The 57671-nt window shown below is 39.6% G+C and carries 56 protein-coding genes (2 of these 56 running past the window's edge); 17 read left to right on the forward strand and 39 right to left on the reverse strand.

The window, feature by feature from the left end; all coding sequences use genetic code 11:
- The 5 genes from secDF to asnB all read right to left on the reverse strand — a co-directional run.
- Positions 1 to 63 carry the 5' end (the start) of a protein translocase subunit SecDF gene (secDF, locus tag FGM01_RS09435; RefSeq protein WP_143410923.1) on the reverse strand. The gene continues 2937 nt to the left of window position 1, outside the view, so only the first 63 of its 3000 coding nucleotides appear in the window; the start codon lies at positions 61 to 63; the stop codon falls past the left edge of the window.
- Positions 64 to 231: 168 nt separating this feature from the next.
- On the reverse strand, positions 232 to 1158 hold the full coding sequence (gene mdh / locus FGM01_RS09440; protein WP_143410924.1) for a malate dehydrogenase: 927 nt from the start codon (positions 1156 to 1158) through the stop codon (positions 232 to 234).
- A gap of 92 nt (positions 1159 to 1250) precedes the next feature.
- Positions 1251 to 2213, reverse strand: a complete 963-nt coding sequence (locus FGM01_RS09445; protein WP_143410925.1) for a DUF6588 family protein — start codon at positions 2211 to 2213, stop codon at positions 1251 to 1253.
- Between the two features lie 113 nt (positions 2214 to 2326).
- Positions 2327 to 4267 (reverse strand): DNA topoisomerase (ATP-hydrolyzing) subunit B, encoded by a 1941-nt coding sequence (gene gyrB / locus FGM01_RS09450; RefSeq protein ID WP_143410926.1) that lies wholly within the window; start codon positions 4265 to 4267, stop codon positions 2327 to 2329.
- Positions 4268 to 4445: 178 nt separating this feature from the next.
- Positions 4446 to 6056, reverse strand: coding sequence for an asparagine synthase B (asnB, locus tag FGM01_RS09455; protein ID WP_143410927.1), 1611 nt, complete (start codon positions 6054 to 6056; stop codon positions 4446 to 4448).
- 255 nt (positions 6057 to 6311) lie between these two features.
- Here asnB and FGM01_RS09460 point away from each other — a divergent pair, with 255 nt between their 5' ends.
- The gene (locus FGM01_RS09460; protein WP_143410928.1) at positions 6312 to 6890 is read left to right on the forward strand and encodes a DUF2911 domain-containing protein; all 579 of its coding nucleotides are present in this window, start codon (positions 6312 to 6314) and stop codon (positions 6888 to 6890) included.
- A gap of 45 nt (positions 6891 to 6935) precedes the next feature.
- Here the strand turns inward: FGM01_RS09460 and FGM01_RS09465 are convergent, their stop codons facing one another.
- Positions 6936 to 7568: a 7-carboxy-7-deazaguanine synthase QueE gene (locus tag FGM01_RS09465; protein WP_143410929.1), complete on the reverse strand. Its 633-nt coding sequence runs from the start codon at positions 7566 to 7568 to the stop codon at positions 6936 to 6938.
- A 238-nt stretch (positions 7569 to 7806) separates the two neighbouring features.
- Between FGM01_RS09465 and FGM01_RS09470 the strand changes: the two genes are divergently transcribed.
- The 5 genes from FGM01_RS09470 (at position 7807) to FGM01_RS09490 (ending at position 12653) form a co-directional block, all read left to right on the forward strand.
- Entirely contained in the window at positions 7807 to 9135 is a 1329-nt protein-coding gene (locus FGM01_RS09470) for a D-alanyl-D-alanine carboxypeptidase/D-alanyl-D-alanine-endopeptidase (protein WP_143410930.1), read from the forward strand.
- Between the two features lie 15 nt (positions 9136 to 9150).
- On the forward strand, positions 9151 to 10206 hold the full coding sequence (locus tag FGM01_RS09475; protein WP_143410931.1) for a S66 peptidase family protein: 1056 nt from the start codon (positions 9151 to 9153) through the stop codon (positions 10204 to 10206).
- Between the two features lie 55 nt (positions 10207 to 10261).
- Complete coding sequence (locus FGM01_RS09480; protein WP_143410932.1) at positions 10262 to 11782, forward strand: helicase HerA-like domain-containing protein; 1521 nt, start codon at positions 10262 to 10264, stop codon at positions 11780 to 11782.
- 16 nt (positions 11783 to 11798) lie between these two features.
- A complete protein-coding gene (locus FGM01_RS09485) occupies positions 11799 to 12356 on the forward strand; it encodes a hypothetical protein (RefSeq protein WP_143410933.1) in 558 nt (185 codons plus the stop codon).
- A gap of 93 nt (positions 12357 to 12449) precedes the next feature.
- Positions 12450 to 12653 carry a hypothetical protein gene (locus FGM01_RS09490; RefSeq protein ID WP_143410934.1) on the forward strand — a complete coding sequence of 68 codons (204 nt, stop codon included), beginning with the start codon at positions 12450 to 12452 and terminating at the stop codon, positions 12651 to 12653.
- Between the two features lie 70 nt (positions 12654 to 12723).
- On the opposite strand, the gene ftsZ is transcribed toward FGM01_RS09490, so the two are convergent.
- From ftsZ to mraZ, 13 genes are read right to left on the reverse strand one after another with little or no spacing between them, the layout of a single operon-like run.
- Positions 12724 to 14715 (reverse strand): cell division protein FtsZ, encoded by a 1992-nt coding sequence (ftsZ, locus tag FGM01_RS09495; RefSeq protein ID WP_143410935.1) that lies wholly within the window; start codon positions 14713 to 14715, stop codon positions 12724 to 12726.
- Positions 14716 to 14748: 33 nt separating this feature from the next.
- Positions 14749 to 16101, reverse strand: a complete 1353-nt coding sequence (gene ftsA / locus FGM01_RS09500; protein ID WP_143410936.1) for a cell division protein FtsA — start codon at positions 16099 to 16101, stop codon at positions 14749 to 14751.
- 3 nt (positions 16102 to 16104) lie between these two features.
- Positions 16105 to 16821: a cell division protein FtsQ/DivIB gene (locus tag FGM01_RS09505; protein ID WP_143410937.1), complete on the reverse strand. Its 717-nt coding sequence runs from the start codon at positions 16819 to 16821 to the stop codon at positions 16105 to 16107.
- On the reverse strand, positions 16811 to 18169 hold the full coding sequence (gene murC, locus FGM01_RS09510) for a UDP-N-acetylmuramate--L-alanine ligase (RefSeq protein ID WP_143410938.1): 1359 nt from the start codon (positions 18167 to 18169) through the stop codon (positions 16811 to 16813). The genes FGM01_RS09505 and murC overlap by 11 nt, the downstream gene beginning before the upstream one ends.
- Positions 18170 to 19267 (reverse strand): undecaprenyldiphospho-muramoylpentapeptide beta-N-acetylglucosaminyltransferase, encoded by a 1098-nt coding sequence (gene murG, locus FGM01_RS09515; protein ID WP_143410939.1) that lies wholly within the window; start codon positions 19265 to 19267, stop codon positions 18170 to 18172.
- Positions 19264 to 20463, reverse strand: coding sequence for an FtsW/RodA/SpoVE family cell cycle protein (locus tag FGM01_RS09520; protein ID WP_143410940.1), 1200 nt, complete (start codon positions 20461 to 20463; stop codon positions 19264 to 19266). Before FGM01_RS09520 ends, murG begins: the two co-directional genes overlap by 4 nt.
- Positions 20464 to 20520: 57 nt before the next feature.
- Positions 20521 to 21858 carry a UDP-N-acetylmuramoyl-L-alanine--D-glutamate ligase gene (gene murD, locus FGM01_RS09525; RefSeq protein WP_143410941.1) on the reverse strand — a complete coding sequence of 446 codons (1338 nt, stop codon included), beginning with the start codon at positions 21856 to 21858 and terminating at the stop codon, positions 20521 to 20523.
- Between the two features lie 10 nt (positions 21859 to 21868).
- On the reverse strand, positions 21869 to 23101 hold the full coding sequence (gene mraY / locus FGM01_RS09530; protein WP_143410942.1) for a phospho-N-acetylmuramoyl-pentapeptide-transferase: 1233 nt from the start codon (positions 23099 to 23101) through the stop codon (positions 21869 to 21871).
- Entirely contained in the window at positions 23101 to 24567 is a 1467-nt protein-coding gene (locus tag FGM01_RS09535) for a UDP-N-acetylmuramoyl-L-alanyl-D-glutamate--2,6-diaminopimelate ligase (RefSeq protein WP_143410943.1), read from the reverse strand. Before FGM01_RS09535 ends, mraY begins: the two co-directional genes overlap by 1 nt.
- Positions 24567 to 26558 carry a penicillin-binding protein gene (locus FGM01_RS09540; protein WP_143410944.1) on the reverse strand — a complete coding sequence of 664 codons (1992 nt, stop codon included), beginning with the start codon at positions 26556 to 26558 and terminating at the stop codon, positions 24567 to 24569. Before FGM01_RS09540 ends, FGM01_RS09535 begins: the two co-directional genes overlap by 1 nt.
- A 6-nt stretch (positions 26559 to 26564) precedes the next feature.
- Complete coding sequence (locus tag FGM01_RS09545; protein ID WP_143410945.1) at positions 26565 to 26882, reverse strand: FtsL-like putative cell division protein; 318 nt, start codon at positions 26880 to 26882, stop codon at positions 26565 to 26567.
- Between the two features lie 6 nt (positions 26883 to 26888).
- Positions 26889 to 27785: a 16S rRNA (cytosine(1402)-N(4))-methyltransferase RsmH gene (gene rsmH / locus FGM01_RS09550; protein WP_143410946.1), complete on the reverse strand. Its 897-nt coding sequence runs from the start codon at positions 27783 to 27785 to the stop codon at positions 26889 to 26891.
- On the reverse strand, positions 27772 to 28236 hold the full coding sequence (gene mraZ / locus FGM01_RS09555) for a division/cell wall cluster transcriptional repressor MraZ (protein WP_143410947.1): 465 nt from the start codon (positions 28234 to 28236) through the stop codon (positions 27772 to 27774). The genes rsmH and mraZ overlap by 14 nt, the downstream gene beginning before the upstream one ends.
- A gap of 290 nt (positions 28237 to 28526) precedes the next feature.
- Between mraZ and FGM01_RS09560 the strand changes: the two genes are divergently transcribed.
- Together FGM01_RS09560 and yihA are read left to right on the forward strand one after the other, a co-directional pair.
- Positions 28527 to 29291, forward strand: a complete 765-nt coding sequence (locus FGM01_RS09560) for an alpha/beta fold hydrolase (protein WP_143410948.1) — start codon at positions 28527 to 28529, stop codon at positions 29289 to 29291.
- A gap of 10 nt (positions 29292 to 29301) precedes the next feature.
- Positions 29302 to 29907 carry a ribosome biogenesis GTP-binding protein YihA/YsxC gene (gene yihA / locus FGM01_RS09565; protein ID WP_143410949.1) on the forward strand — a complete coding sequence of 202 codons (606 nt, stop codon included), beginning with the start codon at positions 29302 to 29304 and terminating at the stop codon, positions 29905 to 29907.
- On the opposite strand, the gene FGM01_RS09570 is transcribed toward yihA, so the two are convergent.
- Genes FGM01_RS09570 through gldB form a run of 3 tightly spaced genes read right to left on the reverse strand, consistent with a single transcriptional unit; the run spans position 29904 to position 31569 of the window.
- Positions 29904 to 30272: a GTPase gene (locus FGM01_RS09570; RefSeq protein WP_143410950.1), complete on the reverse strand. Its 369-nt coding sequence runs from the start codon at positions 30270 to 30272 to the stop codon at positions 29904 to 29906. The genes yihA and FGM01_RS09570 overlap by 4 nt on opposite strands.
- The gene (gldC, locus tag FGM01_RS09575) at positions 30272 to 30610 is read right to left on the reverse strand and encodes a gliding motility protein GldC (RefSeq protein ID WP_143410951.1); all 339 of its coding nucleotides are present in this window, start codon (positions 30608 to 30610) and stop codon (positions 30272 to 30274) included. The genes FGM01_RS09570 and gldC overlap by 1 nt, the downstream gene beginning before the upstream one ends.
- Positions 30610 to 31569, reverse strand: a complete 960-nt coding sequence (gene gldB, locus FGM01_RS09580; protein ID WP_143410952.1) for a gliding motility lipoprotein GldB — start codon at positions 31567 to 31569, stop codon at positions 30610 to 30612. The genes gldC and gldB overlap by 1 nt, the downstream gene beginning before the upstream one ends.
- Positions 31570 to 31675: 106 nt before the next feature.
- On the opposite strand from gldB, the gene nadE reads away from it, so the two are divergent.
- Together nadE and FGM01_RS09590 are read left to right on the forward strand one after the other, a co-directional pair.
- A complete protein-coding gene (gene nadE, locus FGM01_RS09585) occupies positions 31676 to 32467 on the forward strand; it encodes an NAD(+) synthase (RefSeq protein WP_143410953.1) in 792 nt (263 codons plus the stop codon).
- 113 nt (positions 32468 to 32580) lie between these two features.
- Positions 32581 to 33219, forward strand: a complete 639-nt coding sequence (locus FGM01_RS09590; RefSeq protein ID WP_143410954.1) for a response regulator — start codon at positions 32581 to 32583, stop codon at positions 33217 to 33219.
- Here the strand turns inward: FGM01_RS09590 and dnaG are convergent.
- From dnaG to FGM01_RS09610, 4 genes are all read right to left on the reverse strand, one after another.
- Positions 33212 to 35167, reverse strand: coding sequence for a DNA primase (gene dnaG, locus FGM01_RS09595; protein WP_143410955.1), 1956 nt, complete (start codon positions 35165 to 35167; stop codon positions 33212 to 33214). The genes FGM01_RS09590 and dnaG overlap by 8 nt on opposite strands.
- A 117-nt stretch (positions 35168 to 35284) precedes the next feature.
- Entirely contained in the window at positions 35285 to 36319 is a 1035-nt protein-coding gene (locus FGM01_RS09600; RefSeq protein WP_143410956.1) for a porin family protein, read from the reverse strand.
- Positions 36320 to 36419: 100 nt separating this feature from the next.
- Positions 36420 to 37172: a hypothetical protein gene (locus FGM01_RS09605; RefSeq protein ID WP_143410957.1), complete on the reverse strand. Its 753-nt coding sequence runs from the start codon at positions 37170 to 37172 to the stop codon at positions 36420 to 36422.
- A complete protein-coding gene (locus FGM01_RS09610) occupies positions 37159 to 37725 on the reverse strand; it encodes an RNA polymerase sigma factor (RefSeq protein ID WP_143410958.1) in 567 nt (188 codons plus the stop codon). The genes FGM01_RS09605 and FGM01_RS09610 overlap by 14 nt, the downstream gene beginning before the upstream one ends.
- Before the next feature lie 131 nt (positions 37726 to 37856).
- On the opposite strand from FGM01_RS09610, the gene rluF reads away from it, so the two are divergent.
- From rluF to FGM01_RS09630, 4 genes are all read left to right on the forward strand, one after another.
- Complete coding sequence (rluF, locus tag FGM01_RS09615; RefSeq protein WP_143410959.1) at positions 37857 to 38657, forward strand: 23S rRNA pseudouridine(2604) synthase RluF; 801 nt, start codon at positions 37857 to 37859, stop codon at positions 38655 to 38657.
- Between the two features lie 110 nt (positions 38658 to 38767).
- Positions 38768 to 39190, forward strand: coding sequence for a VOC family protein (locus FGM01_RS09620; protein WP_143410960.1), 423 nt, complete (start codon positions 38768 to 38770; stop codon positions 39188 to 39190).
- 25 nt (positions 39191 to 39215) lie between these two features.
- Entirely contained in the window at positions 39216 to 40235 is a 1020-nt protein-coding gene (locus tag FGM01_RS09625; RefSeq protein WP_143410961.1) for an AI-2E family transporter, read from the forward strand.
- Between the two features lie 15 nt (positions 40236 to 40250).
- Positions 40251 to 40652 (forward strand): YkvA family protein, encoded by a 402-nt coding sequence (locus FGM01_RS09630; RefSeq protein WP_143410962.1) that lies wholly within the window; start codon positions 40251 to 40253, stop codon positions 40650 to 40652.
- Between the two features lie 37 nt (positions 40653 to 40689).
- On the opposite strand, the gene FGM01_RS09635 is transcribed toward FGM01_RS09630, so the two are convergent.
- From FGM01_RS09635 to argS, 4 genes are all read right to left on the reverse strand, one after another.
- Complete coding sequence (locus FGM01_RS09635) at positions 40690 to 41592, reverse strand: bifunctional 5,10-methylenetetrahydrofolate dehydrogenase/5,10-methenyltetrahydrofolate cyclohydrolase (protein ID WP_143410963.1); 903 nt, start codon at positions 41590 to 41592, stop codon at positions 40690 to 40692.
- Positions 41593 to 41628: 36 nt separating this feature from the next.
- Positions 41629 to 42000: a four helix bundle protein gene (locus tag FGM01_RS09640; protein ID WP_143410964.1), complete on the reverse strand. Its 372-nt coding sequence runs from the start codon at positions 41998 to 42000 to the stop codon at positions 41629 to 41631.
- A 50-nt stretch (positions 42001 to 42050) separates the two neighbouring features.
- Entirely contained in the window at positions 42051 to 43379 is a 1329-nt protein-coding gene (ffh, locus tag FGM01_RS09645; RefSeq protein ID WP_143411063.1) for a signal recognition particle protein, read from the reverse strand.
- 126 nt (positions 43380 to 43505) lie between these two features.
- Entirely contained in the window at positions 43506 to 45284 is a 1779-nt protein-coding gene (gene argS / locus FGM01_RS09650; RefSeq protein ID WP_143410965.1) for an arginine--tRNA ligase, read from the reverse strand.
- Between the two features lie 111 nt (positions 45285 to 45395).
- Here argS and FGM01_RS09655 point away from each other — a divergent pair, with 111 nt between their 5' ends.
- A complete protein-coding gene (locus FGM01_RS09655; RefSeq protein WP_143410966.1) occupies positions 45396 to 45821 on the forward strand; it encodes a hypothetical protein in 426 nt (141 codons plus the stop codon).
- 30 nt (positions 45822 to 45851) lie between these two features.
- On the opposite strand, the gene FGM01_RS09660 is transcribed toward FGM01_RS09655, so the two are convergent.
- Positions 45852 to 46055 carry a hypothetical protein gene (locus tag FGM01_RS09660; protein WP_143410967.1) on the reverse strand — a complete coding sequence of 68 codons (204 nt, stop codon included), beginning with the start codon at positions 46053 to 46055 and terminating at the stop codon, positions 45852 to 45854.
- A gap of 70 nt (positions 46056 to 46125) precedes the next feature.
- On the opposite strand from FGM01_RS09660, the gene FGM01_RS09665 reads away from it, so the two are divergent.
- Positions 46126 to 47562, forward strand: coding sequence for an SDR family oxidoreductase (locus tag FGM01_RS09665; RefSeq protein ID WP_143410968.1), 1437 nt, complete (start codon positions 46126 to 46128; stop codon positions 47560 to 47562).
- A 25-nt stretch (positions 47563 to 47587) separates the two neighbouring features.
- Entirely contained in the window at positions 47588 to 49090 is a 1503-nt protein-coding gene (locus FGM01_RS09670) for a BCCT family transporter (RefSeq protein WP_143410969.1), read from the forward strand.
- Here the strand turns inward: FGM01_RS09670 and ctlX are convergent.
- From ctlX to rplQ, 8 genes are all read right to left on the reverse strand, one after another.
- Positions 49087 to 50013 carry a citrulline utilization hydrolase CtlX gene (gene ctlX / locus FGM01_RS09675; RefSeq protein WP_143410970.1) on the reverse strand — a complete coding sequence of 309 codons (927 nt, stop codon included), beginning with the start codon at positions 50011 to 50013 and terminating at the stop codon, positions 49087 to 49089. The genes FGM01_RS09670 and ctlX overlap by 4 nt on opposite strands.
- Positions 50014 to 50023: 10 nt before the next feature.
- On the reverse strand, positions 50024 to 50935 hold the full coding sequence (locus tag FGM01_RS09680; RefSeq protein ID WP_143410971.1) for a dimethylarginine dimethylaminohydrolase family protein: 912 nt from the start codon (positions 50933 to 50935) through the stop codon (positions 50024 to 50026).
- A gap of 82 nt (positions 50936 to 51017) precedes the next feature.
- A complete protein-coding gene (locus tag FGM01_RS09685) occupies positions 51018 to 52301 on the reverse strand; it encodes a citrate synthase (RefSeq protein WP_143410972.1) in 1284 nt (427 codons plus the stop codon).
- A 264-nt stretch (positions 52302 to 52565) separates the two neighbouring features.
- Positions 52566 to 54110 carry a glycogen synthase gene (locus FGM01_RS09690; RefSeq protein ID WP_143410973.1) on the reverse strand — a complete coding sequence of 515 codons (1545 nt, stop codon included), beginning with the start codon at positions 54108 to 54110 and terminating at the stop codon, positions 52566 to 52568.
- A 153-nt stretch (positions 54111 to 54263) separates the two neighbouring features.
- Entirely contained in the window at positions 54264 to 55553 is a 1290-nt protein-coding gene (gene eno / locus FGM01_RS09695) for a phosphopyruvate hydratase (RefSeq protein ID WP_143410974.1), read from the reverse strand.
- Between the two features lie 199 nt (positions 55554 to 55752).
- Positions 55753 to 56283, reverse strand: a complete 531-nt coding sequence (locus tag FGM01_RS09700; protein ID WP_143410975.1) for a hypothetical protein — start codon at positions 56281 to 56283, stop codon at positions 55753 to 55755.
- 122 nt (positions 56284 to 56405) lie between these two features.
- A complete protein-coding gene (gene carA / locus FGM01_RS09705) occupies positions 56406 to 57518 on the reverse strand; it encodes a glutamine-hydrolyzing carbamoyl-phosphate synthase small subunit (RefSeq protein WP_143410976.1) in 1113 nt (370 codons plus the stop codon).
- A 107-nt stretch (positions 57519 to 57625) separates the two neighbouring features.
- On the reverse strand, positions 57626 to 57671 hold the end of the coding sequence (gene rplQ, locus FGM01_RS09710) for a 50S ribosomal protein L17 (protein ID WP_143410977.1). It continues 500 nt past the right edge of the window; only the last 46 of its 546 coding nucleotides appear in the window; the start codon falls outside the window, past its right edge; its stop codon occupies positions 57626 to 57628.

Here is a 57671-nt window from a genome sequence, read left to right on the forward strand (position 1 = left end):
CTGATATAGACATACCAGCCCAAACAAAATTGCAAAAACTTTAATCAGTCCTTTATTCTGCATTATTCCTCAAATTATTGATTATAGGTCTATTTTAAAAACGGACAAATATAGGACTTCATAATTCAAATCCCAATATTTTTTTTTGGATAATTTTAACTTTTATATACAACAAAAAAGCCACAAAAACTGTGGCTTTTCACGTTATTTCGAATGTTTTTTGCTAAAAAATTAGACGTCGAGCAAACCGTTGGTTTTCTTCACTCCCTCAGCACTCTCCTTCATTTTTGCTTTCTCAGCATCATCCAATTGTATCTCCACAATTTTCTCCAAACCATCTTTTCCAAGAATAGCCGGCACTCCAATACAAAGGTCATTCAAACCGTATTCACCCTCCAGCAAAGCTGAACATGGGAACATTTTTTTCTGATCACAAGCAATAGCCTGCACCAATCCGGAAACTGCAGCTCCGGGAGCATACCATGCACTGGTCCCCAATAGTTTAGTCAGGGTAGCCCCTCCTACCTTAGTATCCTCGGCAACCTGGTTCAATCTGTCTTCAGAAAGAAATGCGGTTACAGGAACAGAATTTCTTGTAGCAAGTCTTGTTAATGGCACCATTCCGGTGTCACTATGTCCACCAATTACCATTCCGTCAACATCTGAAGGCGGGCACTCTAAAGCCTCGCTTAATCTATATTTAAAACGGGCGCTGTCTAAGGCTCCACCCATACCAATGATCTTATTCTTAGGAAGACCTGTAGTTTTATGAACCAAATAAGTCATTGTATCCATTGGATTACTAACCACGATAATAGTTACCTCTGGAGAGTGCTTAATCAGGTTTGCAGAAACCTCTTTTACGATCCCCGCGTTGATCCCGATCAATTCCTCCCTGGTCATCCCCGGTTTACGCGGAATCCCACTGGTAATAACCGCGATATCACTGTTGGCAGTTTTTGAATAATCGTTAGTACTTCCTGTTATTTTTGTATCGAAGCCATTAAGGGTTGCGGTTTGCATAAGGTCCATTGCTTTACCTTCAGCATAACCTTCTTTTATATCCAACAACACAACTTCTGAAGCAAAATTTTTGATGGCAACATATTCGGCACAGCTGGCACCTACGGCACCGGCTCCTACTATGGTAACTTTCATGTTAAAATATTATTTAATTTCTATTAATAATGACTGCGAAATTACGAATAATGAGGCAGTAATAATAATAAGGAATGGTTAAATTGAATAGGTTAAATCCTGAAATGCAAGCCCATGTTCAGGTTGAAAAATTTTCCTGCTGTAACCATGGTGCTAAATTTAAACCAGTCTGCGTACACATTAAAACCGATATCACCCTTGAATTGAGTTTCTGTATCTCCAAGCCTCCCCAAAGCTGTATTTATATCATTTAAGCCAGATCCACTACCTCCCATGATATAATCGTAGTTAGAATTTGTTGCTCCCAAGGCACCAAAAACTTCAAAATTTCCATAGCGTTTAGAACCTATAGCCTTGGCCATCCAGAGATTAGCATCTACCTCTACCACATCTAATTCTGCAATTGATATATCCACGGGTTGGAAGGCATATGAAACATCAAAAATATTATAAGCTCCCGAAACTGCAAATTGGAAATCATCCTCCCTGCTATATTTAAAATATTGGTTCAGATTGTGTTTCAATCCAAATCCTATGGTACTTACCGCTACATCATCTATGGTAAGTTCAGGCGCATACCTAAAGGCAAATTCCACGTCATAAGGTAAACCGACAGCTAATTGAATAAATGGATGTATCACCACCTCTTTATCTATCCCTTCGAAAGAATCGAATTCGAATTTATTGCCAAAAACCTCTCCTTCATATTGGACATCTACTTTCTTTCCAAAGGCGGTAGGCACTAAAGCAGAAGATCGGTCTTTTATATTTAAAACCTGGAACCTTGTGTTACTCACAGTATACGATTGCTGACTTTTTGGAACAAACATGGCATTTCCATTAACCGATACTTCAAATTGCCATTTTTTCAGCGCAACTGCAGAAGTAAACCACCCAGAGTTAGCCTGATAAGCCGCCGCCGAAGCTGCCGGTTTCGCAAATTCATCAGCAAGTAATAAAACATCTCGCACCAATTGATCCTGCTCATTCTGAGCAGAAACTTTAGTAATAGCTAGTAAAAAGAAAAGGATCGAAAATTTTTTAAGGTATTTCACAGTTCAATTTTTTAGAGTTTTAAAATAACAAAAACTTTTACGTTTTATTGTCACAAAAAAAACCCACACATTTTACCAAGGCGTGGGTCTTTGAAAAATATTATAAATTTTGATTACGCATCAATATTTGCATACTTAGCGTTCTTCTCAATGAATTCACGTCTTGGCGGAACTTCATCTCCCATCAACATAGAGAAAATACGGTCGGCTTCCCCTCCATTATCGATGTTAACCTGTCTTAGAATCCTGAATTCAGGATCCATGGTAGTATCCCAAAGTTGCTCAGCGTTCATTTCTCCAAGACCTTTATATCGCTGGATCTGAACTCCTCCACTATATTCTGCAGCGATCTCATCACGCTCTTTATCATTCCAGGCGTAACGTTTCTTCTGACCCTTTTTAACAAGATATAACGGTGGTGTGGCAATATAAATATGTCCGTTTTCGATCAATTCTTTCATATAACGGAAGAAGAATGTTAAGATCAGGGTTTCAATATGACTACCATCAACGTCGGCATCACACATGATCACGATCTTGTGATATCTCAGTTTTGAAAGGTTTAATGCCTTGCTATCCTCTTCGGTCCCTATGGTCACCCCAAGGGCAGTATAGATATTTTTGATCTCCTCGTTATCAAAAACACGATGAGACATCGCCTTTTCAACATTCAGGATCTTTCCTCTTAATGGTAAAATTGCCTGAAACTTACGATCTCTACCCTGCTTGGCCGTACCACCTGCCGAGTCACCCTCTACAAGAAATACCTCACATTGTTTTGGATCCTGCTCTGAACAGTCTGATAATTTCCCAGGCAAACCACCTACACTCATGGCAGTTTTACGCTGAACCATTTCACGGGCTTTTTTCGCAGCATTTCTGGCCTGCGCAGCAAGTATTACTTTTTGAACGATAGTTTTAGCATCATTCGGGTTTTCTTCCAGGTAGTTCTCTAGCATTTCTGAAACCGCCTGAGACACTGCAGAAGTAACCTCACGGTTACCTAATTTCGTCTTGGTCTGCCCCTCGAATTGAGGCTCAGCAACCTTAACAGATATAATTGCGGTTAACCCCTCGCGGAAGTCATCACCTGTAATTTCAAATTTTACTTTATCCAGTAAACCAGACGCATCAGCATATTTTTTTAGAGTTGTCGTAAGACCTCGTCTAAATCCTGATAAATGCGTACCTCCTTCGTGAGTATTAATATTGTTCACGTAGGAATGGAGATTTTCGTTGAAAGATGTATTATACACCATCGCAACTTCCACCGGGATATCATTCTTTTCACCTTCCATAGAGATCACATCTCCAATGATCGGCTCACGGTTGCCATCAAGAAATTTGATAAATTCCTTCAATCCTTCTTCTGAATGGAAATCATTATGAACGTACTCCCCGTTATCCTCTTTATTCCTTTTATCAGTTAAACTGATCCTAATCCCTTTATTCAGGTAAGCAAGCTCACGCATACGGCTGGCCAGAGTATCATAATTATACTCCAGGGTTTGCTGAAATATGCTTGGATCTGGCTTGAACGTTACTATGGTACCGCTTTTGTCTGTTTCACCCGTTGGCTTAACAGGATATAAAGGCTTTCCTAATTCATATTCCTGCTGCCAGATCTTACCGTCACGATATACAGTCGCAGTAAGGTGTTCTGAAAGTGCATTCACACAACTTACCCCGACACCGTGCAGACCACCGGAAACCTTATAAGAATCTTTATCGAATTTACCACCTGCTCCAATTTTGGTCATTACAACCTGTAATGCAGATACGCCTTCTTTTTTATGAAGATCTATAGGAATCCCCCTACCGTTATCTTCAGTAGTGATGGAATTATCCTCATTGATGGTAACTTTAATATTATCACAGTGTCCCGCAAGCGCCTCATCGATAGAGTTATCAACAACTTCGTATACCAAATGATGCAGACCTCTAACGCCTGTATCACCAATATACATTGAAGGTCGCATACGAACATGCTCCATGCCTTCCAGTGCCTGAATACTGTCGGCGGAATAATTATGTTTCTTAGCTTCTTCGCTCATATATATGCTAATTAATTTCGTCTCTTTTGGATAACGAACAAATATAACAATTCGCATATTTTTAACAGGTTGAAGCAACCTTATAACCCCTTAAGTTATCAACAAATTATGTGGAAAAACCCGAAGCATTCAGGAATCCTGTAACACTTCGGGTTGAATATTTAATATGTTGCAAAAATCAGATTTTTGCCATCTCCTTTTTTAGACCTGGAGCAACGTGGGTTTCGTTTGCTCTCCCACTTGGATCAAGATCTTTTTGCCATTTCGGGATCCATCTTTTCACTGTTTTTGCTGCAGATTCCTGAGGGAAATGACTGCTGAATAATTCCCGGTAAAAATAAGCCTCTTTAGTTACCGGAGTATTTACAGGATATTTCATGGATGCGGTTTCTAATTGAACATCTGTTACCTGCGCTGACGCATACTCAATAAGCTGATCTATCCAGTTATATCCTACGCCATCGCTGAATTGCTCTTTTTGTCGCCATAAAACTTCTTCAGGCAAAAAAGGTTTTTCAGGTGTATCGAATGCTTTTCGCAGAATATATTTTTCAACGCCGTCATATGTGACCGGCATTTTCTCTTCTGGCACTATCTCCATAGCTGTTTTTAAAAATGCCTTATCCAGGAAGGGAACTCTCGCCTCCAGGCCGTGAGCCATTGTTGATTTATCTGCCCTTAGACAATCTGCCGTGGCCAGTCTTTGTACTCTTCTAATGGTCTCTTTCTGAAATTCTTCAGCAGAAGGAGCGTTCTTGAAATAAAGGTAACCGCCAAAGATCTCATCTGAACCTTCTCCCGAAAGCACCACTTTAATTCCTTTTTCCGCGATCGCTTTAGACAGGAAATACATTGGTGTACTTGCTCTTATCGAAGTCACATCATAAGTTTCCAGATGCCATACCAGTTTGCTTAATATTTCAATCCCTTCTTCAACAGTAAAGTGAATTTCATGATGCTCAGTACCTAGGAATTCCGCAACTTTTCTGGCAGCAACAAGATCTGGCGCATCGGCATCTAGCCCAATTGAAAAGGAATGTAATTTTTGACCGGAATCCTGTATTAAACGAGCCGCAATAGAGGACGTTAAAGAAGAATCCAAACCTCCGCTAAGAAGAACTCCCAAGGGAACATCTGCCATTAATCTTTTCCTGGTTGCCTCGATAAGGCTTTCTCTCAATTTGGTAAGATCTGCCGGTTGTATCGCTGCTTCAGATTCGAACCATTCCGGTTTATAATATCTTACAAATCCGGTTTCCGGAGTATAATAATGTCCCGGAGGAAAGGCTGAAAATTCAACACAATGATCTGCCAAAGCTTTCATTTCGCTGGCGAACCACATTGCTCCAGACTCATCTGTACCATAATATAGAGGCTTTACACCTATAGGATCTCTTCCAACTATGAAATCATCCCCATCTATCACCACAAAGGAAAATACTCCATCCAGCATATCCACGAAATCGTACCCATACTTTTCATAGAGATGCACTATAACTTCTGAATCTCCTGTAGTTCTGAAAGTATGATCTTTCAATTCATTATTTCTTAAATCCATGTGGTTATAGATCTCCCCATTGTGAACCATCCATGCTGAACGGGTTCCCTGAATAGGTTGAATTCCTGTTGTTAGATCTACAATAGAAAGACGTTCGTGAGATAACACATAACCTTCCTCTGTAATTTTTAATCCGCTTTCATCGGGACCTCTGTGAGACATTCTCTTTGAAAGGCCGCTAATTTTTGCCGCTTCAATGTCTTTTCCGATAACTGCTAAAATTCCACACATGACTTGTTTGTTTTTAATTACAATACAAATATGCGTTTACACTTACCTTTATAAAACACAAAACGTTTAATCACTTACTATTAAAAATAAAATTTATAACATTAGAATTAATATTCAACTTAATTTCTGAAAAAGGCCTTAAAATCTTTCATATATAAAACGCTATAAATTTTAACAGCAACTTTGATATTTTTTAACAAACCCAACAGATAGCTTAACTATCTTTATTAAAATTATAAACTAATAACAACAGACATGAAAAAACTGCTTATAGGAGGACTTAGCGCACTTTGTTTATTTATTTCTAACCCCATGACCGGTCAGGAAGAAGACAAAGTGAATTACTCTAAAGAAGAATTAAAATTCTCGAAAATGGACGCCAGCCCAATGGATCTGGCCTTGTACAGAGATAAAAATGATATGGCTGTAGCAAGAGTAATTTATAGCCGTCCTCAAAAAAGAAACAGAGAGATTTTTGGTAAACTTATTCCTTACGGTGAAATATGGAGAACCGGAGCTAACGAAGCTACCGAGCTAACACTATACCAGGACATGAAGGTTGCCGATGCGACGGTTAAGGCAGGAACCTACACACTATATACTATTCCAGGCGAAAAAGAATGGACAGTTATTCTAAATAATAAAACCAATACCTGGGGAGCTTATGAATATAGTGCAAAAGAAGATAAGGTAAGAATAAAGGTTCCTGTTAGAAAGGCACCCAATACTATCGAATCTCTTTCAATGGCATTTCAGGAATCTGGTAAAGGAGCAGATCTGCTAATTGGCTGGGATGATAGTTATGTAAAAGTACCCTTTCAAAGTATGAAATAAGTTTCTTTAAACCAAAATTATTAAACGCCTCCATGGGCGTTTTTTTTATGGTATATTCAAATATTTATGGGTCTGAAGCGAAACTTTCCACCGCGGATTTGCCATTACATAATCAACGATCATCGGGATAACCTTATCGCGGTTGCTCCACTCAGGCTGCAAATAAAGAATACATTCATCACTCACCCGGGCTGCCTGTTCCTCGGCAAATTTAAGATCATGCTTATTGAAAACGATCACTTTTAATTCATTAGCCAGAGGGTAGATTTCAGGTTTAGGTAATTTGATCTTTTTTGGAGACAAACAAATCCAATCCCATGTACCGGTGAGATCGTAAGCTCCAGAGGTCTCAATATGAATATCGCAACCTTTATTCTTTAAACTTCCGGTAAGCTCAGTCATATCCCAGGTCAAAGGTTCTCCCCCGGTTATCACTATAGTCTTACTGTATTTAGTTGCATTTTCCACTATCTCACCTACATGGGTAGGCGGATGAATATCTGCATCCCAGCTTTCTTTCACATCACACCAGTGACAACCAACGTCGCAACCTCCAATTCTTATAAAATATGCTGCAGTACCTTTATGATACCCTTCGCCCTGAATGGTATAGAATTCCTCCATTAAAGGAAGCATTATTCCTTTATCTACCAGTTCTCTTGTCTCAAATGAAATCATAGCCTGCAAAGATAAGGAAACTCTAACTTCTAATTGGCTTAGAACGATTTGAAAAACTCAACCATACCACCACCAATGGTTTTTGAAAACCGGCATTTTTGTAACAGAAGTGCTGAGATTATGAAAAACCCCAAAAAAGGCTATTTTTATATCAAATTCACCCACAGCCTACAAATTACATTTACACCTGATACTGAAACAATATACCAGATCTACTAGTAATCTACTTTCCCGATGGATGAGGAAAGAACACAGATGCCGCAGGATATTTATTCTTCCTGCATTTCTTTTCCTTTTATATTCCTGCGCAACCACGAGGCAGGCAGAAAAAAGGATCAGCTTTGAATTGGACAATATACCGGGGTTAAGCCATGGCTTTTCTGGTTTTGCGCTATATGATCCGGTTAAAGATGAAATGCTTTATTCCCATAATGCAGACCGGAACTTTACCCCTGCCTCGAATATTAAATTATTTACGCTTTATACCGGTTTAAAAATTTTAAGCGACTCCATCCCTGCTATAAAATATACCGTTTCTGGCGATAGCTTAATTTTTAAGGGCACCGGAGATCCATCGTTGCTTAATCCCAATTTACCGGGATCAAAAGTTTACAATTTTCTCAAAAACTCTGAACATAAACTTTTCTATGCTCCTGCCGAATTTCAGGAAAAGCCATTGGGTCCCGGATGGGCCTGGGATGATTACAATTCTCACTACTCTGCCGAAAGATCAGATTTGCCCCTATATGGTAACCTGATGAAAATCGAATTTGATCATGAGTCCGGAGAAGTATTGGTCATGCCTGAAATTTTCAAAGATTCATTAATACGGTTAAATTCCACTACCTCTAAAGATAAATACGCCCGAAGGGGAATTGCATCCAATAAAATTGAATATTATCTTATCGAAAGAGACAGAGATTTCGCCCAAAAAATACCTATTAGATTTTATCCTGAATTGATCCCGAGGTTACTTTCAGATACATTAAACAAACCGGTTTCCATATTTCCGGGAAAAACAGGCTCCCTTATTTTCAACAAAACATTGTACGGCATTGCTACCGACAGCATTTATAAACGAATGATGCAGGAAAGTGATAATTTCCTGGCCGAACAAATTCTTTTACTATCATCTGCTGAAATTTCTGATAGCCTTAAGTCCAGTATTGCTATAGACCATATGCTCGCTACCCATCTAAAGGACCTTCCAGATGAACCGCGCTGGGTAGACGGTTCAGGGCTTTCCAGGTATAATCTCGCCAGCCCTCGAACTATGGTAAAGCTTTTAGAAAAGATTGCGAATGAAATACCCATGGAAAAGATATTTCAGATCTTTCCGGCTGGCGGGAAATCGGGCACGCTTCAAAATGATTACCTGGCAGAAACACCATATATTTATGCAAAGACAGGGACTTTAAGCAATAATCACAGCCTTAGCGGTTTTGTTCTTACAAGATCTGGCAGAATACTTATTTTTAGTTTAATGAATAGTAACTATACGATCCCTACTGCCAGGATTAAACAAAGCATGACCGTGATTCTAGAAGAAGTACGGGATCACTACTAACGCAACACTACTTAAATGAAACGTAGAAAATTTATCCGGAATATTGGGATTGGAGGATTGTTAATACCATTGGACCCCTTGAGCATAAGTGCAGAAGAGAAAATTAGCTTCTTCACTGATAATATCATTCCAGAGGCCCTGAAGCAGGGAGATACCATTGGAATTGTAAGTCCCGCCGGTGCCGTTTTTGAATCTGAACCTTACGAGATCGCAAAAGAATCCTTTGAAGCAATGGGACTTCAGGTAAAATTCGGCAAATATACCCGCAATAGATACGGGCACCTGGCCGGAACCGATGAGGAAAGAGCAGAAGAGCTTAATTTTATGTTCAGGGATAAGGAGATCAAGGCTATTATAGCTTTAAGAGGAGGCTCTGGCGCAGCCAGGATTCTGGAACTTTTAGACTATGAGGCTATCCGTAAAAATCCTAAGATCTTCGTTGGCTATAGCGATATAACGGCTCTTCATCTGGCAATTTATGAGCAAACCAGATTAGTTACTTTTCACGGTCCCGTGGCCATTTCAACCTGGAATTCATTTAGTACAGATTATTTCAAAAGACTATTATTTCAGAAAGAAGCAATTACATATGAGAACCCGGTACATAAAGGTGATGAACTGGCTCAAACCACTAACCGTATAAAAGTCATTCAAAATGGCACAACCACGGGTGAGTTACTCGGCGGAAACCTTTCTGTCCTTACCGGGATCATGGGATCTGATTTTTTCCCTTCAGACTGGAAAGGCAAAATACTTTATCTTGAAGAAATAGGTGAAAAGATCTATGCTGTAGACAGGATGATGTCCCAGTTAAAACTGGGTGGTGTACTGGAGCAGATAAGCGGATTTGTCTTTGGTAAGTGTACAGATTGCGACCCCGGCGGGAGTGGCTATGGTTCACTTACTATGGATGAAGTTATTGACCATTATATTAAACCCTTGAATATTCCCGCATTTTCCGGAGCTATGATTGGTCACATCAGTGATAATGTGACCATACCAAACGGGATCAAGGCAGAAATGGATGCCGGTAAGGGAACCATTAAACTATTGTCTCCGGCAGTTAAATAAATGTGGGATACAGGTGATAAGAACAGGATTTATCAAAACATAATAAAGAACATCGATGGACAAAAACGGGCAATTTATACAGGAAATTCAAAAGGGATATTCCACCAAGGGAGATTACATCTATCTTGGAGCAGGAATGCTTGATGGTGAAGTACATGCTGAAGCAGCGGTAAAAATCCCTCTGAAAACAATGAACCGTCATGGCCTTATCGCCGGAGCCACAGGAACCGGAAAATCTAAAACCCTTCAGATAATTTCCGAAAATCTCTCAGATAAGGGGGTCCCGGTATTGTTGATGGATGTTAAGGGTGATCTAAGCGGAATTGCGCAACCTTCCCCGGGAGCAGAATTTATTGACGAAAGACACCAAAAACTGGACTTCCCTTTCACCCCGAAAAGTTCCCCGGCTGAGATATTAACTCTTTCAGACCAGGATGGTATTAGACTCAGGGCCACAGTTAGTGAATTTGGACCGGTGCTGCTTGCAAGAATTTTAGATCTGAATTCCACTCAAACCGGAATTCTCTCTATAATTTTTAAATATTGCGACGATCATCAGCTTCCATTACTCGATCTAAAAGATCTGAAAAAGATCATTCAATATTCCACCTCAGAAGGAAAAGATGAATTAGAAAAGGACTACGGCAGGATCTCCACTGCCTCCACCGGGGCGATCATGAGAAAGATAGTTGCCCTCGAACAGCAGGGAGCAGACCTGTTCTTTGGTGAGCGATCCTTTGAAGTGAATGATCTTTTAAGAAAAACGAATGATGGAAAAGGATATGTAAACATCCTTAGATTAACAGATATTCAGGACAGGCCAAAATTATTCTCTACGTTTATGCTCTGTCTCCTGGCCGAGATCTATACTACTTTTCCAGAAAAAGGAGATATGGACAAACCAGAACTGGTTATGTTTATAGATGAGGCTCATCTTATATTTGATGAAGCTTCAGATGCTTTGTTGGACCAGATTGAAAGTATAGTAAAGCTTATTAGGTCTAAAGGAGTGGGGATATATTTTGTAACCCAGAATCCGGCAGATGTGCCAGAGGAAGTCCTGGGACAGCTAGGATTAAAGATTCAGCATGCCTTAAGAGCATTTACTGCAAAAGACAGAAAAGCAATTAAATTAGCCGCAGAAAATTATCCGGAATCTGATTTTTATGATACCAAAAACATGCTTACCGCGTTAGGTATAGGCGAGGCCCTGGTTTCAGCATTAGACGAAAAAGGAAGACCTTCGCCACTGGTTGCGACTATGCTAAGAGCTCCAATGAGCAGAATGGATATTCTCACAGAACAGGAACTTAAAAGCCTTATCAAGGATTCAGATCTGGTCTCTAAATATAACGAGCAGATAGACCGTGAAAGCGCCTATGAGATCCTGAATAAGAAAATAGAGATCGCAGAGCAAAGTGAAGCGAAAGAAAAAGCAAAAAATGAAAGAACAGAAGTAACAAAAACCTCTTCCCGCCGTCGAACAGCCAGCACGGAAGGCGCAATTATAAAAGTTCTCACCAGCGCTACCTTTATAAGAGGAGTAATGGGTATTCTAAACAAATTTTTAAAATAAAATCATTCAATAAAACATGTACAAAAAAGCCTTAGTTATTCTTGGTTTATGTGTAAGTATAACCTCCTGCACCAGTGATGAGGAAAACCCCTATCTAATCACTTCCAAACAGGTTGGACCTTTAAAAAAAGAGATTAAAATCAATCAGCTTGATTCTATATTTAAAAATGACAGTATAGTGAGGCAAACCAGCGGGCCTCAGGATTTTAGAACTACAGATGAGATCAAGATCTACACCCGTGACGGGGAGGCCCTCATGAGCCTGGAACCACTGCAGGAATTTGATTCTACCAGCACCGTTGGCTATATACGGATCCTGGACGCCCGCTACGAAACTAAAGACGGGTTAACCGTAAACAGTACTTTTAAGGATATCGTTGAAAATTATAATATTTCAAGAATCGAAAACACCATAAATTCTGCGGTGGTTTTTATAGATGAGATTAATGCCTACATCACGATAGATAAAAATCAATTACCTACGAATTTAAGGTATGATACAGATAGTAAGATCATGGCATCCCAGATTCCTGATAATGCAAAGATCAAGTATTTTATGATCTACTGGAATTAGATCTTCATCCTCCTCCAATCCAAATATTTGTTAATATTAGGTATATCTTAAATATCTTATTTAATTTTAACTGATAACCAATAATTTAAGAAAATGATCAAGATCATAGCAATGATTATGCTAATTGGAGGTGCAGTTGCACTGGTAATGGGCGTTTTAGGAGTTTTTGGAAGCATTGGATTAATGCTGAACCCCTGGGCACTTAGTATTCTGGGATTTGTATTTTTCATCGCCGGAATTTCAATGTTGAAATACAGGAAAGATACCGATGAAGTTCAAATGCAAAGTCAGAACTAAAACTTAGTTGTTAGAATAAATAAAAAAAGCTGCCTATGAAGGGCAGCTTTTTTTGTGGCTAGGTTGAAAATTAGTCTACATTATCATGTAGAAAAGAGTTGTTTTTTCTAAAGTGGAGATCATTATTCTCATCCTGATCTATACTTGTTCGGGATAATTTTCCTTCTCCTGGTTTAGAATTATCCAGTTCTATTCCCGCCCTTTTATAAGCAGGCTGCTTTTCGATCTCATCGATCTGGGCAGAACCGGTTCTGAATTTATAATTGAATTCCTTCATTTTGGCCTTTCTTTCAGCAGTTCTCTGTCTTACAACTTCTGATGAGATAGGGTTATTAAAAGGATCATTATCTTCTACATTATTATCTTTTTGAGGTGAAGGAGCCACCGTTCTTTTCTGAATAGCGATGGTTTCATCTTTAGGCTCTTCTTTTTTAGGAGGTTTAGATCTTTCCAGATTATCTTCCATCTCCATGTAATCATCAAGGCTATATCTCTTAATTCCCTGGGTATTACTTTCAGTTACCGGGATAATTTCGATAGCCTCATTCACCCTGATATTTTTAGTATCCTCTTCCTCTATATCTTCCAGGGTATGCCTTTTTATTTCTTCGGCTTTAGGAGCAGATTTAGGCTTTTCCTCTTCCTGGTTTGCAGGCATATCGAAAGTGAACATAAACTGATCTTTGGACTCAGCTTCCACCTCTTCAGGTTCATTTACCTCCATATCATTAACTTCGGCACTGGTATCGTTGATGATGAAATCTTCAGGGTCTACCTCTTCATAAATCACATCCAGCTTACGGGCAAAATCAGGAGTTTTATAAACATCATCCACCTTCTTCTGGATATTTCCCACTTCATCTACCTCCTCTTCATTCTCATCTAAGGTATGTACAATCTTCTCCTCTTTCACCGGCTCCTCAAATTGCAGTGTATTTGCTGAAGACGGTTTAAAGGGAGTATTAGTGACCTGAGAAATAGGAGCAGTTTTTTTGGTGGTAAGATCCTGTTCTGCCTTTTGTTCTTCTTCAAGGGTATGGATGATCTTCTTAGTTTCAGTATTGGTGATCTCATTTTGTTGCTCCACATCGAAACCAGTAGCGATGATGGTTACAGCAATAGAATCTTCAAGCGCCTCGTCTTCTCCAACACCCATAATGATGTTGGCACTATGACCAGCTTCAGCCTGAATATGATCGTTTATTTCTCCTATTTCGTCAATAGTGATCTCCTCGTTACCAGATACAATTAGCAGTAAAACATTTTTGGCACCGGTGATCTTATTGTCGTTCAATAGTGGAGAATCCAGGGCTTTCATAATAGCATCTGTAGCTCTGTTCGCTCCAGAAGCCTGAGCAGAACCCATAATGGCAGTCCCCGAATTGCTCAATACGGTCTTTGCATCCCGCAAGTCAATATTTTGTGTATAATGATGGGTAATTACTTCTGCGATCCCTCTGGAAGCAGTAGCAAGTACTTCATCTGCTTTAGAAAATCCAGCTTTAAAACCAAGATTTCCATAAACCTCACGAAGTTTATTATTGTTGATTACAATCAGGGAATCAACATGGCTTCTTAGCCGTTCCACTCCCAACTGAGCCTGTTCATTCCTGTTCCTTCCCTCGAACTGGAAAGGAATCGTTACAATCCCTACCGTTAGAATACCTAATTCTTTAGCCTGTTTGGCAATGATTGGAGCGGCCCCGGTTCCGGTTCCTCCACCCATACCTGCAGTAATAAAGACCATTTTGGTATTAGTGTCCAACATTTGCTTAATGTCGTCGAAACTCTCCACTGCGGCTTTCTCTCCAACTTCGGGATTGGCTCCTGCTCCCAGTCCTTCGGTAAGGGTTACCCCTAACTGGATCTTGTTGGGAACCGAGCTGTTCTCAAGTGCCTGGGAGTCGGTGTTACAAACAACGAAATCAACCCCTTTAATTCCCAACTGGAACATATGGTTGATGGCGTTACTTCCTCCACCGCCTACTCCTATCACTTTGATGACGTTCGATTGATTTTTAGGTAAATCGAATGAGATGTCTCCAAATTCTGTACTGCTCATAAACTCTGTTTTACTGGTTGTATTGTATCTAAATTATTCTGCGTTATCTAAAAAATCCTTGAATTTTTCAGCCCATTTATCAAAGATGCTCTTGCGGGCAACCTTTTTTGAAGTCTGTTCTTCTTCATCAGATTCTGTCATCATCTGATCTCCTTCTTCATATTCTTCCGGATCCTCCACCGGAATATTATCTGAAATGATCGCTTCTTCCTGGAAGCGTCTGTTTCCTTTTTCAAGACTGTTCATCACCAGACCTACTGCCGTGGCATAAACAGGACTCGTGGTTTCAGAATCTGTTGTTCCGGCCAGGTGTTCGTTTGGATAACCTATTCTGGTATCCATCCCGGTAATATATTCAGCAAGTTGTTTGATATGCTTTAATTGAGAACCACCTCCGGTAAGCACCAGACCTGCTATCAGTTTTTTCTTCTGCTCGTCATGGCCATAATTATTGATCTCCAGATGTACCTGTTCGATGATCTCCACAACTCTCGCCTGGATGATCTTGGAAAGGTTTTTCAGGGTGATTTCTTTAGGCTCCCTTCCACGTAATCCCGGAATAGAAACTATCTCATTATCCTTATTTTCTCCCGGCCAGGCTGAACCAAATTTGATCTTCAGTAGCTCGGCTTGCTTTTCGATGATAGAGCAGCCTTCTTTGATATCTTCAGTAATCACATTTCCACCAAACGGGATCACCGCCGTATGACGAATAATACCATCTTTAAAAATAGCCAGATCTGTGGTACCACCTCCTATATCGATAAGGGCGACCCCGGCTTCTTTCTCCTCCTGGCTTAAAACTGCATTTGCTGAAGCCAAAGGCTCCAGGGTAACTGCAGAGAGTTCCAGCCCGGCGCTTTTTACACATCTCCCGATATTCCTGATCGAGGAAACCTGACCAACCACCACATGGAAATTCGCTTCCAGCCTGCCACCATACATTCCAATTGGCTCCTTCACCTCTGCCTGACCATCTACTTTAAATTCCTGAGGAAGCACATGAATGATCTCCTCTCCCGGTAGCATAACCAGTTTGTGAACCTGGTTACACAGCGTATGAATATCATCTGCATCTATTACTTCGTCTGGATTCTGACGGGTTATATAATCACTATGCTGAAGGCTTCTAATATGCTGCCCGGCAATTCCAACAACCACTTCACTAATCTTTAAACCGCTGTCGGCTTCTGCTTCCTGTATTGCCTGCTGAATAGACTGGATGGTCTGGGTAATATTGTTTACCACACCTCTGTGCACACCAAGGGATTTTGATTTTCCTATCCCGATGATCTCCACCTTACCATACTCATTTTTGCGACCTATCATGGCCACAATTTTAGTGGTTCCAATATCTAATCCTACTGCAATATCGTTTTGTTCCATAAACTATTTTTTCGTGCATACAACCTGATCTCCAAATTGCAGGTTCACTTTTTTGTAGGTATCTAATTTATTTTCTTTCTGTGCTTTCTTGTAAAAGGCCTTGAAATTATTGAATTTTAAAGCCACGTTATTCGAGTCCCCAAAATACAGTTCAAAATCCAGCTCTCTTAATTCCAGAATATATTTATCACCTTTTAGCCGGTTGATGCCGGTAATGTGCCTGGTTAGGAACTCATCATTTTTTATATGATTCACAATACCGTAGGCCTTTTTCACGTTTGAACCGTCAAATCCAAACATCAATGGCACTCGGGCCGTATAGAACTGGCTGAGTGGCATTAATTCCCCATTTTTGTCCAGATAGAAAGAGGAATTTCCAACTACCCGACCTATAGGTTTTCTCTGACTTACTTCTGCCCTCAATTTACCATCCAGCGTAAGGTAAACTTCTGCATTTTCAATCATTTCATGCTCATTTAAAAGGGATTCCACCCTATTCAAATCTAAAGTTTCTTTATCTATGCCCGAGACCGATGAATTATTTTGTATTAACAATTTATTAACCACTTGCTCAGTAACATAGAGGTTTTCTGAATCTGTAAACTTCACTTTCACCTCACTGATCTTTCGGCCTTTATGTCGCTCTGCAGCAAAACCGTATAGCAGCCCCACGAGGAGCAACAGGAAAACAGCCTTTATGTAACCTAAATTACGCTTCATTGAGCAGTGCTTTTTTTACCTTATCAATCTCTTCTCCAATGTCGCCAGCACCCATCATCACTATGATCTCAGCATTTTCAGATTTTATTTTTTCAATTAATTCAGATTTATGAATAAGTTCTTTTTCCGGGTTTGAAATCTTATCCAGCAACCAGGCTGAAGATATGCCTTCGATGGGGAGTTCTCTGGCTGGATAAATATCCAGCAGAAAGACCTTATCAAAATCTGTTAGGCTTGAGGCAAAATCTTCAGCGAAGTCGCGGGTACGGCTAAACAAGTGGGGTTGAAAAACCGCTAAAACTTTATTGTTGGGATACATTTCACGAACTGCCTGGTGTACTGCAGAGATCTCTGTAGGATGATGAGCATAATCATCAATTAAGATCAGTTTATCCGTTTTTATTTTATAACTAAATCTTCGTTTAACGCCCTTAAAACTAAATAAAGCCCTGGTTAGACCATCGGTTGGGGAACCGTATTGGATCGCCATCGCCAGGGCTGTAATAGCATTTAGCAAGTTATGTTTACCGGGTAGATTAAATTTTAAATTTTGTAATAACTCAGATGGTGTTCTAAGATCAAATACATAGCTGCCATCTTCAATCCTGATGTTCTCTGCTGAATAATCGCTGTTATCGTTAACTCCAATACTGGCTCCCTTCAAAGGCAATCCATTTTTGAAAAACAAACGGCCATCTTCGGGCACTTTTGCAGCAAATTCTTGAAAAGATTTTTCAAGCTCAGATTTATCACCGTAAATATCGAGGTGATCTGCATCCATCGAAGTAATCGCGGCTAGATTTGGAGAAAGATTCAGAAAGGAACGATCAAACTCATCTGCCTCCACCACTACTACATCGTCACCCTGCATGATCAAATTAGACTGGATATCTTCACTAATTCCTCCAAGGAATGCCGTAACCTTTGCTCCGGTCTCTTTCAACAAATGTCCAAGGATCGCCGTAGTGGTAGTTTTACCATGAGTTCCGGCTACTGCCAGACAGTATTTTTGTTTGGTTACCATCCCTAGCAACTGGGCCCTTTTAAGTACCTCAAAATTTTGTTCTTTTAAATAAAGAAATTGTTTAAAGTCCTTTGGAACCGCGGGAGTATAAACAATAACAGAGGTTTGAGGATTGTTAATAAAGTCTTCCGGAATATCGTTTACCTCATCTGAGTAATTGATCTCTATCCCCTCTTTCTGCAAGGTCTTGGTCAATTCAGTGGAAGTACGATCATAACCTGCCACAAAGTTCCCTTTTGCCTTAAAATATCTGGCCAGGGCGCTCATCCCTATTCCACCAATACCGATGAAATACAAATGCTTTATGTGGTTAAGATCCTTCACTTATTTTTTATTTATCAATTTTTCAACTTCATCAACTATGTCTGAAGTGGCGTTTGGCAAAGCAAGTTTTTTGATATTTTGCGCAAATCGCGCCATGGCACGCTCATCTTTCAATAAACTGAAAAAACAAGGCTCAAACCTTTCGGCCAGTTCATCTTCAGTGATCATCAAAGCAGCATCATGATCTGTAACCGCCATGGCATTTTTCGCCTGGTGGTTTTCAGCGACATTGGGTGACGGGATAAATAACACCGGTTTCCCAACGATACAAAGCTCAGAAACACTTCCCGCTCCTGCCCTGGAAATGATCACATCTGCCGCAGCATAAGCATAATCCATTCTATTGATGAATTCCTTCGCTCTAACATTTACTGAATCATATTTTTTATATTCACCATAGTATAGCTTTCCTATCTGCCAGATGAGTTGAACATCATCATCTTTAAATCTCTTAAGATCGTTCTCTATAAGCTTATTAATTCTCCTGGCTCCAAGACTTCCGCCCAGCACCAGAACAGTTTTCTTGTCTTTTGAAAGGTTGAAATGACTTAAGGCTTCTTCCCTTAGTTTATTAACTTCCAGAAGATCCTGTCTCACAGGGTTACCGGTGATTATAGTCTTTTCCGGAGGAAAAACCTCTTTTACCTTTTCATAGGCTGCACAAATTGTATCAGCATATTTAGCCAGAATGCGATTGGTGATCCCCGGTAGGGAATTTTGCTCCTGGATAAGAGTTGGAATTCCACTGGAAATAGCTACTCTTAAAAGAGGTCCACTGGCAAAACCGCCGGTACCAATTACAATATCCGGATTAAACTTTTTAATGATCTTTCGTGACCTGGAAAGACTGCTCATTAATTTAAAAGGAAAAATAAAATTTTTCAGACTGAACGATCTATCCACCCCACTAATCCAGAGACCTTCTATTTCATATCCGGCCTGAGGGACTTTCTCCATCTCCATTCGGTCTTTAGCGCCTACAAAAAGGATTTCCGCTGCCGGGTACCTTCTTTTAATTTCATCGGCAATAGCGATCGCAGGATAAATATGTCCCCCTGTACCACCACCGGATAATATGACGCGTAAATTTTCTTTCATATCGCTTCGCTTAAGATGTCCAACGGGTTTTCTTCCTCACCTATATTTTCAGACTCTTTAATTTCTTCTCTTTTTGCGCTTACACTTAATATAATTCCAAGGGCAATGCATGTCATCCAAATGGATGTTCCTCCACTACTTACCAGTGGAAGGGTTTGACCAGTCACCGGGAACAACTCCACGGCAACTCCCATATTAATTAATGCCTGGAAGACCACAGGCAGGCCAACTCCCATTACTACCAGTTTACCAAAAACAGATCCGGCCTTTGTAGCCACGATCACAATTCTAAATAACAATAGCAGGTATGCCAGCATTACTCCAAACCCACCAATAAGCCCCATCTCTTCAACGATGATCGCATAAATAAAATCTGAAGAAGATTGAGGTAAAAAATTTCTTTGTACACTCTTCCCAATTCCGGTTCCGGCAATTCCACCCTGGGCGATCGCGATCTTGGCTTTTTCCACCTGATATTGCTCTGCTCCCTCTTCATCATCAAAAAAGCTTTCAATCCTACTGGTCCAGGTATCAACCCTGTTTGGCATAAGACCTGGAAAAGCCTTGGCGGTAAGGACAAAAATGCTCAGCATAATGATCCCTGCACCCACAATGGCTCCTAAATATTTTATTGGATATCCGCCTAAGAACATCAACACCAGTATCATAGAAAAAATGATGGCTGTTGTGGAGAAATTGGCCGGCAAAATTAACACTAATACTACAAAAACAGGCAGCCAGAGAGGCAGAATTGTTTCCTTAAATGTGACTGTTTTCTCAGTGATCTTAGAAAGATACCTGGCCACATAAACCATGAGCACTACAGCCGCTAATGTTGAAGACTGAAAAGACACATTTAATACCGGTATTTGTATCCATCTACTGGCATAAGCACCTTCAATCGTAGTTCCCTGGGCAATGGTGAATAAAAGAAGAAGTATCACCACCGGTAATAGTAAAATAGAAATACCCCTGAAGTAGTGATAGGGTACTTTATGAACGGCAAATAAAACGCAAAATCCTAAAAGCAAATGGAAAAAGTGTACCACCAGGTAGCCGGAAGTACTTCCATCACCATGAAGATAAGCAAGGTTACTACTGGCACTGTATACTGGCAAAAATGAAAATATCGCCAACAATCCGGCTACGGCCCAGATTACCTTGTCTCCTTTAAGATTTGCAAAAACGTTGCTCATTTATTGCTTTTTCACTTTCCAGACCTGCGAGGTTTTAAAATCCTTGAAGGTATATTTTTATAAATTCCTAACAGCTTCTTTGAATTGTCTTCCTCTATCCTCATAATTCTCGAACAGATCGAAACTGGCACAAGCCGGAGATAACAACACATTATCACCTTTTTCAGCAAGCCTGTATGCCATTTGTACCGCTTCGCTCATCGAAGTGGTCTCCACGATATTCTCCACGATATTTCCAAAAGAAGCTTTAATCTTATTATTGTCTACACCCAGGCAAACGATCGCTTTAACTTTTTCATTTACCAGTGGTAACAGGTCATCATAAACATTTCCCTTATCAACACCACCCAGGATCCAAACCGTTTCAGATTCCATGCTTTCCAGGGCGTAATACGTTGCATTTACATTGGTAGCTTTAGAATCGTTGATATAAAGCACATTATTGATCTTCAGAACTTTTTCAAGACGATGTTCCACTCCTTGGAAATTCGACATACTTTCTCTTATCGTTTGCTTTCTGATTCGGAGCAGTTGTGAAACTGTGGCCGCAGCCATAGCATTCTTAGCATTATGTTTGCCTTGTAGGGCAAGTTCTGATGTTGGCATAGTAAACTTTGTATTATTAATTGTTACAACAATATTTTCATCTTTTATATAAGCGCCATTTTCAATAGTTATCTCTAATGAAAAAGGCAATTTTTTTGATCGAACCGGGTTCTTTTCTAACCAGCCTGTAATAATCTTATCATCAGCATCGTAAATGAAAAAATCATTTTCTGTCTGATTTTCTACAATTCTGAATTTCGAAGCGATATAGTTCTCCAGGTTGTAATCATACCTATCCAGATGATCTGGAGTGATATTGGTCAAAACCGCAATATGAGGTCTGAATTTTACAATACCGTCTAGCTGAAAACTGCTTATTTCCAGAACATGCCAGTCATGCGTTTCTTCAGCGACCAGTTTGGCATAACTATTCCCGATATTACCTCCCATCCCGGAATTGACCCCACCCTGTTGCAATAAATGCTGAACAAGACTAGTCACCGTGGTTTTACCATTGCTACCGGTAATCCCGATCACCGGAACTTCAGAAAACCAGGACGCGAATTCGATCTCAGAAATTACCGGAATACCCTCTTTTTTTAACTGCACGATCATAGGAGCAGTATCTGGTATTCCCGGGCTTTTCATCACCACATCTGCATCAAAGATTCTGGCTTCGGTATGCTGTTGGTCTTCCCAATCGATCTCAATATTTCTAAGAACTTCTTTGTATTTCTCCTTGATCTTTCCCTTGTCTGAAAGGAAGATCTCATACCCGTTTTTCTTCGCCAGAATTGCTGTCCCAATTCCACTTTCTCCACCGCCAAGTATCGCTATCTTCTTACTCACAATTTCCTGCTTATCGAACCTTTAAAGTAACAATGGTTAGGATGGCCAGAAAAATCCCGACGATCCAGAACCTCACTACGATCTTGCTTTCATGTTTACCCTTCTTCTGATAGTGGTGATGCAATGGTGACATCAGGAAGATCCTCCTGCCTTCACCATATTTTCGCTTGGTAAACTTGAACCAGCCCACCTGCATTACTACTGAAAGGTTTTCTATTAAAAAGATTCCGCATAGAAGTGGGATCAATAATTCTTTTCTCGTGGCAATCGCAAGTACTGCGATGATCCCACCAATGGTAAGACTTCCCGTATCACCCATAAATACCTGCGCGGGATAAGTATTATACCACAGGAAACCAACCAAAGATCCCGCGAAGGCAGTGATAAAAATGGTCATCTCTCCAGAACGTGGTATATACATGATATTCAGATAATCTGAGAAAATGATGTTACCAGATACCCAGGCGAATATACCAAGGGTCAATACTATTATCGCCGAGGAACCTGCGGCAAGACCATCTATACCATCGGTTAGATTGGCTCCGTTTGAAACTGCCGTTACGATAAAGATCACGATGGGAATAAAAATAAGCCATGCATAATCCACTAAAGACGGGTCTATCCAGCTGATGAGGCTCGAATAGTCAAACTCATTATTTTTGACGAAAGGGATCGTAGTACTAGTGTCTTTTACTTCTGGCCCCATGTCCACTACTTCTGCACGTGCGATCACATTTTCAGTCGGGCTGGTTTCGGTTACTACTTCCTTGGTGGTGATCTGGGGATGGAAATACATAGTACAACCTACGATCAAACCAAGTCCAACCTGACCAATCACTTTAAATATTCCCTTTAAACCTTCTTTATCTTTCTTAAAAGTTTTGATGTAATCATCCAGAAATCCTATGACCCCCATCCACAAGGTAGTTACGATAAGAAGGATTACATATATATTTTCGAGTTTAGCAAAAAGCAATACCGGGATAAGCGTGGAAATTATAATGATCAAACCTCCCATAGTTGGAGTCCCCGCTTTTTCAGACTGACCTTTCAAGCCTAAGTCACGCACACTTTCACCAATCTGCTTCGCTCTCAGGTAATTGATAATTCGTTTTCCATAAATAGTAGAAATTCCAAGCGACAGGATGATCGCCATGGCAGACCTGAATGAAAGAAATTCAAACAACTGCGCACCGGGCAACTGATACTGTTCTTCTAAGAATTTAAATAGGTAATACAGCATTATTTATCCAGTTGTTTCAAAAATCCTTTTACGATCTCGAGATCATCAAAATCGAATTTCTCTCCATTAATTTCCTGATAGGTCTCATGCCCTTTTCCGGCAATGAGTATAATATCGTTTTGCGTGGCCATCTGGCAGGCAGTTTTTATAGCCTGTTTTCTATTGGTCACACTTGTAGTTTTCTTAAAGTTCTGAGGCTCTACCCCGGCTTCCACATCTTCAATGATCTTTTCCGGGTCTTCTGTCCTGGGATTATCGCTGGTAAATATGACCTTACTACTTAGAGCTGAAGCGATATGCCCCATTTTTGGTCTTTTGGTTCTATCCCGGTCTCCACCACAACCCACTACCGTGATAAGATTTTCATTTTTAGTACGGATACTGTTTATAGTTTCGAGCACATTTTTCAAAGCATCGGGCGTATGGGCGTAATCCACGATTGCAGTGATCTTTTCTTTTTCAGAAATCACATATTGAAACCTTCCGGTCACAGAATTCAGTTCACTTATAATACGAAGGATCTCTAATCTTTTCAATCCTAGAAGATCTGCCGTGGCATAAATAGCCAGCACATTATAAGCATTGAAATTCCCGATCAATCTGGACCATAATTCCTGTTCATCTATTTTCAGAAGTAATCCCGTAAAATTATTTTCCAGGATCTGGGCCTTATAATCTGCGAACGATTTTAGAGCATAGGTATATTTCTTCGCCCTGGTATTTTGAAGCATCACTGCTCCATTCTTGTCATCTGCATTGGTGAGGGCAAATGCTGAAGAAGGAAGCTCATCGAAAAAACGTTTTTTAACATCACGGTATTCCGCGAAATCTTTATGATAGTCTAAATGATCATGAGAAAGATTAGTAAAGATACCACCTGCAAATTTCAGAGCTGTTGTCCTATGCTGATCTATCCCGTGAGAACTAACTTCCATAAAACAGAATTCCACCCCGGCATCGTTCATATCACGCAGGTAAGAATTAATGGTAATAGAATCTGGTGTGGTCCTTATAGCTGAATGTTCTTCTTTTCCAACCATAACTTTTACGGTTGAAAGTAAACCGCATTTATAGCCGGCTTTGGTAAAAAGATCGTATAACAAGGTTGCAATGGTCGTTTTACCATTAGTTCCTGTAACTCCAACAAGCTTCAGTTTTGAAGAAGGTTCATCGAAGTAATTCGCCGAGATATATGCCAGGGCTTTTTTTGTATCCTCTACCTCTATATAGGTAACCCCATTGATCTTATTTTCCGGCATTTCCTCACATACAATCGCCAGTGCACCCTGGTTTTCAGCATTCCTGATAAAGTTATGACCATCTGACTGGGTTCCGCGAATCGCAATAAAAACATCATTAAGCTTAACCTTCCTGGAATCAAAATGTATGTCATTAACAGTGACACCGGTATCTCCGGTCACTGCCTTCATATTCACCCTGTAAAGTATGTCCTTTAAAACCTGCATTAACTCAACTCCAATTTTACGGTTTGCTTATTCTTCAATTTCTGGCCAGCAGATACAGATTGTCTTTTTACTACACCCCTGCCATTAAGCCTTACTTCAAGACCAAGGTTTTCCAGGATAGAGATTGCATCCATGGCCGGCATACCGGTAACATCTGGCATTAATAATTTCTCGTCCTGTATCCTGGTATAATATTCTTCAAAATCTGTTCTTACCTTTTCATCATCCACCTCCAGTGATTCCAGTTCATCCATTACCGGGGTATCTGTATATATCTTTCTGGCGATATCTTTAAATACCGGGGCCGCCACAATATTTCCATAATACCCCTTTCTTCGGTTTGGTTTATGTATCACCACTATACAGGAATATTTTGGATTTTCCGCTGGGAAATAACCCGCAAAAGATGCAATATATCTTCCCGGTTCTATCCAGTATTCGGTTTGACAGGTACCTGTTTTACCGGCCATCGAAAAATTCTCTGTGTAAATATTTGCAGCCGTCCCTCTTTCCACTGTTCTCTTCATCATCTCCCTAACCTTTTTTGCTGTTTCTATCGAGCAAACAGCAGGGTTCATCACCTGCTTTTCCATGGTGATGACTGGCTTATCGCGATCTTTAACCTCCTTAATAAACCTGGGTTTGATCATTTCGCCGTCATTGGCAATGGCATTATAAAAGGTTAAAGTTTGCAGCGGGGTCATGGCTACTCCATAGCCAAAGGCCATCCACGGCAAACTCAAACCATTCCAGTCTTTGTCTTGAGGGTGAGGAATTCGGGGGGATCCCTCACCTTTGATTTCAAGACCAATCTTCTGGTTAAGTCCCATTGAATATAGTCGATCAACAAATTTGGAAGGATTGTTCCTATATCCTTCAGTGATCATTTTTGTAAATGCTGTATTTGAAGAAAGCTCAAATGCTTTCGCCGCAGATATTTTTCCGTATCCACCATGACGAGAATCTCTTACAGGCCTGCCATAAAATCTAACCACTCCTTTTTCTGTATCAAAGATCTTACTGGTATCTACCACCTTATCTTCCAGGGCAGCGACCATAGCCATAAGCTTAAAGGTTGAACCCGGTTCATGAGCTTCATAGACCGCATAATTCCTTTTTTCGAAGTAGGTGCCTTCCTTGGTTCTACCCAGGTTAGACATCGCTTTAATCTCACCGGTTTCGGTTTCCATCACCACCACCGTTCCATGATCTGCTTCGAAATATTCCAGTTGCCTAAGCAGAGAGTGATGGGCAATATCCTGGATGTTTACATCTATAGTGGAAACGACGTCATAGCCATCTTCCGGCTCCATTTCATTATTATCACTAATTGGTTTCCATTGGCCTTTAGCGATCTTTTGCTTTAACCTCCTGCCATCTGTTCCCCTTAGATAATTACTAAAAGCACCTTCAAGGCCTACCCTAGTAAAATATCCATTTTCGTCGCGCCTTTCATATCCCACCGTGCGTTCACCCATTTTCCCTAAAGGATGTTCACGCACTGTACTTTGCTCGGTGATCATACCTCCCTTATAGGTTCCAAGGTTGAACATGGGAAATTCCCGCATCTTCATATAATCTGAATAACCAAGATTTTTAGCTATAAGAACATACCTTTGCCTGTTTGCCCGTGCGGCCCTCAATTTCTGCGAAAAATAAGCCGCAGGTCTACCCAGCATTTTTGAAAGTTCCTTTGACAGGGCTCCTATATTTTCTTCGAAATCTTTATCTGAAACAGTAACTGCATCGAACCTAACATCATATTTGGGAACCGAAGTAGCCAAAAGATTGCCATTAACATCATATAAATTACCGCGGTTTGCCGGAATCTTAAAATTTCTCAGGGTTCGCTCCTCAGCGAGTTCTTTATAATGTTCACCGTGAACGAACTGAATATTAAGCAACTTCACCCCTACTGCTATCGCAAATAGAAACAGACAGCCAGCCACAAAGTACATGCGATTCAGGATGCTTTTTTCGGTTGTAGCCATTAGAGGTTAGTCTTTTATTATCACTCTTATCTTGTTGGGTGGAGTCTCTGAAGGCCCTATCCCTTTTTCTACCATCTTTTCAGTAATGGTAGATTCCATCTTTACCCGCATTAATTTTGATCGCCTTTCTAAAAACTCACTTCTTAACTCCAATACTTCCTTGTTAAGCTTGGCGATTTGATGCACTTTTCTTTCAGCATTGTGAGAACTTGCGATCATCACGATTGCCAGTACCGTACAGAAAACAATAAACCTCCAGTTCTTTACAGCATCTTCGCTGATTAGGAAATTTGCTTTCAATATGTTATAAAAACCTCTTTTCATCGAATCTTATAACTTTCTTGCCACTCTAAGTTTAGCACTACGGGCACGGTTGTTTTGTTTTATCTCTTCTTTTGACGGTACTATTAATCCGCTAACTTTCTTGAATGGGACTGAAATATTCCCATACATATCTTTTTCCGGCTCGCCCTGGAACAAACCACTCCTTATATATCTCTTCACCAGCCGGTCCTCCAAAGAATGATAGGAGATTAGACTTAACCTGCCATCCTTTTTCAAAACATCTTCTGTCTGCAACAAAAACTCCTTAAGAACTTCTATCTCCTGGTTCACTTCGATCCTGATCGCCTGATATATCTGCGCAAGGATCTTATTTTCTTTCCCTTTAAAAAGCAAAGGTTTCAGCAGATCATTCAGCTGTTCGCTGGTTTCAATGGGATTATTTTTTCTTTCTGCAACGATCGTTCTCGCCAGTTTCGGGGCATTCTTCAGGTCTGCATATTCATAGAACATCTTTTTAAGCTGCTCCTCATCATATTCATTTACAACTTCGAATGCACTCAACTTATCTCCCTGGTTCATTCTCATATCCAGTTTTGCATCAAACCTGGTAGAGAAACCTCTTTCAGCTTCATTGAACTGATGAGAAGAAACACCAAAATCACCCAGAATACCATCCACCTGCTTCACACCATAAAATCTTAGAAATCGCTTCAGAAATCTGAAATTTTCATTGATAAGCGTAAACCGCGGGTCACCCAGTTTATTTTCAAGAGCGTCTTTGTCCTGATCAAAGGCATACAATTTACCCTCAGGACCAAGCCTTTTAAGGATCTCACGGGAATGCCCTCCACCACCGAAGGTCACATCCACATAGACCCCGTCTGGCTTTATATCCAAACCATCAACCGATTCTTTTAAAAGAACTGGGTTATGATAATCCATCCAAATCTGTATTTCCCATTACCTCTTCTGCCAACTCTGCAAAGTCGTCTGAAGAATCAAGGTTTTGTTCATACTTGTCTTTATCCCAGATTTCGACAATGTTAATTGCCGAAGAAAGAACGATCTCTTTGGAAATTCCGGCGAAACTTACCAGGTCTTTCGGAATCAAAAGCCGGCCATTCGTATCAACTTCAATGGTTTTAACTCCAGCCGTGAACTTTCTAATGAAATCATTGTTCTTTTTAACGAACCTGTTCAGCTTATTAACTTTCCCCATGAGCATATTCCACTCATTCATCGGGTACAACTCCAAACAGTTTTGAAAAACTGAACGCTTGATCACAAATCCATCCTGCATAATGGGAGCTAATTGCTTTTTTAATGCCGAAGGCACCATTAACCGGCCTTTAGCATCAACTTTACATTCGTATGTTCCAATTAGATTTATCACAATCAAGCTATATAGAGCCAAATATATTGAAAATATTACCACAATTTACCACTTTTTACCACAATGTTAATAAGTTTTACCACCGTATGTAATTGAAAACCTTTGAAATAGCGCTATTGACTTAAAATTCAGGAATTTGAAAAACGGGGTTGAAATGTGGATATTATCGCCTAAATAATCTGTTGTTTATAAATTTCCCACATGGTCAAAAAGCTGTTGCAGTTGCTCAAAAATGATTATACTTGTATCGAAATCGCTATATTTGCGATTGCTAACCGCAAAGGCTATCAATGAAAGATCACTTAAGGCAAGAGGGAAAATTCACATATCTTGAAAAGGGCGAAGGAACACCAATTGTTATTCTTCATGGACTTATGGGAGGCCTCAGTAATTTTGATGGTGTAATTAATTACTTTCCGGAAAAGGGATACAAAGTTCTAATCCCTGAACTGCCTCTATATTCAATGTCACTTCTTAAAACGAGTGTGGGCACATTTGCCAAATATCTCAAAGAATTTATTGACTTCAAGGGTTACGATAAAGTGATCCTACTGGGGAATTCCCTGGGCGGACATATCGCCTTACTGGCTACTAAAATGTTTCCTGAAATCGTAGAAGCTTTAGTGATCACCGGTAGTTCTGGACTCTACGAAAACGCCATGGGAGAAAGTTATCCCAGACGTGGTGATTATGATTTTATAAAGAAAAAAGCAGAAGCCGTTTTCTATGATCCCAAAATTGCCACCAAAGAAATTGTAGATGAAGTGTACACCACGGTGAGCGACAGGAACAAGCTGGTAAAGACACTTGCTATTGCTAAAAGTGCAATTCGCCACAATATGGCTAAGGATCTGCCAAAAATGACCACCCCAACCTGCGTCATCTGGGGCAAAAATGACACGGTTACTCCACCTGAAGTAGCAGAAGATTTTCAGCGCCTGTTGCCAGATGCAGACCTTTACTGGATCGATAAGTGCGGACATGCCGCCATGATGGAACATCCTGATGAATTCAACCAGATCTTGCACGATTGGATGAAAGAACGAAAGATCTAAAATAGCTCTTATGAAAATCAAGACCGCTGAATTTGTGGTAAGCAACTCCAAAGTTGAACTATGCCCTAATAGCACTTTGCCTGAATATGCCTTTATAGGTCGTAGTAATGTGGGGAAATCATCCCTCATCAACATGCTTACGGGCAGAAAGTCTCTGGCAAAAACCTCGGCAAAGCCAGGAAAAACGCAATTGATCAATCATTTCCTGATCAATGAAAACTGGCACCTGGTAGATCTGCCCGGGTATGGTTATGCTCAGGTTTCGAAATCTACCAAAAGAGTTTTCCAAAAATTTATCACGGCTTACTTTGAAAAAAGAGAGCAAATGATCTGTGCATTCGTTTTAATAGATTCGCGGCATAAACCTCAGCCGATAGATATGGAATTCATGCGCTGGCTGGGTGAACATAATGTACCATTCTGTATCATTTTCACCAAAGCAGATAAATTGAAAGCAAAGAATCTCGAGGAGAATATAAACAACTATAAAGCCGAAATGCTGGAAACCTGGGAAGAAATGCCGCAGTATTTCATTACCTCAGCCTCTACAAAACTGGGGCAGGATGATGTTCTTGATTATATTGAAGAAGTGAACGAGCAGCTGCGTAAATCCTAGTAAAGTTGCAGCCTTTTTCTTATCGTCTCCATTAAAACTTCCAGATCCCCTATCTCTGAAAATTCATTTTTCGAAATAAATACTTCCAGGCCTTTATCGGTTTGAGCGAGGACGACCGGAAATTCAAATTTATGCCCGAATTTGGAGGCATAAGTTTTCAGGAATTCGTTTTTGTGAAGAAAATCGGTTTTAACATCCAGGCTTTGCCTGAATTTTTTCCATTCCTTCTTTTCATCCACCAGGCCATAAGTAAGCTCGCAGAGCTTACAGGAATAAGATGATGGATTCACTACCTTTTGCAATGAATCCATCAAGGCATTGAGTTTGCCGGAATCGGCATTATATACAAAGATCAGTTTTTTCACTAGCTCTTTTTGATCACGGTCTTCTCAGCAAAATAATCACAGAAATCTTTCATGGTATCCCGCATTTTATCATCCTGGGTGGCCCTGAAATAGGTATCACTCATAGATACCAAAGTCTGGTGAAAGAATTTCTTCATTTCATCTACCGGCATTTCCTTGGTCCAGAGATCTATCCTCAGGGTCTCCTGATCTTTACTATCCCACACAGAAAGCATCAGCGCCTTGGCATCTTCCTTATAAACGTTTCCATCTTCTGCACTCCAGGTAATATTTTCCGGAACGTGATTTTCATCGGTTACTACCTCTATATTTATTTCAGACTTTTTGAATTGAGACATTATTTCTTCGGTTTATAGTTCGCTTTATTAAAAATTTCTTCAGCCGGGGTATTAAGCATTCTTTTTATAGAAACATCATTTTTTTCCATGTAAGACCTTATTATATTCCAGCCAATATATTGACCCAGCATAGGCGGGGATTCAGCATCAAGTTCCAGATAGAATTTTGAAAAAGGCGCGGGATACAGGAACCTGGAATACAACTCAGAATCTGTATCAAAAATAAGCTCATTTTCTACAAAATATCGCCAGATCTGGGCTTCGTTGGCTTTAGCCCATTCGAGCTCCTCTTCTGTATAGCCAATTTTTTCAGCATCTTCTTTGAACGGAATAAATTTATCTTTCAAATAAAGTAACTTTCCGTAATACAGCATGTGCGCTAAAAATGTTCTGGCTTCAGCTTTAGGCACAAAATTTCCGGCAATTTCTCCAGCAGCATCAGAAACGATTTGTTCTTTTCTGAAGTTCTTTTTCAAAAATTCCTGAATTCCCAGATAGAAGTTATGTTCCGTGCCCAGGTAAGTATCCAGGGCAACAAAAAGATAATCCCCCGTATAGATCGTTTTATTCTTGTAATCCACTTCTGAAGTTACCGTAATGACATCTGGCACCTGGAAATCTGGAAAATAATATTTTACATGCTGGAAAAGGCTGTGCAGTTCATCATTTTCCACAGAAAATTCAGAAAAAACCTTTTCTACCTCTACCTCTATTTCCTGCTGTATACTATCATTCAATTTCTGAACCCAGACACTATCCGGGTAGTGTTCAGGAAAAAGGAAAGGATATTTCGTCTTCAAAGCCGGAAGGGTTTCCTCTGACGCTGCTGCAAACTCACGGTCAAATCTTATCAGCTTAAAATCGGCATCAATCTTATCGATCTCTGCTTCAATTTCAGATTGATTATTACAGGAAAAAAGGCTTAGTAATAGTAGTAAAAATCCTAAGTTCTTCAGCATAGCTTTCTATTATGAAGGCTTTAACGCCTATGCCTTTTAAAAATTGGCTTTAAGTATTAGATTTGTGGGGCAAAGGTATTACTTACAAACTAAATGACCCAATATTATGCAGATCGAAAAAGTAGCTGACCACATCATAAACTGGCTAAAAGATTACGCAACAAAAGCCAATATGACCGGTTTTGTGGTGGGAGTTAGCGGAGGAATAGATTCTGCAGTAACCTCAACGCTGTGTGCGAAAACCGGCATGCCTACATTATGCCTGGAAATGCCTATACACCAGGATAAAAATCAGATCTCAAGAGCAAGAAAGCATATTGATGAATTGCAGCATAATTTCGCCAATGTAAGTAGCCTGGAAGTGAATCTAACACCTGTTTTTGAAGAGTTTAGAAAGGCAATGCCCCAACACAGGAAAACTTCGACCTTAGATCTATCCCTGGCCAACTCAAGAGCGAGATTAAGAATGAGTACGTTGTACTATTTTGCAGGCCTGCATAAATATCTGGTTGCCGGAACCGGGAATAAAGTGGAAGATTTTGGCGTAGGATTTTATACCAAATATGGTGATGGAGGCGTAGACCTTAGCCCCATTGCAGACCTTTTAAAAAGCGAAGTTTACGAACTTGGAAAATACCTGAATATCATTGAAGAAATCATGATCGCCGCTCCTACAGATGGCTTATTTGGAGATAGCAGAAGCGATGAAGATCAATTGGGAGCTTCTTATGACGAACTGGAATGGGCGATGAAAAGTATCGACGAAGGAAAAACCGCCGCTGATTTTACGGGAAGAAAGCTTGAAGTATTCAATATTTACGGACGTCTTAATAAAGCTAACCAGCATAAAATGCATCCTATCCCGGTGTGCGAGATACCCGTTCATCTAAAGAAATAGACATCTTGTCGAATATATTTATCACTTTGACTTTTTGATATAGCAAAGCCTTATTTTAGGTTAAAGAAAGCAAAATCAACGAGTTACCCCCGGACTTGTTTTAATTAGAAATCATGTATCGAGTATTAATCGCAGACCACCACCCCATAATATTAGAAGGTGTGAAATGTGTACTTCAAAACAATCCGGCGCTTCATGTTTATGGTAGAGTTGGTAGTGGTGCACAACTATTTAATCAATTAGAGAAAGACACACCAGATGTACTTATCGTTGAATTAGATCTTCCGCAAATAAACGGCATCAATGCCATTAGAAGGATCAAACAGGAATATCCCGAGGTTAAAACTTTAATTTTTAGTTCCCACCCTGAAGAAATGTATGCGCTGAGTGCTATCAAAGCAGGAGCAGCCGGTTATATTTCCAAACATACAGATAATGAAACGTTAGAGAAAGCGATCTACCAGGTGGCACGTGGAGGAATCTACCTGAACCGTAAGATCACTGAGAAACTGAATTCAGGGATTTCCAGAGGTAAAAGCCTGATCACTAAGTTTAAGAAACTATCTACCCGTGAGACGGAAGTTCTGAATTTATTGTCTTCAGGAAAACGCAATAAAGATATTGCTGAAGCTTTAGATATAAACGAAAAAACCGTTAGCACCTATAAAACCAGGTTACTTAAGAAATTAAAAGTAGATAATGTCGCTGATCTTATTACCCAATCGAGGCTTCTGCAGTTAAATACTACATAACTCTACCAAGCCTGTCAGACAGGATCGTACTTAAACTGGTATAACTCATAATTTCCTGGATCATTTCAGTTCTGTTTTCTTCAGAGCCGCCATCTTTCATTTCCTGTACCAGTTCGTTAATCTTTCTTTCCACCAGGTACCGTCGAAGAGACAGTATGGTTTGAGTAACATATTGAGAAATACCCTGTTCTTTCTTTTTAACCGGAATATCATGCCTCTCCCAGTCATGTAGCTCATATTGCTCCTCTTCCATCAGGATATCGGTAAGTTTTATTGCCTGAGATTTTTCAAGATCATTAATGATCATTTCCACACCAAATTCGTCTTCACTATTCAGTTTTTCTATAAGCAACTGGAACAATTCTTTAAAATCCTCATTGGTGAATTCTATTTCATCTTCCTGAAGGTCAAGGAATATTTTCTCAAATACCTTCGCCTGCTGAACTTCAGATTCATAAACCATTTCTCCATGTTCATTCTGTTTTAGAAGAACATCATGAAATTCGGCTTCTTCCCTTCCATAGAGAATTAAAAGACTAATGATCTTTCGTTCCAGCTCATACAACTGGTCGATTTTGGTCTTAGGAGTTTCCTTCTCCCTGACCACTTCCATTTTCTTCTTCTGATACTGGCTACCAGTTTTTGGATCTTTATTTTCTATTTGGGCCAGGGTAGCATAAAGAACATCCTCGTTAATGTCCATGATCCTGGAACATTCCTGGAGATAAACTTCACGCTGAATATTATCGGGGATCTTGGAAATACTAATTACCATATCCCGGATCAATCCAGCTTTTTTGACCGGGTCATTCTTAGCCTCATCCATTAATAAGGAGGCCTTATAGGTAATAAAATCGTAAGAATTTTCTTTTAGAAATTCCTGTAGGTCTTCGTCTGAATTTGCCCGGGCATAACTATCCGGATCTTCGCCTTCAGGAAACGGACAAACCTTTACATTCATTCCCTGTTCGAGAATAAGATCTATCCCCCTTAAAGAAGCCCTGGTTCCGGCAGCATCCCCGTCAAAAAGAACGGTTATATTTTTAGTCAGCCTGTTGATCAGTCTTATTTGCTCTGGAGTAAGCGCGGTACCTGAAGAAGATACCGTATTCTCTATCCCGCTTTGATGGAACTGGATCACATCGGTATATCCTTCCACGAGATAACAGTTATCTTCTTTTGCAATGGCCTGCTTGGCATAATAAATACCATACAGCACCTTGCTTTTGTGGTAAATATCGCTCTCGGGTGAATTGAGATATTTAGCGGCTTTCTTGGTATTGGAAAGTATTCTGCCTCCAAAACCCAGCACACGACCAGACATGGAGTGAATAGGGAACATTACCCGGCCTTTGAACCTGTCGAACCTTTTATTCTCTTTTACAATGGTTAAGCCCGTCTTTTCCAGATACTCCAGTTTGTACCCGGCATCAAGGGCCGCTTTTGTAAAAACCTCCCAATCATCCGGCGAATATCCCAGATCGAATTTCTTAATGGTTTCCGGCGAAAAACCTCTTTCCTTAAAATAGCTGAGACCTATAGCCTGCCCCTCATCTGTCTCATGCATACGCTTCTGAAAGAATTTATTGGCATATTCTGAGACCAGGTACATACTTTCCCGCTCATTAGCCTGTTCTTTCTGCTCATCGCTCTGCTGAGTTTCTTCGATCTCTATATTGTACTTTTTCGCGAGGTATTTTATAGCTTCGGGATAGGTAAAATGCTCATGTTCCATCAAGAAGGCAACAACATTACCTCCCTTCCCGCTACTAAAATCTTTCCAGATCTGCTTCACAGGAGAAACCATAAAACTGGGAGAGCGTTCATCTGTAAAGGGACTCAAACCTTTCATATTGCTCCCCGATTTTTTCAGCTGTACAAAATCACCGATAACCTCCTCTACCCGGGCGGTTTCAAAAACATTATCAATAGTGGTTTTCGAGATCAAATCTGAACTAGTTTTTAAGAAGGCTTAAAAATAGAGTTTTCATCGCAGGAAATAAAAAAAAGTCTTCTTTCAAAGACTTTTTTAATAATTGATATTTTGTGGCTAATTCAAAATATTTTAATCCACATCGAATCTTAATCCTACAGAAAAATTGTGTAGTTCTGTATTTGGAGATTTAAAGATTGGATTCAGATCATATTTTGCATAAAGTGTGGCTCCACCCCAGCCAAGATATCCACTTAAACCATATACAAAATCGTTGGTGGCGTAATCCCCTTTCAATTTATCTTTCTGCTTTTCTCCATCGATTTCATACTTGAGTTTCTGGCGCTCTCCAATATTGAAACCTGCAAAGCCTCCAAGACCAATCTTCAGTTTACCGTCTGTAGAATATCGCACCGTATTTTCAGTCACTTTCTTTTTTGAAGGTCCAAATTCAAAGTGAACCGGAACTACCAGGTTATCCATTCTGAATTTGGATTTATCCAGATCATATTCAAATTCCTGAAGAGAAACTATTCCGTCCTCTTCGACAAAAAAGCGGTTATCGGTAGGTTTTAAACCGTTAAACTGAAAAGAAAATCCGTACTTAAATCTCAGCCAGTTAGAGTTATCGAAAACCCTGGTTTTCCAGGCCCAGCCAATTTCAAAAAAACGACTGCCTGCAAGTTTAAAATCAGAATCGTTTAAAGACTGTCCTTCAGAAAGGGCGTTATTAAATCCTACGGCAATAACCATATCACTTATTGTCCGTTTATCGTACTGCTTTTCTCTTTCAGTATTTACCTTAATACTTATACCATCTTCACTTAAAGCAATGTATCCGGAACCATGTTCATTCCTGGATTCGTACTCAAATTCATTTTCCAGGATCGCAATTTTGTTTTTAATATTCAAAGCGTGAAACTCTGCAGCTTCAGCCATTAATTTTTCAGCTTCTTCCTGTGTGATTTCCCCTCTTTCAACCTGCGCTTCATACCGCTCAATTTTATACTTGAGTTTTTCTTTTTCAGTTTTCCTGATCTGCTCCCGTTTTTGCTCCAGCACATCATATTTTTCTGATTGCTTAATGCTGTCTGTAGCCTGTGCATTTGCTAATTGAACGCTTAAAGTAAAAGCTGCGAGAGTTAGATAAAAAAATAGTGTTCTCATGTTAGATTAGTTTTAAATATGCTTCAGTTTTGGCATAAAGCTTCCACTTCAGCATGTGATTGATGAATGACCCTAAAGGGATTTATTAATAAATAATTGATTAATCGTTCCTGGTAACTATAGCATCTTTGGCCTGTATGAATTTTTCTTTCATGATCTCAAAAACTTCTCTTCTAAAAGACTGGTCGAGGTCTTCTTCTGCTTCATCCAGCAAATTATTAGCCATGGCTTCAATATCTCTAGATCCAATATTAGACCTTTCCAATCCTTTCATAGCCTGTGCAAGCAGGGCTTCGGCCTTTGCCTCTGAAGACATATTTTGTTGAATAACAATTTTAATTTCTTCATTCCTGAAATTTTCCAGCTGGAGTTCATTATGTGCTGTTTGAGGTTCCGGGATTTCAATCGTTGCAATTTCCCTGCGATTAGCTATTAAAACATCTTTTCCCGTTCTATTTTGCATTTTAGTTTTCCCTGGAACTGAGGGTTTATCTGAACCCGAAGACTCTTGTTTATTAATGGCAGGAACCAATTCCTTTTCTTCAGCGGCTATCTGAGATTCGTGCACGGGTGTAATAAAATCCCTTGTATTTTCAATATTATCTTTTGATTTCTCTGAAGGCTGCTCCACAAATACCGGGGATTTTTCGACAGTTTGAAGACTCCTGAAAATCCCGCCGGTTAATATAACCAGCAATACTGCTGCGGCATACCACCAGATTTTAAACCTGGACTTTTTGTTGGATTCTTGGTCCATCGATGCACTCAGCCGTTCCCAACTGTCTCCCGATGGCTGAATTTCTCTCTCATTCAGCTTCTCCCTTACGTGCTCTTCAAATTTAACTGGTGCCATAAACTGATGAATTAAGTGTTTTTAATTTTTCCTGAAGCATCTTACGAGCTTTAAACAACTGGGATTTTGAAGTCCCTTCGGTAATATCAAGCATTTTCGCAATTTCAGAATGCTTATACCCTTCAACCGCATACATTATAAATACCATTTTATAACCTTCCGGTAAAGCATCTATTAAACTTTGTATCTCGGCCACATCCATTTCAGAATTTATATTATTGAAGACTTCGCTGGACTCGTTGGTCATATCTTCCTGAAATTCCAACTCCTTATGCTGTCTTAAAAAAGAAATGGATTCTCTTATCATGATCTTTCTTATCCAGCCTTCAAAATTTCCTTCTCCTTTAAAATCCTTCAAATGTTTGAAAACCTTGAAAAACCCCTTTAGCATAGTGTCTTCTGCGTGGTGCATATCTTTTATATACTGCCGGCAAACACTCAACATCTTTGGAGAATGCATTTCATACAATCTTTGCTGAGCATCCCGGTTACCCGCAGAAGCTCTTTTGATCAAAGAGGATTCATTTTTAAAAAGCTGTATTACTTTTACCATTTTCACAAGGTCTTCTATTTATATAGACGTCTGAAAGTTACAAAAGGTTGCCTGAGTTTTTAATTTTTTTAATTTTTTTCATTTTCGGCACTCAGAATCATATCTCGTATCTTTACAGCAGAATAGAATTTATGGCAGAAGAAGTTCGAATAAACAAGTATTTAAGTCAGTTAGGTTATTGCTCGAGAAGGGAAGCAGATAAGCTTATCGATCAGGGAAGAATTACTATTAACGACAAGGTTCCAGAAATGGGAACTAAAGTAACTCCTGGAGACCTGGTTAAGGTCGACGGTCAACCTGTATCTAAAGAAGAATTAAAGGAACCCAATATTTATCTCGCTTTCAACAAACCGGTGGGAATAGTATGCACCACAGACACCAGAGTTGAAAAAGACAATATTATTGATTACATAAATTATCCAAAAAGGATCTTTCCTATTGGCCGTCTGGATAAACCCAGCGAAGGATTGATATTTCTTACCAATGACGGAGATATTGTTAACAAAATACTTCGCGCCAGGAATAATCATGAAAAGGAATACGTGGTTTCAGTTAATAAACCTATAACCAATGATTTTATTAGAAAAATGTCGGCTGGTATTCCTATACTTGATACTGTAACCCGGGAATGTGAAGTTGAAAAACTGAGCAAACATACTTTCAGGATCATTTTAACCCAGGGTTTGAACAGGCAGATCAGACGTATGTGCGAATTTTTAGGCTACGAAGTTACGTCCCTGAAAAGAATACGTATTATGAATGTCACCCTGGACATTCCGGTTGGAGATTGGCGTGATCTCACTAAAGAAGAATTAGAAACCATCAATAATCTTCTGGGAGAATCTACTAAAACAGAAGAGGGTTCGGTTCTGGAAAACCATAGAAATCAAAATTCGTCAAGAGGAAAGAGGCCCCGTAAACCCAAATCTTAACAGAGAATTAGCGCAAACGGGGGTTAAACTTTCTAGGGTTCTTGTTAATTTTAGCTGATCCAAGTATTGAGTTTTTATCATATATTTATTATCATCTGATTTAACCAACCATGAAAATACAACCATTTCACCTGGCTATTCCAGTTTCAGATCTTGAAGCCTGCCGCAAATTTTATAAAGAAACTCTAGGCTGTGGCGAAGGCAGGAGTAGTGATCACTGGGTAGATTTTAACTTCTTTGGGCATCAGTTAGTAATTCACTATCAGGAGCCTGGTGAAACAGCGAATTCCAGCTCTAATCCAGTTGATGGGAAAGATGTTCCGGTACCGCATTTTGGAGTGGTTTTACAGTGGGATGTTTTCCATGAATTCGCAAAATTGCTGAAACGGAAGGAAATAGATTTCATCATAGAACCCTATATACGTTTTGAAGGAAAGCCAGGTGAACAGGCTACTATGTTCTTCAAGGACCCTTCTGGGAATGCCCTGGAATTCAAAGCCTTTAAAAATATGGATCAACTTTTCGCAACCTAAATTCTTTTAACCAGCCAGCCATAAAATGAACAGACTTAAACCGTCTTTAGTCCGGCAGATCTTTGTCCTGTTGCTTATTCTTTTCCTAACGGTTCTTATCGTGCTGGAGGTCATCCCTTATCTGTCTGGAATATTAGGTGCGGTTACCTTATATGTCATTCTAAAGAACTGGATGCACAAATTGGTGAAAAGAGGCTGGAAACCTCATCTGGCAGCAGCTGTTTTAATGGCTGCATCATTCGTAGGTATTCTCATACCGGTCTCCCTGATCGCAATTATGCTTACCTCTAAAATTGGTAAGGCGGTTGCGAATTCAGAAAGAGTTCTTAGCGCACTTAAAGACCAGCTTAATAATATTGAAACCTACCTTGGTTATAATTTAAGTTCCAGTATAGATACCAGTTCAATAACCAACTGGGTTTCTTCTAATCTTCAAAATCTCGCAGGAGGTACTTTTAATGCATTTATCGCGATAGGTATTATGTATTTCATGTTATACTATATGCTTACAAACAGGCAGTCTATGCGCGACACCATGATAGATTATATTCCCCTGGGAAAAGATAATCTGAAAATCATTGGAGAAGAAAGTAACCAGTTAGTAAAGTCTAATGCCCTGGGAATACCCTTAGTGGCAATTGTTCAGGGTATTATTGCCTTGATCGGGTTTCTCATCTTTGGGGTTCCAGATCCTTTTTTTTGGTTCGTAATCACGGCGATTGGATCTATGATCCCATTTATAGGTACAGCCATAGGTATTATTCCTGCTACTATCCTGCTTTTTTCCCAGGGAAGTGACTGGCAGGCCTTCGCCTTGCTTATATATGGATTTGTAGTAGTAGGTTCTACAGATAATATAATTCGCTTATACGTATTGGAAAGACTGGCCAGCGTTCATCCACTTATCACTTTATTCGGAGTGATCGTAGGTGTACCATTGTTTGGTTTTATAGGCCTGATCTTTGGTCCCCTGTTGATCTCGCTATTTTTACTAATCATTAAAATCTACAAAAAGGAATACGGAAACTCACAACAACGATTATAAATTAAAACACATATTATGTTCGGAAAATGGAAAAAAGAAATAGATGAAGACTTTGTAAAAACTGAAGTTACAAAGATCAAAGACGAGGATGTAACCATTGCTATGGACAGCAGAGAAGAAGTCGATGAGAAGATCAATAATTCCGGTTTGCTCAAGAAGTATAGTGAACTTGGGAAAGTAATGTATGGGATGCTGAAAGACTACCGTAAAGGAGTATATACTAAAGTACCCTGGTTTACGATCGCAACTATTGCTTTCGCCTTTCTATACATCCTGAACCCATTGGATATTATTCCAGATTTTATACCAGGCCTGGGCTATATCGATGATCTGGGAGTACTCACTTTTGGATTAAGGTTTATAGAATCTGACCTGCACAACTATCTTGATTGGAAACTGGAACATCAGGAGGCGTAAAAGATAAAAAGGGCGGAATAATATTCCGCCCTTTTAATTATGTCAATTTTGCGTCCAGCGCTCTTTTTTTATGTCTCTCCCTGGCCAGTAAAGTATTCTTCAACAACATAGATACCGTCATTGGTCCTACTCCCCCGGGAACTGGAGTAATATACGAAGCACGTTTACTTACATTTTCAAAGTCCACATCTCCCTTGATGATATATCCTCTTTCAGCATTATCATCTGGCACCCTGGTAATTCCAACATCGATAATTACTGCATCATCTTTGATCATTTCGCCTTTTAAAAAGTCTGGAATGCCTACAGCGATGATAATAATATCTGCCTGTGAAGTCACCTGAGTAATATTTTTGGTAAATTCATGGGTAAGGGTTACCGTAGAATTACCGGGAAAACCACTTCTACCCATAAGGATACTCATAGGTCTACCTACAATATAACTTCTACCTATTACCACAGTGTGTTTACCTTTGGTAGGAATATCATACCGCTCCAACAGCTCCAGGATCCCAAAGGGTGTAGCCGGGATGAAACTGGTCATATCCAAGGCCATTTTACCAAAATTGGTTGGATGGAAACCATCCACATCCTTGTCTGGGTCTACGGCATTCAGAACTTTCTGAGTATTGATTTGAGGAGGCAACGGTAGCTGCACTATAAAACCATCGATCTCATCGTTTTGATTGAGTTCTTCGATCTTATCCAGCAACTCCAGTTCGCTAACAGTATTTGGCAGCCTAAACAGCGAAGATTCAAAACCCACTCTTTCGCAAGCCTTAACTTTACTATTTACGTAAGTCATACTGGCCCCATCCTTTCCTACAATTATTGCAGCAAGGTGAGGAACTTTTTCACCACGTTTTTTGATTTTGGTAACCTCAGCAGCAATTTCATCTTTGATGTCATTGCTAATCTTTTTACCATCGAGAATTGTCATTTTGTTCAGTATTCAGTTGGCAGTTGCAGTTGGCAGTTATTCTACCTTAACTCCAAATTTACCGGGATTATTAATCATATAATTTAATAGCTTTCCAACTTCTTCACTTTTTATAATCAAATTCTCAAATTCAGATTTTGAGATATATCTACATTCGCTGGCAAAGTGCAACCAGCTTTGTGTCTCTGCATTTTCAGAATCACTATCGCTTAATTTACTTTTGAAGTGATTTGGATAATTCCTCTTTCTATAGGCTTCCGCTATATTAGAACAAACCGACCTGGAACTTCTACAAATCTGGTCGGTTAAACTATAAGTTTCCTCTTCAGGAAAACTCTTTGAAATTTCAAAAATTCTCATAGCCAATTCAAATGCAATCTGATAAGACCTGAGGGATTTGAAATCCATATATAAAATTTTTAAGAACTGCTTACTGTAAACTTAGACCGCTAACTTATTTACTGCATTCCTTTCATCATCTGCATCATTTTACGGCCACCGCCACCTTGCATCATCTTCATCATTTTACCCATTTGATTGAATTGCTTCAGTAACTGGTTCACTTCCTGAACAGATGTTCCGGAACCTTTAGCGATCCTCTTTTTCCTGCTGGCATTTATGATCTTTGGCTCACTTCTTTCTCCAGGTGTCATTGAATGAATAATAGCTTCAATTCCTTTAAAGGCATCATCATCAATATCCACATCTTTCAGCATTTTTCCTGCGCCCGGGATCATTCCAAGAAGGTCTTTCATAGATCCCATTTTCTTGATCTGTTGCAACTGGTTTAGGAAATCATCGAATCCAAAAGCATTCTTAGCGATCTTTTTCTGAAGCTTTCTTGCTTCCTCTTCATCATATTGCTCCTGTGCTCTTTCAACAAGAGATACCACATCCCCCATCCCCAGAATCCTGTCGGCCATACGGGAAGGATAGAAAATATCGATCGCATCCATCTTTTCACCGGTACCGATGAATTTGATAGGTTTATTTACTACAGATTTAATTGAGATCGCGGCACCACCACGGGTATCACCATCTAACTTGGTAAGGATCACCCCATCGAAATTAAGTCTTTCGTTGAAGGTCTTTGCGGTATTTACAGCATCCTGACCAGTCATGGAATCCACTACGAATAAGGTTTCGTGTGGTTGTATTGCTTTATGAATATTTGAGATCTCGGTCATCATCGCCTCGTCTACAGCAAGACGACCCGCGGTATCAATAATCACAACATTATGCCCATTTTCTTTCGCATAAGCGATCGCATCTTTAGAAATGGAAACGGGATCCTGATTTCCTTCGTCTGAATAAACCTCAACACCAACCTGCTCTCCAACTACGTGTAACTGGTTGATCGCCGCCGGACGGTAAACATCACAGGCAACCAAAAGTGGCTTTTTGGTCTTTTTGTTTTTCAGGAAATTCGCCAGTTTACCAGAGAAAGTGGTTTTACCACTACCCTGCAGACCAGACATCAGGATTATAGAAGGATTTCCGGAAAGATTAATACCTTCTGCTTCACCACCCATCAATTCTGTAAGCTCGTCTTTAACAAGCTTCACCATCAACTGTCCTGGCTTAAGAGTAGTTAAAACGTTCTGTCCAAGAGCTTTTTCCTTTACTGTATTGGTAAATTCCTTGGCTATCTTATAGTTAACATCGGCATCAACTAACGCTCTTCTAACCTCTTTAAGACTTTCGGCAACGTTTATTTCTGTAATTTGCCCATGTCCCTTCAGGACGTGAAAGGCATTATCTAACTTATCGCTTAAATTATCAAACATAATCTTTCCTGTGATTTTATTCCATTGCTGCAAAGCAGCGAGTTGCAAATTTAATGATTTGAAGCTGAAGTATAAAGTTCATCTTCCAAAATTCATTTCTTTTCAATATAGATGCTGAATTCATTTTTACATTCTCTCCGGAACTTCTATTCCAAGTAACTTGAATGCCGATTTAATAACATTCGCCACCAATCCTGACAGCTGTACCCTGAAAACCTTTTCCTCTTCATTCTCGATCCCGAGAATCTGTACATTTTGATAAAATGAATTAAATGATTTGACCAGATCATAGGTATAATTAGCTATTAGCGCCGGTGAATGGTTCTCTGCGGCCAGGGCAATGGTCTCCGGGAATAATTGCACCTGTTTTATCAATTCTTTTTCCTTTTCATGGAAACTAAAATCTCCTGCAAGATCTGTCGTGGTATCAAATTCAGCTTTTCTAAGAATAGACTGAATCCTGGCATAAGTATATTGGATGAAAGGCCCCGTATTTCCTTGAAAATCAACCGACTCTTCCGGGTTAAACAGAATGCGTTTTCTTGGATCTACTTTTAGTATATAATATTTAAGAGCCCCCAGGCCAATAATTCTATACAGTTCTTCTTTCTCAGAATCTGTATAGCCTTCGAGTTTACCCAGGTCTTCAGAAATACTCCTGGCTGTTTCAGCCATTTCTTTAATGAGATCATCTGCATCTACAACGGTTCCTTCACGGCTCTTCATCTTACCGCTGGGAAGATCCACCATTCCATAACTTAAATGGTAAAGAGATTCTGCCCAGTCGTATCCAAGCTTTTTGAGAATAAGGAACAATACTTTAAAGTGATATTCCTGCTCATTACCCACAGTATAAACCATCTGGTTAATATCGAAATCTGCAAATCTCTGGATCGCGGTCCCGATATCCTGAGTCATATAAACTGCAGTACCATCACTTCTAAGAACGATCTTTTCGTCAAGACCTTCATCACTAAGATCTATCCAGACACTACCATCTTCTTTTTTGAAGAAAACTCCTTCTTCGAGACCTTTCTGAACGTTATCCTTCCCTAAAAGATAGGTTTCGCTTTCGTAATAGTTCTTATCAAAATCAACCCCAAGGGCATCGTATGTTTTTTCAAATCCGTCATAAACCCATTGGTTCATGGTAGACCATAATTTCACCACTTCAGGATCGTTCGCTTCCCACTTTCTAAGCATTTCCTGGGCTTCCAAGAAAATTGGAGCCTGGGCTTTAGCTTCATCTTCAGACTTACCTTCCTCCTGAAGCTGAGCGATCTCTTTTTTGTATTCCTGATCGAATTTCACATAGTAATTTCCAACCAGTTTATCGCCCTTCAATCCGGTAGACTCAGGAGTTTCTCCATTACCAAATTTCTGCCAGGCGACCATAGATTTACAAATATGAATCCCGCGATCATTGATCACCTGCACTTTGTAAACTTCGTTACCGGCAGCTTTCAGAATTTCAGAAACAGAATATCCTAAAAGGTTATTTCTAATATGTCCAAGATGCAAGGGCTTGTTAGTATTTGGAGAAGAATATTCAACCATAATTCCGCTAGCATCGCTTTGCGGAAGCAGGATACCAAAATCTTCACGATCCCTTACATCGTTAAAAAAGTTGATGTAATATTTGTCGCTTATCACGATATTCAGAAAGCCCTGGATTACATTATAACCCGCAACCTCATTTACCTCAGCTTCAAGATATTTACCAATATTTTCAGCTAACTGCGCCGGATTGGTTTTCAGTTGCTTTAGCATTGGGAAAACCACCAAAGTGATATCGCCTTCAAAATCCTTACGGGTAGGTTGAAATTCAATATTTTCAGGTTCCACCCCGTAATGCTTTTTGACAGCCTCAGTTACTTTAGATGCAAGAATTTGTTCAATATTCATTTTCCTCTGCTTTTTAGCGTATTTCCAGTTATTAAGTGCGCAAAGATAAAAAGAAATGAAGTTTCGGGAGCCAGGCTTTAGCTTCAAATCCTTATATTTAGGAAAAAAGCTATGCTCATTAATATTTCCTATAATCGGCCGGCGCTTTCAGACAAAATCAATCGCGAAGTGGGTAAACCCTTTACCTTGTTAGAAAGGGTAAAACTTAAGGGGACCGGTTCTCCAAAATTGCAAATTACCCATACCAGTATAGATATACATAATTTGTTAGTACTGGATAATAATGCCAATGTTTGTAATGTTGAAATGCGTAATAATGGTATTATCGTAATGTTTCGCTCTTTACTGGAAACTTTCGCCCTGATCATTCCTTATTATAAACTGAATATTTATAAAGGGAGAGCTGAAGAATACAGTATATATAAGGATCATCATTTTATAAAGGTCAAAGCAGATAAACCGGGTATCCATAAATACTTCAAAAAGATCATGGATTATAAGTCTGATAATGCTCCTACACAAATAGAGGATCTTTAATTTTCCTTATACAGGAATAGCAGTAGCGCTTTATCTTTTATTAAACGCCAGGCCGCCTACCAGGGAAAGTAGCCCAAAAACGATCATCGCATAAGACTGCGTGTTGTCGCCATGCGCTTCTACCTGAAGTGGGCCGGCATCTATCGAAAATTCGGGGGTCATTAGATCATAAACTCCATATCCAACTAATCCAATTCCTATGATAAGCAGGACAAATTTCAATACATTATTCATTTAATAAATTTTTATTAATCTGAGGGAAAAGTAGGAATTTAATTTCTAATTTAAGATTCAAATTATTCAAATGCGCATATTACTTACCGGTGCCAATGGTTATATAGGAATGAGGTTGCTACCTCAACTAATCGAGCAGGGACACGATATAGTTTGCGCAGTTAGAAACCGAAACAGGTTTACTTCCAACGAAGAATTAAAGGACAGAGTAGAAATCGTCGAAATTGATTTCCTGAAAGACAACAAAGCTGCTGAGAAAATCAAGAATATAGATGTAGCCTACTACCTTATTCACTCCATGACCGGCTCCTCAAGTGATTTTGATAAGCAGGAAGCAGAAGCCGCAGAGAATTTTAATAAAATGATGGCTGAAACCACTGTGAAGCAGGTTATCTATCTGAGTGGTATTATAAACGAGGAAAAACTTTCCAAACATCTCAAATCAAGAAAAGCAGTAGAAGAAATCCTGTATAAGGGTGAATTTAAATTGACCGTGCTTAGAGCAGCAATTATAGTGGGTTCAGGAAGCTCTTCATTTGAGATCATACGTGATCTATGTGAAAAACTACCGGTCATGGTGACCCCGAAATGGGTCAAAACCAAATGTCAACCTATCGCAATAAGAAACATTATTCAATATCTCACCGGGGTTATAGGCCGTGAAGAATGCTATAATAAATCTTTTGATGTTGGAGGCCCTGATGTATTGACCTACCAGGAAATGATGGAGCAGTATGCCGAGGTACGTAAACTAAAATTATGGATCGTCGGCGTTCCTTTTCTATCGCCTAAATTAAGTTCCTACTGGTTATATTTTGTCACCTCAACTTCTTATAGTCTTGCCCGAAACCTGGTAGACAGCATGTCTGTTGAAGTGACCACCAGTGACACCCGGCTTCAAGAAATTCTGGGAATCGAGCTTATTCCATATAAAGAAGCGATAAAAATGGCTTTTTTCAAGATCGAGCAAAACGAAGTTGTCTCAAGCTGGAAAGACTCCCTGAGCAGCGGAAGGTTTAAAAAAGAATTTAACCGGTACATTCAAATACCCAAATATGGATGCATGCAGGATAAAAAATCTGTAAAGGTTGAAGATCCTGAAGCCGCACTGGAAAGAGTATGGGCTATTGGCGGGCTTACCGGCTGGTATTACGGAAACTGGTTGTGGAAAGTGCGCGGATATTTAGATAAACTCGCTGGCGGTGTAGGTTTACGCAGAGGAAGAACCCACCCGAATAAAATATATGCCGGCGATTCGCTTGATTTCTGGAGGGTTTTATTAGCCGACAAAGAAGAAAAGCGATTATTGTTGTTTGCAGAAATGAAAGTGCCTGGCGAAGCGTGGCTCGAATTTAAAATTGATGAAAATAATGTTCTGCATCAAAATGCCACCTTTAGACCAAAAGGCCTGGCAGGCCGGGCCTATTGGTATTCCATGTATCCCTTTCATTATTTTATTTTTGAAGGGATGATTAACAGGATTGCCAAAGGCAACAAAAAAGACTAGCTACTCATTAAACGAAATATTCCATTTGAAGCTGTCTTTCAACTCACTTACTAAGAACAAGGTTTTTTTAACCTCCGCAGTATTACTGATCCTTAGCTCTGTACTGATCTTTATTTTCACCAATGAGTTTTACAACAGTATTGAAGAGACTTCGCTTTGGGTTAGAAACTATTTTGGGACTTTCTATCTGTGGCTGGGCTTAGGTTGTGTTCTTTTTTTGCTCTTAGTAGCAATTTCAAAATTTGGCAGGATCAGGTTAGGGAATTCCCCACCCGAATTTGACAGGCTTTCCTGGATCGCTATGTTATATTCTGCAGGGATGGGAGCCGGCATTTTACTACGTGCAGTACAGGAACCGGTTTATATGTTTTTGAATCCGCCTATTGAAACGGGTGAACCACTCGAAATCATTTCTTTGGAATACACCTTCTATCAATGGGGCTTTACCGCCTGGGCATTTTACGGACTCTTTGCCCTGGTTATAGGATATTCCATTTTTGTAGATAAAGCTGATATCAGGTTAAGCTCCGGTTTTAACAGCTTTAGCAAGTTACCTTTTCTGCCGGCTACCATAGACATTCTTACTATTCTCACCACTGTTATTGGCCTTGTCGCGGCGATTGGTCTTGGAACAACCCAGATTGAGGGTGGACTAAGCCATTTAGAATCCAAAGAACCAGGCTCCTTAATTCAAAATATGGGATTGGTTTTCATGATTTGCAGCCTCGCTTTTTTATCTGCCTGGGCTGGTGTAAGTAAAGGAATCAGGAGAATTTCTAACTGGAACATTTATATAACCATCCTGCTGCTTTTATTTGTTTTTGCATATGGAAATATCCCAGAAATCCTGTTAAATTTTTTTAGTTCTCTTTATCATTATATTGTTGATTTTATTCCTCTGAGCCTTGCTTTTGGAGATTATGATCCGGGAGTTAAATTTCTTACAGACTGGACTTATTATTACTGGGCATTCTGGCTGGCATGGGCTCCATTCACCGGTATTTTTATCGCCAGAATTTCCCGGGGCAGAACAATAAGGGAGATGATCTTTGGTGTATTACTGATCCCTTCTCTAGGAAGTTTTTTCTGGTTCAGTGTTTTTGGAACTTCTGCGTTTGAACTAATTGAAAAATGGAAGGTTTATAATAATGAATTTAGCAATGTATTCACCTCTATGTTTATTTTCTTCGAAAATTATCCATTACCAATAGTTACAAGCTTTATAGTAATCGTACTACTAATAAGCTTCCTCGTCACTTCAGTGGATTCTGCCATTTTTGTTTTGAGCATGTTTACAGATCATGGCAGGAAAGAGCCCCGGAAAAGATTTCGGCTAGCCTGGGCTATTTTAATATTGATTTTTTGCGAAGCGATCATTGTACTGGGCCATGTCAAACCAAACTCCAATGTACTTACCGCGATGCAAAAATTCCTTATTATTAGCTCATTGCCATTTGCAATTTTCAGCCTGATCATTATAATGCTGTTCGGCAGAAAACTCTATAGAAGAAGGTCTGAAAAGTTCTAAGCTTTGGGCAGGAACACTTCTGCCATCATACATCTGGCACTTCCACCACCACAGGTCTCGATGGCATTAATCTCTGAACTTAGAATTTCACAGTGTTTTTCAATTCTATCAAGTTGATCTTCGGTTAGACTTCTATGTGCCCGGGCGCTCATCACAAGATATTTCTTTCCTCCTTCTCCCTGAACCTGTAACATATTACCGGCGAATTCATGCATTTGTTTTTCAGAAATGGAGATGATTTCTTTGCCATCCATTTTAAGATGTTTAAGGACATTTTTTCTTTCCTTTTTATCATCTATAGTATCCAAGCAAATAACCGCAAAATCTTCGGCTATACACATAATAACATTGGTATGATATATCGGCAGGCGCTTCCCCTCTACGCTTTGGTAGGCATTAAAAATTACCGGCGTAAATTCAAAATCCTCACAGAATTCAATCAAAAGATCTTCATCTGCACGGGGAGAAATAGCACAATATGCCTTCTCATTTTGCCTGTCCAGGATCAAACTTCCTGTACCTTCAAGAAATATATCATCTTCCTCTGCAATGGTATAATCTACAATATCGGTAATCTTATAACCCGCATCCTCGAGATCTGAAAAATATTGCAGCCTGCGCTCCTTTCTCCTGTTTTCAGCGAACATGGGGAATAACGCAACCTGACCATTCTCGTGAAATGACACCCAGTTATTCGGAAAAATACTGTCTGGTGTATCATCTTCAGGAACGTCATCTACCACTATTACATTTACTCCAACAGATCTTAGTTTACCAACAAATATGTCGAACTCCTGGGTTGCGATCTCATTGATATTATCACTATCCATTTTCTGCTGAAAGTAATTATTTACCGCCGTCTGCTCGTTCATACGGAAGCCAACGGGCCTCACCATCAAAATTGTATCTGTAATCTGCCTCATTGTCTTAAATTTATTCTCTTATTAAAGGTAAGGTAGAACAACGCAATAAACCTTCCTGTTTAGCTATTTCAGCATAAGGCACTTCCTCCACCGTTATGCCCTGTTCTCTAAGCCATTTATTTAACCTGGTAAATCCTTTTTCAGAAATGACCACGTCTTCAGAAATCGAGAAAATATTGGAGTTCATGTGATACATTTCGTCGCGGGTGATCTCATAAACATTTTCCCTTCCAAAGAAATTGATTAACCATTCATATTCCTCTTCAATAAGAAAACCTCCCTTATAGATGATCGCTTTATTTTTCCCTACGGGCTGAAAACAGCAATCTAAATGCAATGCATTGTCTTTAGCAATTGAATTTGACTTTTTCAAACTGAATGAAATCACCTTCTTCTCCGGAAAAATTTTCTCCAGCTCTTCTACAGCCTTAAGATTTGTTCGCGCAGTGATGAAATCACGGTAATCCTTTCCTTTATACGTCCCTACGAAAATATAGTCTCCCATAGGCATTACATCTCCTCCTTCGATATGAGCTTCCCTGGGCAGGGTAATAATATTTTCAGGTTTTATCTGTTTCATGACGTGCTCTATCGCATCGATCTCCTGATCCCTGTCGGGCAGAATATTCGATTTTATAAACTTGTCATCAATCACAAAGGCAATATCCCTGGTAAATATCTGGTTGTAATCCTGAATGACTTTAGGCCTGTAAACCTCCACATCATATTTTTTCAAAACAGCCGCAACTGCTTCGATCTCCTTTACCATGTCCTCTTCTTTGGGATAGGTACCGGCTATTATATGCTCCTTGGATTTTGGATCATATGCTTCCTCCAAAGTGGGAATAGGACCAATACTTTCAGCAGTTCCAAGTACTACCGCTTTCAGTTTTGAGGTTTCATTCTTAATATGCAAATTCATTGCGTAAATTTTGACAAATATAGAAAAGCTCCATCCATAGATGAAGCTTTTTTAATTATTCATTTGTAAGATGCACCAGATCTTATCTGCTACCCAGAGGTTTGAAATCCCTGTGATTTTCACCTACATATATCTGGCGTGGACGCCCGATTGGCTCTTTCTTTAAGCGCATCTCTCTCCATTGTGCGATCCATCCCGGAAGTCTACCCAATGCAAACATTACGGTGAACATGTCTACCGGAATACCTAGTGCACGGTATATAATTCCTGAATAAAAATCTACGTTTGGATATAGTTTTCTTTCAACGAAATAATCGTCTTCCAATGCTTCTTTTTCTAAACCTTTTGCGATATCAAGAACAGGGTCTTCTATTCCTAGCTGACCAAGCACCTCATCTGCAGATTTCTTGATGATCTTAGCTCTTGGGTCAAAGTTTTTATATACACGGTGACCAAAGCCCATCAAACGGAAAGGATCATCCTTGTCCTTTGCCTTTTGCATAAACTTGTGCGTATCACCACCATCTTCTTTTATTTTTTCAAGCATTTCTATTACGGCCTGGTTTGCACCTCCATGAAGTGGTCCCCAAAGTGCAGAAATTCCAGCAGAAAGAGAAGCGAAAAGACCTGCATGTGAAGAGCCTACCATTCTTACTGTTGACGTAGAACAGTTTTGCTCATGATCTGCGTGCAGGATCAATAATTTATCCAGGGCATCTATAACCGCCTTATCCACACTATAAGTCTTATTAGGCTTCTCGAACATCATTTTATGCAGGTTCTCTACATATCCAAGATCTTCATCCCCATAATTAAGCGGAAGACTGTTTTTCTTTCTTAGAGTCCAGGCAGCAAGTACCGGGAATTTACCTAATATCTTAACGATGGCCTTATACATATCCTCTTCTGAAGAAACATCTACTGAAGATGGATTAAATGCAATTAAAGCACTTGTCAAAGAAGAAAGAACTCCCATTGGGTGCGCAGATTTCGGAAATCCGTCAAGGATCTTCTTCATCTCCTCATCAACATGAGATTGCTCTTTAATATCATTATTAAACTTCTCTAACTGTTCTTTATTTGGTAATTCTCCAAAGATCAATAGATATACTACCTCAAGAAAATCTGCTTTTTCGGCAAGATCCTCAATAGCATATCCGCGATATCTTAAAATACCTTTTTCCCCGTCTAAAAACGTGATAGCACTCTCACAGCTTCCAGTATTCTTAAATCCGGGATCCAACGTGATGAGACCTGCTTCTCCACGAAGTTTTTTAATATCTATCCCTATTTCATCTTCGGTTCCCACGGTAACGGGAAACTCATATTTCTTTCCGTCAAATTCGAGTGTCGCTGTTTTAGACATATTATAGTTTATTCTTTTAGATTAATTTTTAAGGATTGCTAAATTACGAAATTTACTGTTAAAATAATTTTAAGCTGGGTATTGAAATTTCAGAAATACCCCTGTTTTATACCGTTTTCGTAAATTTTAACTTTATTACACCAATAACTTGAAGCTGTTTTAATAAGAATCACAGAAAATTCGAAAAAATAAGTGCGGCTAAATGATATTCTATGTTCCCCCAGATGTTTTAAGAGGAGCTCATATTAAGGGGATAGTTTTCATTTAAACCGGGGAATAAAGTTCTTTATAATAAGTATCTACAGACTTTTCCCAGGTAAATCTTTCCTTACGCGCATTAGCTGCTATTTCGTTCCAGGCCGAGCGATCCTGAAAATAAAGATCTACAGCATCTGAGAAAACCCTTAAAAAATTACCGATCTTTTCTTTTGTGGTAACGCCATCAAAGCTGAAACCCGTTACCAAATGACGCACTGTATCCTTCAGGCCTCCGGTATTATGCACTAGACATGGCTGGCCATTCCTCATCGCCAGCATCTGGCTTATCCCACAAGGCTCAAACTGGCTGGGCATAAGGTATAAATCTGATTCCTGGTAAAGCATATCTATTATGCTCTCTGATTGCGCATTAATAAATATAAAATTTTTGAACTCATAACTCGCTTCCCTGAAGATCTCTTCGTATTCGGGAGCGCCGGTTCCCAGTAAAATATAAACCCCATTTACCTTTTGCAACTTCTCCATAAGCCCTCTTAACAGGCCAGGTTCTTTTTTGAAAAAGTAAAACTTTTGTTCGGTAAGCCGGGCTACACTAGTACAGATAAAATCTGGTTTATGCTCCTGCCACCTGGTGATCTTCTCACCGGTGTGGGCCATATAATGAGCTTTATAATCCTTTTTTTCTTCCTGAAGCCAACGAAAAAGCCTGCGAACACATTGTCGCCAAAGAATGCCTTTTTCTACCTGAGTAACATCTGAATAATTAGCCCCGTTCAAAATTCCAAATAATCTACCTTCCCTTTCTGCCTGCTGCAGATCCTCCTCCAGACCTTCACCTCCAATAAAATGCGGCGGGTCGCTAGGTTTCTGAATATCTTCCTTATAAGAAGGTGAAACGGTATGAACTGCATCTGCCAGCCTGATCCCTACGGCCATTAGATTTATACAATCGGGATAACGGCGGTCATATAGTTTATCACGGTCATAGTTAATATCTGGAAAAAATGCCTGCACCGAGGAATAATTATTATCAAATGGCCTGATTCCCTGGATGGCCAGATTATGAATAGAATAGACCATTCTAATGTTTCTGAGATTTTGGAATCTAGGATTGAATTCTCTTAAAAACAGAAGCATACTGGTATGCCAGTCATGTAAATGCAGGATATCGATCTTGCCAAAAGCATCATCCCTGATGGCTGCTGCCACCGCGGTGCAAAATAGAGAAAATACATTCGCATCTGTGTAAAACGGCTGGTCTGGATCGTTATAGTAAATATGCGCTATATCTCCGGCCTTGATATCAGGATGATGTAGAACATAATGTTTAATTCCTGTGATCTCTTTTTTACCTGTTACCTCGAAAATCTCAGCATTATGCGGAACACCTCTAAATACAAAATGTACATCTGTAAGTTTTGTGGCGTCTGAATTATGGAGGCGGGAATATGATGGAGTAATGACATGAGCAAGATCTCCACGGGAGGCAATCTGCCTCGGGACGTCACGAACTACATCGCCCATCCCTCCAGCCTTACAGCGCGGAATCCCATCATTTTCTGCGGCAACAAATAAAAATTTGCGTTTCAAAAGTTGTGATTAGTTGATGGCCTGAATTTAATGATTAAGCCAGAGCATTCACAGAGAAATTGATTAAATCATTGTTAATCTCAGAATTTAAAATAAATTCACAAAAAAAGCTCCTTTAAAGAAGGAGCTTTTTAAGTTTAGCTATGGTGGAAATTACTTTATTTTAAAAGCCTTATCCTGTGGATAATAAGCTACATCTCCCAATTCTTCCTCAATTCTGATTAATTGATTGTATTTCGCCATTCGGTCACTACGTGATGCCGAACCTGTTTTGATCTGCCCGGTATTCAAAGCAACCGCAAGATCTGCAATGGTGTTATCTTCCGTTTCTCCGGAACGGTGTGACATAACAGATGTATATCCGGCATTATGTGCCATATTTACTGCCGCAATAGTTTCAGTTAAAGTACCAATCTGGTTTACTTTAATTAAAATGGAATTTGCAATATTTTCTTTTATACCTCTTCCCAATCTTTCAACATTGGTCACAAAAAGATCATCACCAACGAGCTGAACCTTATCACCAATTTTATCGGTTACAGCTTTCCAGCCTTCCCAGTCGTTCTCATCCATACCATCTTCAATAGAAATAATAGGATATTTAGAAGCTAGTTCAGCAAGATACTCTGCCTGCTCCTCACTGGTTCTAATCTTTCCTTTATCCCCTTCAAATTTGGTATAATCATATTTACCATTTACATAGAACTCAGCAGCTGCACAGTCTAAAGCGATCATCACCTGTTTTCCCGGCTCATACCCTGCATTTTTAATAGCTTTTAGTATTGTATCTAAAGCGTCCTCTGTACCATCAAGGGTTGGAGCAAAACCACCTTCATCACCAACTGCCGTACTCAGACCACGGTCATGCAGTACTTTTTTAAGGTTATGGAAAATTTCTGTTCCCATTTTCAAGGCGTGAGAAAATGTATCTGCCATTACCGGCATCACCATAAATTCCTGAAAAGCTATTGGAGCATCACTATGAGATCCTCCATTAATGATATTCATCATAGGTACCGGAAGCGTATTTGCACTTACACCACCAACGTATCTGTATAAAGGCATATTCAATTCATTGGCCGCAGCCTTAGCTACAGCTAAAGAAACACCAAGAATTGCGTTGGCTCCTAATTTTGATTTATTTGGGGTACCATCAAGATCGATCATGGTCTGGTCTATAAGATTTTGTTCAAAAACCGAAAATCCCAGAAGCCTGTCGGCGATCTCTTCATTCACGTTCTCTATAGCTTTTAAAACACCCTTACCCATATAGTCCTTACCACCGTCACGAAGTTCTACTGCTTCATGTTCACCTGTGGAGGCTCCTGAAGGTACGGCTGCCCTTCCCAGAATACCATTTTCAGTAATCACATCTACCTCTACGGTAGGATTTCCTCTTGAATCAAATATCTGACGTGCATGAATATCTAAAATAGCGCTCATTATATCTTTTTTTTATAGTTAGTTCAACAACCTGCAAGATACAAAGACAAAGGTTAAATATAGTGGGAGAGCTTTAGTTTTAAAGCATTTATAACAAAAATGGAAACTAAAACGTTTTCGAAAATACGAGATTTTCATATAGATGATTATATCTCAGGAATATCAGGGTTAAGCTGTATTTAATTTAATGGTTTAAACCTTATTTAATAATAACCCAACCCAGCTGAAGGCCAAATAACGGGGTGAAATATATTTCTTCCGCTTCATTAAATCCCAGACCAAGCCCCAGATTCAGGTTCAATTTGAAACCACTATAGTATACCCGTTGCAGGCCCCATGCCGGACCAATGAATACGCCATAGTCATTGGAATACTCAAGATCTCCTATAATTGGCTTACCGCCGGTGATAGAAGCTATGCCCGCAATATAGTTGGCACTATTTTCTGAGATCTTTCTTCCTTTATCTGCTCTTTGCGTAAAATTGTAATATTGCCGGTATTGTACCTCAAACCCAGGAAAGACACCAAAAGCTTCGCCGCTATAGGATGACCTGTGATAGGCAAAACCTACCCCAAGGTCTAAGTTCACGGTAGATCTTTCTGCTATGGCTATTTCATATTCTGCAGAAGGTGCCAGAAGATTCAAAGAGAACTGGCTGTTCGTAGAGACATCCTGGCCAAAAGTGACCAGCCTGTTAAAAATGAAAATAAGCAAAATAAGTCTTTTCATTGCAGAGAGCTTACTCCTTATAAAGCTAGACCTTTATCTTAATGATTCAAATTTTATTTTAAGTACATCCAATAAAAAAGCCGGAAAAACAATTCCGGCTTTTAATTATAATCTTCTTAAAATTATGCTTTCACAGATTTTATCCTGTCAATGAATTCATAAAACAGATAACTAGCATCGTGAGGCCCCGGACTTGCTTCCGGGTGATATTGTACAGAAAAGGTATTTTTATTTTTCATAGCCAGCCCTCCAACTGTTCCGTCATTAAGACATATATGGGTTACTTCCACATCTGGATGAGCTTCGGTCTGAGATTTATCCACAGAGAATCCATGGTTTTGAGAAGTGATCTCACCTTTACCGGTAATCATATTCTTAACCGGGTGGTTGATTCCCCTGTGACCATGATGCATTTTATAAGTATCAATTCCATTGGCAATCGCTATGATTTGGTGCCCCAGGCAAATACCAAATAACGGATGATCATTTTCAATGATCGTTTTAGTCACATTAATCGCGCTATCCAGAGGTTGTGGATCCCCGGGACCGTTAGATAGAAAATATCCATCAGGATTCCAGGATTTCATATCCTCATAGGTTGCATTGTATGGGAAAACTTTAATATAAGCGTCCCTTTCTGCAAGATTCCTTAAAATATTAGTTTTGATCCCAACATCCAGCGCCGCGATCTTATAAGTTGCATCTTCATTACCGTAGAAATAAGGCTCTTTGGTTGAAACTTTAGAAGCTAATTCGAGCCCATTCATATCGGGAACTTTTTCCAACTCTTTCTTAAGTCCGTCAATATCATCCACATCTGTAGATATTATCGCGTTCATAGCTCCGTTTTCGCGGATATAGGTTACCAAAGCCCTGGTATCTACATCTGAAATGGCAAAAATATTATTTTCTTCAAGAAATTTTTCCAGGGTTTGATCTGCTGCAGGCCTGGATTGAGTGTAACTAAAGTTTTTACAGATAAGCCCGGCGATCTTTGCACCATCAGATTCATTTTCATCTTTATTGGTGCCATAATTACCAATATGTGCATTGGTAGTAACCATTAACTGGCCGTAATAGGATGGATCTGTAAAGATCTCCTGGTACCCGGTCATCCCGGTATTGAAACAAACTTCTCCGGTAGCTTTTCCTTCCTTATTTCCAACAGCCTTACCGTAAAAAATAGTTCCGTCTTCTAATAAAATGATCGCTTTGCGTTTAGCCTGATATTTCATAGTTGTGTTATAGTTGTTGTTGCGACAAATTTAATCAAAGGGTATAAAAAAAGGATAAACTATTAAAGTTTATCCTTTTAAAATTTAGGCGGTAATAAGAATCATAACTATTCTTCTTTTTTATCGTCCTTTTTTTCTCCAGCTTTAGACTCT

It is taken from the genome of Christiangramia sabulilitoris, from assembly GCF_007050985.1.
Lineage (GTDB): Bacteria > Bacteroidota > Bacteroidia > Flavobacteriales > Flavobacteriaceae > Christiangramia > Christiangramia sabulilitoris.

Excerpts from the sequence above, each read along its gene's own strand:
- mdh (WP_143410924.1), bottom strand. The coding sequence starts at position 1,158 with ATGAAAGTTACCATAGTAGGAGCCGGTGCCGTAGGTGCCAGCTGTGCC.
- gyrB (WP_143410926.1), bottom strand. The coding sequence starts at position 4,267 with ATGAGCGAAGAAGCTAAGAAACATAATTATTCCGCCGACAGTATTCAG.
- asnB (WP_143410927.1), bottom strand. The coding sequence starts at position 6,056 with ATGTGTGGAATTTTAGCAGTTATCGGAAAAGACATTGAAGCGGCAAAA.
- FGM01_RS09460 (WP_143410928.1), top strand. The coding sequence starts at position 6,312 with ATGAAAAAACTGCTTATAGGAGGACTTAGCGCACTTTGTTTATTTATT.
- FGM01_RS09465 (WP_143410929.1), bottom strand. The coding sequence starts at position 7,568 with ATGATTTCATTTGAGACAAGAGAACTGGTAGATAAAGGAATAATGCTT.
- FGM01_RS09470 (WP_143410930.1), top strand. The coding sequence starts at position 7,807 with ATGAGGAAAGAACACAGATGCCGCAGGATATTTATTCTTCCTGCATTT.
- FGM01_RS09475 (WP_143410931.1), top strand. The coding sequence starts at position 9,151 with ATGAAACGTAGAAAATTTATCCGGAATATTGGGATTGGAGGATTGTTA.
- FGM01_RS09480 (WP_143410932.1), top strand. The coding sequence starts at position 10,262 with ATGGACAAAAACGGGCAATTTATACAGGAAATTCAAAAGGGATATTCC.
- FGM01_RS09485 (WP_143410933.1), top strand. The coding sequence starts at position 11,799 with ATGTACAAAAAAGCCTTAGTTATTCTTGGTTTATGTGTAAGTATAACC.
- FGM01_RS09490 (WP_143410934.1), top strand. The coding sequence starts at position 12,450 with ATGATCAAGATCATAGCAATGATTATGCTAATTGGAGGTGCAGTTGCA.
- ftsZ (WP_143410935.1), bottom strand. The coding sequence starts at position 14,715 with ATGAGCAGTACAGAATTTGGAGACATCTCATTCGATTTACCTAAAAAT.
- ftsA (WP_143410936.1), bottom strand. The coding sequence starts at position 16,101 with ATGGAACAAAACGATATTGCAGTAGGATTAGATATTGGAACCACTAAA.
- FGM01_RS09505 (WP_143410937.1), bottom strand. The coding sequence starts at position 16,821 with ATGAAGCGTAATTTAGGTTACATAAAGGCTGTTTTCCTGTTGCTCCTC.
- murG (WP_143410939.1), bottom strand. The coding sequence starts at position 19,267 with ATGAAAGAAAATTTACGCGTCATATTATCCGGTGGTGGTACAGGGGGA.
- FGM01_RS09520 (WP_143410940.1), bottom strand. The coding sequence starts at position 20,463 with ATGAGCAACGTTTTTGCAAATCTTAAAGGAGACAAGGTAATCTGGGCC.
- mraY (WP_143410942.1), bottom strand. The coding sequence starts at position 23,101 with ATGCTGTATTACCTATTTAAATTCTTAGAAGAACAGTATCAGTTGCCC.
- FGM01_RS09535 (WP_143410943.1), bottom strand. The coding sequence starts at position 24,567 with ATGCAGGTTTTAAAGGACATACTTTACAGGGTGAATATGAAGGCAGTG.
- FGM01_RS09540 (WP_143410944.1), bottom strand. The coding sequence starts at position 26,558 with ATGGCTACAACCGAAAAAAGCATCCTGAATCGCATGTACTTTGTGGCT.
- FGM01_RS09545 (WP_143410945.1), bottom strand. The coding sequence starts at position 26,882 with ATGAAAAGAGGTTTTTATAACATATTGAAAGCAAATTTCCTAATCAGC.
- rsmH (WP_143410946.1), bottom strand. The coding sequence starts at position 27,785 with ATGGATTATCATAACCCAGTTCTTTTAAAAGAATCGGTTGATGGTTTG.
- FGM01_RS09560 (WP_143410948.1), top strand. The coding sequence starts at position 28,527 with ATGAAAGATCACTTAAGGCAAGAGGGAAAATTCACATATCTTGAAAAG.
- yihA (WP_143410949.1), top strand. The coding sequence starts at position 29,302 with ATGAAAATCAAGACCGCTGAATTTGTGGTAAGCAACTCCAAAGTTGAA.
- gldC (WP_143410951.1), bottom strand. The coding sequence starts at position 30,610 with ATGTCTCAATTCAAAAAGTCTGAAATAAATATAGAGGTAGTAACCGAT.
- gldB (WP_143410952.1), bottom strand. The coding sequence starts at position 31,569 with ATGCTGAAGAACTTAGGATTTTTACTACTATTACTAAGCCTTTTTTCC.
- nadE (WP_143410953.1), top strand. The coding sequence starts at position 31,676 with ATGCAGATCGAAAAAGTAGCTGACCACATCATAAACTGGCTAAAAGAT.
- FGM01_RS09590 (WP_143410954.1), top strand. The coding sequence starts at position 32,581 with ATGTATCGAGTATTAATCGCAGACCACCACCCCATAATATTAGAAGGT.
- FGM01_RS09600 (WP_143410956.1), bottom strand. The coding sequence starts at position 36,319 with ATGAGAACACTATTTTTTTATCTAACTCTCGCAGCTTTTACTTTAAGC.
- FGM01_RS09605 (WP_143410957.1), bottom strand. The coding sequence starts at position 37,172 with ATGGCACCAGTTAAATTTGAAGAGCACGTAAGGGAGAAGCTGAATGAG.
- FGM01_RS09610 (WP_143410958.1), bottom strand. The coding sequence starts at position 37,725 with ATGGTAAAAGTAATACAGCTTTTTAAAAATGAATCCTCTTTGATCAAA.
- rluF (WP_143410959.1), top strand. The coding sequence starts at position 37,857 with ATGGCAGAAGAAGTTCGAATAAACAAGTATTTAAGTCAGTTAGGTTAT.
- FGM01_RS09620 (WP_143410960.1), top strand. The coding sequence starts at position 38,768 with ATGAAAATACAACCATTTCACCTGGCTATTCCAGTTTCAGATCTTGAA.
- FGM01_RS09625 (WP_143410961.1), top strand. The coding sequence starts at position 39,216 with ATGAACAGACTTAAACCGTCTTTAGTCCGGCAGATCTTTGTCCTGTTG.
- FGM01_RS09630 (WP_143410962.1), top strand. The coding sequence starts at position 40,251 with ATGTTCGGAAAATGGAAAAAAGAAATAGATGAAGACTTTGTAAAAACT.
- FGM01_RS09635 (WP_143410963.1), bottom strand. The coding sequence starts at position 41,592 with ATGACAATTCTCGATGGTAAAAAGATTAGCAATGACATCAAAGATGAA.
- FGM01_RS09640 (WP_143410964.1), bottom strand. The coding sequence starts at position 42,000 with ATGGATTTCAAATCCCTCAGGTCTTATCAGATTGCATTTGAATTGGCT.
- ffh (WP_143411063.1), bottom strand. The coding sequence starts at position 43,379 with ATGTTTGATAATTTAAGCGATAAGTTAGATAATGCCTTTCACGTCCTG.
- argS (WP_143410965.1), bottom strand. The coding sequence starts at position 45,284 with ATGAATATTGAACAAATTCTTGCATCTAAAGTAACTGAGGCTGTCAAA.
- FGM01_RS09655 (WP_143410966.1), top strand. The coding sequence starts at position 45,396 with ATGCTCATTAATATTTCCTATAATCGGCCGGCGCTTTCAGACAAAATC.
- FGM01_RS09660 (WP_143410967.1), bottom strand. The coding sequence starts at position 46,055 with ATGAATAATGTATTGAAATTTGTCCTGCTTATCATAGGAATTGGATTA.
- FGM01_RS09665 (WP_143410968.1), top strand. The coding sequence starts at position 46,126 with ATGCGCATATTACTTACCGGTGCCAATGGTTATATAGGAATGAGGTTG.
- ctlX (WP_143410970.1), bottom strand. The coding sequence starts at position 50,013 with ATGAGGCAGATTACAGATACAATTTTGATGGTGAGGCCCGTTGGCTTC.
- FGM01_RS09680 (WP_143410971.1), bottom strand. The coding sequence starts at position 50,935 with ATGAATTTGCATATTAAGAATGAAACCTCAAAACTGAAAGCGGTAGTA.
- FGM01_RS09685 (WP_143410972.1), bottom strand. The coding sequence starts at position 52,301 with ATGTCTAAAACAGCGACACTCGAATTTGACGGAAAGAAATATGAGTTT.
- eno (WP_143410974.1), bottom strand. The coding sequence starts at position 55,553 with ATGAGCGCTATTTTAGATATTCATGCACGTCAGATATTTGATTCAAGA.
- FGM01_RS09700 (WP_143410975.1), bottom strand. The coding sequence starts at position 56,283 with ATGAAAAGACTTATTTTGCTTATTTTCATTTTTAACAGGCTGGTCACT.
- carA (WP_143410976.1), bottom strand. The coding sequence starts at position 57,518 with ATGAAATATCAGGCTAAACGCAAAGCGATCATTTTATTAGAAGACGGA.